Genomic DNA, 53,577 nt, shown 5'->3' on the forward strand with positions numbered 1-53,577 from the left:
AAAAATCCCTCCGCTTCCAAATGATCTCTCGTCTCTTTTAAGACGATCTCCACATTCTTTCTTGACTTCGTAAACGCAATAAAATTTTTTCCTTCATCCATCAGCTCCGGCAAAAGTTCTGCCGCCACTGTCGTAATGCGGACCTGCCCATAATAGTTGTCGTCTTTCCCCATGATCTTCGGCGGCTGGATGAGATAATATCCACGTTCTGCTGCTGGTGAGCCGTCCTTATCCACAAGTGCAAACTGCTTTCCACAGATCTCTGCTGCAAGCTCCACCGGATTGGCGATCGTAGCAGAACTGCAAAGAAACTGCGGATTGGAATGATAATAACGGCATACTCTTGAAAGTCTGCGGAACACATTTGCCAGATGCGAACCGAACGCTCCACGATAGGTATGCAGCTCATCGATCACAATGTATTTTAAATTGGAAAAAATAAAATCAAACCCGTATTTGCTGTGATTCGGCAGAAATGCCCCATTCACCATCTCCGGGTTTGTCAATATAATATTGGCACTCTGCCGGATTCTTGTACGCTCCGCCACCGGCGTATCCCCATCATACACGCCCGCCACAATACGGTTCTCTCCAAAATATTCCAGATACGGTGCAATCGCACGGTACTGGTCTGCCGCAAGTGCCTTGGTCGGGTAAATGAAAATTGCCCTTGTCAGCGGATTTTTCAAAATATCCTGTAAAACCGGAAGTAAAAAACTCAAGGTCTTGCCGCTCGCCGTTGATGTTGTGATAACAACATTCTTCCCGGAAGTCACTTTCTCAAACATTTCCGTCTGATGACAGTATAGCTTCCCGATTCCGTGCGACTTCAGGTACTCCGCCAGCTCCGGCAGAAGATTCTCCGGGAAATCGTCATATACTGCCGGGTGGGCAGGGATTGTTTTTTCGTAAATGATGCAGTCTTTGATGTCCATGGATGAGTCCTTCCTATTCTATCTGTAAAAACTTCATACATTTTTGATGAATTTGAAATATACAAAAAAGTATAGCCTCTTTTAAATTTTCATGCAACAAAAAGGCAAAAGATTAAAATATCTCTTGCCTCATACTTTATCTAATATTCGATTCCGATTTCTTTATACTCTAACAGTCTTGCTTTGCCCATAGGAAGCTCGGTCCAGGCACCTTCCATTGTGCCACCTGTAATTCCTTCCACAGCTGTCAGGAAATCATGTATCACCTGTTTCTCGACCGGTTTGATATGATGTCCCGGCCAGGTAATATCGTAGAGAGATTCCATAGCGATCAGCTTTTCCAGTGATTCCTTATAGGTCTGCATCGGTGCCGCAAATTCCATCTGAAGCAGTACATGAGCCTTACAGCAGGTATCCCCGGTGAACATCCATCTGTTCTTTTCATCAAGGAAACATACTGATCCGACAGAATGTCCCGGTGTCCTTACCACACGCACCGGTCTGTCACCAATCTCAAATACCATCTCATTCTCAAAATAACTGCAATTTTCTTTTACCGGGAGAAGCTCATCCTGTGTAAAAATATGACGGACATCCTCTCTGCTGTGTGCCTCATAAAGTTCTTTGTCTTCTTTTGCAAGCCATACTTCCTCAAATGCTCCGGTTCCGCCAATATGGTCTACATGTCCATGCGTCAGTGCCACAGTGACCGGAAGCCCAGTAAGTTCTTCACATATTGATTTCAGTGGAATTGTTCCAAATCCGGTATCGATCAATAATGCCTTTTCCTTTCCGGTGAGCAGGTACATATAAGCACTTGCCGTATTACTATATTCTTCTATCAGCCACGTCTGTTCATTTAATTTCTCAATATGATAATTCATCCTATTCTCCTTGTTCCGGTATCAACAATTTATCTTTTGTTCCTTCCTCAATCCCGGCAAGAAAAGAAAATGCCGGATCCATCATCTGTTCCCAGTAGAAAAATTCATGATCGCCATGTCCGCTGCGATACTCATGAGTAATATTTTCCTTTTGTAAAGCATTTTCTAATTTTTCTACCTCATCATATACAAGACGGTCATCTTTTCCACAGCACAGAAACAGTTCCGGTCTGTTATCCACATCTTTTCTTGTCCACTGTGTACACATATCACACTCGCTTCCATAGTATGCTTCTCTGTTTCCGAAAATGCCCTCAAACTGTGCTCTTGAAAATCCAGGTGCCTCGGACCCTGCCAGAAGCATGCAGGCATCGGCAGCCGGCGAGAATGCTACTACTTTAGAAAACGTATCCCGATATTTAAACCCATTATATAATGCACCATATCCCCCCATAGAGATTCCGCCAATAAAGGTATCCTCTCTCTTTGTAGATAATGGCAGCATTTTTCTTGTCACTTCTACCAGCTCTTTTCCCACATAAGTACTGTAAAACGTCATACGGTCAGGTAGGTCCTGATAGAACAGATTCTCGCCATCCGGCAGTACGATCGCGATTCCTTTTAATTCAGACTGTCCTCTCAGCCCAAGGTATGTGATAAGTTCCGTCGCGGTTGCACTGTAACCCGGCAGTAAATACAAGTGTTTTATATGGTGGCTCCCACTTTCCTGCCATGCCATCTGATGGAAGTATTACCTTAATATTGACACCTCTCATTAATGCTTCGGATTTATAATCAATCTGTAAAAAAGCCATATCCTTATCTCCTTTGTAAACTTAATCTGTTTTACATCCTGTTTCTTTTCCCATGAAGCAGTTCTTATTTAAATATAAGCTGTGCGAAATCATGAATGCACATGCGCCATACGTTCCAGTCATGTGCTCCCGGATATACGTTGCGTATCTGATCAATCCCTTTTTCATTTAATATCTGATCGTCATGTGCAAAATTCTCCCAGAACGGATCTTTGTCTCCCATTGCCCTGAAATAAACGTCAAATGTTTTATTGAATACTTTGGCATCATCCAAAATTTTCATATGTTCATTCTCACTGGTTCCGCGGTCAACCATGTCAAGCGGGCTTCCCTGAATGATATCTGTCACAAATCCGCTGAATATTCCAAGTGAACTAAAGTACTCCGGATGCTTAAATCCGATAATGCTCGTCTGTAAGGATCCCATGGAAAGACCTGCCATCGCACGCATCTTCTTCGTCCTTCCGACACGGAATTTTTTCTCAATATAAGGCATAATATCTGTCAGAAGCTGGTTTTCCAAAAGTTTAAAATCAACGATTCTCTCGCCTTCTTCTGTCACTGTCTGAACCATTCCGTTGCTCATAACGATCACCATTGGAACCGCCTTCTTCTCTGCGATCAGATTATCCAGAATAAAATTCACCTTCCCGGACGCAGTCCAGCCGATCTCATTTTCTCCATGTCCATGCTGAAGATATAATACCGGAAATTCTCTTTCTGTTTCTTCTTCATAGCAATATGGAGTGTATACCATGCAGCTCTCCCACTCTCCGGTAACCTTTGAAAAAAAGTATTCCCTGCGGACACTTCCGTGCGGCACATCTTTTACCTGATAAAACTCTTCATTTTTCATCTCAAGTGCTACATAATTATATGGACGGCTATAACCATAGGTAATTGGAAGCAATGGTGTCACAACTTCCACATCATCAATCTTCAACTGCACATACTGTATTCCTGTCCTGAGAGTGTACTCCATACGCCAGATTCCGTCATCTTCCCTGGTGCATGGAAATTCTTCCTCATTCATTGTAAATGTAACATTCTCTGCCTCCGGTGCCTTTACCTGAAGAAAATAATGTTCTCCTTCTTTTACCAATGCCGGAACCTGTCCTTCCCATGGCAGGACGCGGTCAAAACCAAGTTTCTGTTCGTTTATATTATAGTTCATATCAGAGTCCTCTTTTCTATAGTTCAACAGGTCTGCCATTGCTGTGCAGACCTGTTGGATGATATACAGTATTTATATTTAAAATTTGAAAATGGCCAAATATTTTACAGTGTTCTTGTCTGTCCGTCCGGTGCTGTTTCTGTAATCACAAATTCGAATGTTTTCAGATCTGCCTTCAGTTTTGCCTGATATCCGTCATTCTCCCATGTAAATTCCATCTTATTTCCATCTGAATTTATCATGATCCTGCTTTCCTTCCCAAATGCAGGACAGGTACTGCGGAAGCGGAGAAGCTCTAACTGTCTTGCTACTACCGGCTTCTTTAATGCCTCTTCCATCTGCTCTGTGGTAAGATTTGTACGGTTGATCTCTTTGTGTCCGCCTGCTCCGGCACGCTTGACTGCCTCATGGTCATTCTTTCCTGCAAACAGATCAAGATACCAGATCTGCGGTTTTCCAGGCATGAACAGCTGTAAGGCTCTCGCAAGAAGCATCTTTGCATCGTCTTCCCCAAGTGCACTGTAGTAAGTTGCATTGACCTGATAATACATGTTCTTCTGGCCGTGAAGGTCTTTGACATAACCGCCTCTTCCGACAACAGTATCGATCAGGTTCTGGATACGTTCTTCTGATAATAATCCCTTTAAGTCAAGAAGTGGGATTCCGTCATGGCATCCTAACATATTGACGGTATGGATGTCTTCTTCTCTACCAGCTCCTCTCGCCCAGTCGGCAAGATGCTTTCCGTCCCCGCTCTCCAGTGCGTCGATGATCAGTCCCGGCAGGAAGAAATCATACGTCATATAGCCTTTCTCTGCGATCTGCTCATAATTCTTCTCGCCATAGCTTGCATGGATCTCCGGGAGTAAGGTCAGGTTGTATTTATCTGCCAGTTTCCGTACTTTTTCAAGTAAATCCCAGGTTCCCGGCTCATTTAAGAAATTCTTCTCTCCCGGCTCTTTCGGTGCGTAGGCAAATGCATCCAGCCGCACGATCTTAGCTCCATATCCTGCGAGTGTCTTTAAGGTATTGTCGTAAAACTCCCATACGAGCGGGGATTTGATATTTAAGTCCATCTGGCCAAGATAGCGTCTGCCGGCTTCCATATAATCAACGACTTTTTTCTTCTCTTCATCCGACATAAATCGGGTCACTTCTGCATTTCCGTCGGCAGCCAGTATCTCTGCCGGTTTCTTTCCTTCTTTGGTCTGTGTATTTAACACTTCCGCAAGCATCACCGATTCTGTATACTGCAGCCCCGCTGCCTGCATCAGATCCTGTGCATCAACCGTGCGGTAGGTCACTTCCTGGTAGAAGGTGTTCCAGTATGGGACATCCCTTCCATCCGGGAATCTTACCATCAGGATTGGTAATCCCGGTTTACGGAAAAACATGTCCTTGATATATTTCTGATCCGGCTGGATATAACCATCCTCTGTCATCTCCCCGCAGCCTTCCCAGAACTTATTCCAGTCGATGAAGAAATCACGGTATTCTGATTTATCACCATTTTTTATGATGTCCTGGAACTGCTTTGACAGTACCGATGCATGGTTCAAGATAAAATCGAGTTTTAAATCAATCCCAAGTCCTTCTAATTTGTCCAGTGCTTCCCTGGATGCAAGCATTTTATTCAAAGAATAGTCGATCACAGAAAACCCTCTGTCTAAGTCTGTATGGAACAGACTTGGCAGTACATAACAGGAAGAAAATACATCCTTCATTTCCGGTTTCTGTAAAAATGCTGCGATATCATCTAACGTGCCGCCCATGCTGTCCGGGTAGGCGTTTAACATTGGTCCGATATTCATGGTTATCTTCCCTCCTCCATCTGCTTACAGTATTCTTCATAGCTTAACAGCTCTCCGCTCTTTGAAATGATGATCTTTGCCTTTGGAGCCTGATGCTCTAACATCGCCTGCTCTAATTCCAGTACCATCATGGTAAATGGGCTGTCTGTTGCACCGTCCCTGTTTCTCGCTCTTCTGTGTGCAAGTGTCTCCTGTGGCGTGCTGTTCAATAAAACAGGGATATCCACACCTTTATAGTTATCGCTGTTTCCGTGTGTCCATTCGATCACGAGAACCTGGATCTTAGAGAAATCTACTTTTTCATACCATAATTCTGTATCTTCTCTTCCCATGCGTTTCAGCCAGATCTCATCAGTGCCTGCCTTGAACTCTTTTACGATCTCTTCTACTTCATCGAATCCGATCTCATTATTTGTTCCGAGGTATCCTTTTAATCCCTCTTTTCCGTTTCTTAAGTAAGACTCATACCAGTCATATTCCTCTGTGTGTTTTGGATTGGCATCATCTCCGTTTTTCTGGAATTCATGGATCACTTCAAAACGTTCTGCTGTAAAGGTACCTTCTTTTACCATTCCTTTTAACGCACTCTCACGGAAGGTATGAAGACGCTCTGCATCATTGTATACAGGGATTCTGTGTGGATAATTGTCTCCGGACAGGGTGTAGCTTCCAATTCCTGCCTCTTTTAAATAGAAAGATAATAAAGAAGCGATCTCTGATTTTCCAACTCCGGAACCTCCGCAGACCGTGATCACTACTTTGCCTGTCCCGGATTTTTCAGAAGCTTCCTCTAACATTGGCAGTAATTCTTTGAAAATGACATTTGCTTTCTGCACATGTCCTTCGCCAATCTCTACTTTGTCTCCCGGCATATCACCGTGTGCGATATTTTCCGGGATCACTGGTGGCTGCCAGTCTGTCATGTTTTTTGTGATTTCTGCAATTGATTTCATCCTTAATCGTCTCCTTTATCTTTTTAAGCTTATCTGTTCTAATGATACATTATAATAATTTTGCTTTCTACTCAATGAGCCATTGGATTGCCGGCTCTAAATATTCATTCCAGAACTTCCAGTCATGAATTCCTGTGCTTTCTTTGTATGTAAAATCCACTTTGTTTTTCAAAAGGAAATCACGGAACTCATGATTTTCATTCAGTAAGAAATCTTCAGATCCGCAAGCCATGAAAATCGGCTGGATCTTCTCCTCTTTTTTCAGCCTTTCTGTCACGAGATATTCCGGATTGTTTTCGCTCTCATCCAATTTATCCAGATCACCGAAAATCTGTGTATAGTAATCATAATCTGCAATATCGTTGTGGCTTCCCGGCTTCATCCCTTTGATTCCGTTCACGATCAGGGCTGAGGACAAGCCAAACATTTTTCCGAAATATTCCGGATATTTTAATGCTGTATGAATTGCTCCAAATCCACCCATGGACAATCCACCGATAAAGTTGTCTTCCGGCTTATCTGACAGTCCGAATGTCTTCTGGCAATATGCCGGAAGCTCTACTGCTGTAAATGTCTCGTATCCACGTCCGGTTCCTTTTCCGTTTAAGTAGAAACTGTTCTCACCAGCCGGCATTACAACTGCAAGGTTGTATTTTAAAGCCAGCTCCTGAATTAAGCTTCCTGTAAGCCAGTCCTGTGTACTTCCCGAAAAACCATGTAAAAGATATAAGGTTTTCATCGGTCTGTCATAATTTGAATTACCAGCCAGCATCTCCGGTGGTGCATCGTTCGGTAATATAATATGAAATGTAATAATTCTGCTGAGTGCCTGTGAAAAAGTATTCACCTGTAATAATGCCATGATCGTTTACCTCGTTTATTTTTCTAGTTTAAATATACTAGATTTGTTTTCTAAATTCTTTCAAAAAAAAGATATATATTTTCATTTTCCGGTTTGATGCATTTATTTTGAATTTCTTATTTTATGTGCTAAAATATAATTGATTGTATCTTTATGTATTTACTGCATACATGATTATTTAAAGGAGGTCTGAAATAAATGTCGCAATTATATGAAGCACACAACGATATTGTTTCGTTGCTTCCTGTAAAAATATACCGTCATAATCTGGAAGGAAATTATATTTATTCTCCACTTCATTTTCACAGAAGTATTGAACTGACTGTCACCTTAACAGGAAATATCCGTTTTAATTCCGGAAGCAATAATTTTGATTTTAAAGAATCAGACTGGCTGCTCATCAACAGCTGTGAACTTCATTCCTGCAGATACATTGCACCTTCTGATAGTTTTACCGGAATCAGTATTTTGTTTTCTCTGCCCTTTATCGAAAAATGGCTCGGAAAAGATTTGTTTTTTTACAATCCGGGTGATACTGCACTGACTGAAAAAATTAAGAACCTATCCCTGGATATCTTTAACATGGATCCCTTAAGTGACACATACAACTTTCTTCTCATGAGTAAAATTTATGAGATTTTAGCTCTGTTTTCTGTTGGCTGTATTAAGAAAGATGTTTCTTATTCCATTCCAAGCAGACAGGAAATACACCTTGCCACTTCTTACGCTGATTATATTGAAAAACACTATCAGGAAGATATATCTCTTACAGATGTTGCAGAACATTTTCAGTATACCTCCAGCTATTTTTCGAGACATTTTAAGGAAACACTCGGTGTAAATTTTCTTTCTTATCTGAGCATTGTCCGCGTCGGGCATGCTGCTGAACAGCTTGCAAATGGTCAGGAAAATCTGACAACATGTGCCTTTGATAATGGTTTTCCTAACATAAAATCTTTTATCAACACATTCAAAAAAATGTATGGCTGCACTCCAGGGGTTTTTCTTACTTCTCTAAAAGATTAGCCCTTTACACTGCCTGCCACAACACCTTCAATAATATACTTCTGTCCTAACAGATAAAATGCAAGCACTGGTAAAATGCTTAACAACAAACCTGCCATCATCGGAGCATACTCGGCTGTATGATTTGTAAGGAATGTCTTGATTGCAATTGCCAGTGTTTTTGTTTCTTGTTTTGTCAGGAACAAACTTGACATAAGGAAGTCATTCCATACTCCCATCGCAACGAATACCGTAACTGTAATAATAATTGGTTTTAATAATGGCATAATAATACTGAAAAATGTTCTTGTAAAACTACAGCCATCTATTTTTGCTGCCTCATCCAATTCTTCCGGTATACCTTCCGCAAATCCCTTATACAAAAATACAGCAAAAGGAAGATTTAATCCTACCGCTATATATGCAACCATCATCAGATTATTGGAAAATCCAAGTTGTCCCGCATAGATTTTAACCAATGGAATCATATACACCTGGAATGGAGCGACCATTGATGCTAAAAATGCTGCGAATATAACTTTATTAATTTTCCATTTTTTCCGTGCAAAGAAATATCCTGTCATAGATCCAATGAGCATGTTTACTGCAACTGACGCAACAGTGATAGCAGCTGTATTTCTAAGAGCCGACCAGAAATTCATTCGCTGAATTGCAGTTTTAAAATTTTCAATATTGAACTCTTTCGGTAATGAGAATGGGGCTGTAATAAATTCGTTCGTCGTTTTAAATGAATTTATTACAAGTACAAAAAAAGGTACCATAAAGAAAATTAATATTATAAATGTGATTAAAAAAACCACTCTTTTTCTTGTCTTTGCCATTATTTTTCATCCCCTCTCTTAGTAAAGTAAACCTGTAACAGAGAAATTGTTGCAACGATCACAAATAATACAATTGCCTGAGCCTGTCCTTTTCCGAATTCCATACTTGTAAATGCAGTCTGATAAATTTTATAGGCAATTAATTCTGTGGACTTATATGGTCCTCCTGCTGTCAGTGATAAGTTCATATCAAATGACATAAAGGTTCTTGAAATAGATAAGAAAATACAAATTGCTGTCGTATTGCGGATTAATGGCAATTTTACTTTCATAATCGTCTGCCATCCGGTTGCACCGTCTACACGTGCTGCCTCGATCAGCTCTTTTGGAACATTGGTTAAACCTGCAATATAAATTACCATAAGATAACCACTCATCTGCCAGGAACTTACGATAATTAATGCGATCAATGCCCTTGTAGGATGTGTCAGCCAGGATGTAGACATCCATTCGACACCCATACTCTTTCCAACTGCTGTTAATACATAAGAGAATATAAAGTTCCAAATATATCCAAGTATAATTCCACCAATGATATTCGGGGTGAAGAAACCGGTACGGAACAATCCCTGACCTTTAATTCCACTAGTTACAGCCAATGCAAGGGCAAATCCAACAATATTACTTGCCAATACTGTAAAGAATGCATAAATTACCGTTTTCACAAATGATGACACAAATGTTGCATCTTTGAATACATCTATATAATTCTGTAAGCCAACATAATTAATATGCATTGCTAATCCATTCCAGTCTGTAAATGTGATCCAGATCCCATAAATAAACGGTATAATCACTACTGACATCCAGATAAATAGTGCTGGGAATCCAAAACCGGCAAACTGAAGAACATTGATCAATTTTTTGTTTTTCTTTTTCGTCATGTCTTTCTCCTTAAAAAGAAATGTGGGGAAGTAATCCCTCCCCACATCTGATTCTATGTTTATTATCTTGCTTCCTGTTTCTGCCAGTAAGCATCTATTTCTGATGCCAGTGTTTCTCTGTCACATGCACCTGCAAGATATTCACACATATATGCTCCACATTCATACCAGATATCAGATGGACACATATTTGGTGTACCATAGAAATCATAGGTAAGTCCTTTAGAAATATAACCAGCTGTTGATAATCCAAGCGGGCTTTCAATTGTCACGTCAGCATTTTTATAAGGAAGTGCCTGTCCGCATGTCTTAGCCATTACCTGTTCTGCTGTCGCATCAGAAGTAAGATATTCAATAAATTTTACTCCTGCTTCCTGCTGTTCTTCAGTATTCTGGCTTGCATCTACACAATATCCCTTGGCATAAGATGTCGGAATGCTCTGGTTAATCACATCTGATGCATCATCACTGTGTGGAATCGGTAATAATCCGAATTCAGCTCCATCCTCTACAACATCTGCAAGATATGTCCATGCCCAGTCACCCATAAACCATGTACCGCATGCACCTGTCGCAAGTGCCTGTGCATCCATATTTACATCACCAACTAACGGATCTGCTTTATTATAATTGTATTCAGCAAGAAGATCGAATGTATCCATATAACCATTAAATACATCATTGTCAATTTCTTTTGTTTCACCACTGATAATACTATTTACATAAGCAACTCTCTCGTCTGTTGAACCAAGTGCAGCACCATATGTCTGGCAAAGATAATGTGCTCCTATTGACCAGTTAACACCTGTAATACAGGTTGCTGCTACTCCGGTTGCTTCAATCTTATCAAATAAATCTTTCAGATCTGATCTTGTTTTAATCGTAGATGGATCAAAATCACCACCTACTGCTGCATCGCATACTGCTTTGTTATATAAAATACCAATACCTGCTGCAGTTCCAGGTACTGCATATATTTTTCCATCAAATGTCATTGTTGTAAGTGCTGATTCTTCAATGTTATCTATTAAAGGTTCGTTTGTAAGATCTCTCATTCGTTCCTGATTCTCATAGATGTTAATCGGATCCATAAGGGATACTGTTGGTCCTTCATTACTTGAATATAAAGCCATCCACTGCTGTAACTGATCGTCTCCTGCTGCAATATACTCAACTGTGATTCCTGGATTCTTTTCCTCGAAATCAGCAATTAATTCCTGGAACATATCATCCTTTCCTGTTTCAGTTGTATAAAACGAAATAGATACGTTTCCAGCCTCTGCACCACCTGTCTTACCGGCTTCTGTGGAAGATGCATTTGTATTTGCCTCACTGTTTCCGCATCCAGCAAACATCGTTGCTACCATTGCTCCAACAAGCATTAAACTAATCGTTCTTTTCTTCATGTTTTTTTCCTCCTTCATACATCCCTGTCTGTCTCCTAGGATGTTTTTATTATACTGTCATGCTTCACATTACTCTTTCCTTTTTTCACCTGTTCCATTGTCATTTTTTTACTTTTTATTTTATTTGCAAGATTACTTTTGTGCATTTTGCACATATTATTTTTGTTTTTTCTATCAAAACGCACAAACAAAAAAACGCCAGAACCAGCATTTTAAAGGAACTCCTTTATCTGCCGAAACCAGCGTTTTTTCTTTGATTCCCTATATTATTGTCTTTACCCTGACTTTCTTCCCTGAAAAAGCAATGCCAAACCTTAAGATATCTGTTATTCCGTCTTCTCGCATATCAGCATCATATTTTAATGTAGTAATCTGCTGCAATGCTTCCTCTGCCAGAAGGTTAAGATCCTCTTCTTCCAGATTCTTTTCCCATTTTAATTCGAATAGAATACCCGGATATCGTTTCTCTCTGGGAATCATACATATATCATATCTTCCATCACCTGATTCTCTGTTCGATTTAATCTTATACTGATTGTCCATCAAGGCTATCAACCCCAGCATTAGGCCATGATAAAATCCTTCTGCTCCGCCGTCATAAAAACTTATGGATTTATCCAGATATTCCGCCACAGCGCTTTGTAATTTCTTATGGTCATTTGCGTAAAGGCTTTCTGCGATTTTATTTGCAGTAGTTCTTGTGATAATGCCTTTCTGTAAAAAATGTGACAGGATTTCACTCTTGTAAACTGATGCAATCTCTTTATTTGGGATAGTTACCTCACACAGATAGGAGCCGTCTGCCTGCAAATCTTTTTTCTGTGTTTTCAGATATCCTGCAACCAGCAACAGACTATAGATGTTTGCCGGATCTTCTGCAAGCGATCTGTATACAACATTCTGGTCTATTCTCGCAATAACAATCTCACCTTGTAATAAGATATGCAGTTTTTCCACAATATCATCTGTTGCAGCATTCATAATTTCTTCGAATATCTCATTTTTTCCTGTGTTTACCCAGTATGCCTGCGGGATGCATCCTTTTGAGATGTAATTGATCACTGACCATGGATTATAGATTTCTTCATTCCCGAATAAATATCCATCGTACCAGTCTCTGAGCTCATTTTCTTTTTCTGACATACCATAATACGCAAGCAGTTTCTCTATTTCTTTCTCTGTAAAACCAAAAAAACTGTCGTATTCTTCATCCATCACAGTATTTACTGAAAGGTTATTCAGTCCACTGAAAATACTCTCCTGTGCGATCCGCAGAATTCCTGTCAAAAATCCATAAGACAAGTTCTTGTTATCTTTAAATGCACCAGAGAAAAAAATTCTCATAAATCCGATAATTTCATCGTAGAAATCTTTTGAATATCCCTCCTGAATAGGTGTATCATATTCATCGATAATGATAATCGGAGCCTTACCATAATGGACTGTAAGCATTTTAGATAACCGCTCAAGTGCAGACGTAAGCTCCACATCATTTGCCAGAGCTCCTAAGATCTTCTCGAAATATTCTCTTTCATACTGAGAGATCCTGTCACTGCTCAGTAATTCCTGATGCCTCCCATATTCTTCCTGAAGTAATCCTCGGATTTTGCCTATGGTTGCTTCCCACGTATCGAATTTTACATCTTTGAAGGTTAAGAAAATAACCGGATATTTTCCCTGATGTCTGCGATATTTTTCGCCACATTTCCAAATTGCTTTATCCGTGAAATACTTGCTGGTATCATCCTCTGATATTTCAAAAAATACTCTGAGCATGTCCATATTTAAAGTTTTACCAAATCTTCTTGGTCTGGTAAATAATGAGACTAATGGTTTTCTGTCCAAAAACTCTTTGATCAGCAGCGTCTTATCAACATAATAATACTCCGATTGTGCACGTACATAATCCGAAATTCCTACTGGCAGTGTTTTTTTCTCTTTTCCTGTCTTTTTTCTGCTATATTTCCCGGTTGATATTCTTCCATCCAGAGGTTTTTCTGCATCGTCAGGAATTAACCAGGTTCTTTTTTCTTTTACTGCTCCCTGAATTCTTCCGTTTTTACACATTGCATTTACTGTACGAGGCGTAACATTCCACTCTAACGCCTTTTCACTGCATGTTTTCATCAAAACCACCTCCGTTTATTTGTAATTTTCCAATTCTTTATACGTAAATTATACTATTTAAAACGTAAAATATCAATTCCATTCGATATTTTGCGTTTGAAATTAACATTTTACGTTTATATTTCAACCTTATAACCAATTTCATTTTATAAATCATCTAATGTAGAAAAGCCAGCAAAAAAGATCTACTCAATCTTTTTGCTGACTTTCATTCTAATCCCGACGCTAAAAAATATTACTTTCTGTACCTGATATTCTATTTACTCAAATTTATAGATATCTCCACTCGGCACATAATGCACCGGCACCGCATTCCCGATCACTTCCGGAATCCAGTCCGCGGCATACTTCATTCCAAGCTCCTCCAGATTGAAATGTCCTACATTGAATGCTGCTTTCACTTTTCCGAGCTGTACTGCATCTCTGATATAAGACATCACAGTCCAGTCGATTGTCTCTCCCGGAATGATTGCATCCACATCTTCCTCTTCCATTATACGGATCACTTCGGTTGCATACTCCTTACAGAAGCCATCTCCGGTTGTTGGCTGATGTTCAAATATATTCGGCAGTAAATGTCCGACCATCGCAACTTTCTTAAGCTTATCCTTCGGATTTCCAATATAGCGGATTCCGTTTAAACACATCTTCTCTTTCAATAATGCATTCATCTTTTCCACTGTCATATCCGGAAACTCAAAGTACATTGTCATTCCTTCTGTATCTGCATTTACACGATATTGTTCCCATCCAAGATATTTGATCACTCCAGTGAAAATACCATCTGGATTGTGTGCATGTGTATGGTCATGATCTCTCCAGACCGCAATTCCATACTGATCTAAAAGTGCTTTTTTCTCCTCATAGATCTTGTTCTCAAATCCCGCTCTCCAGTCCGGATAATCCGGTGTAGAATAATAGGATGGTTCATGTACATATAAAAGATTGCATCCTAACGCTGCTGCCTTTTTAATTACTTCCACAGTTGGTACAAGTGCTGATACAATGCCTGTACATTCGTCGTCCGGATTTCCTGATTTGAAACCGTCGCATCCATCATAGGATGCATCGAATTTTGGATGGTACTCTAAAATTTTGTCTGTAATTTCTCTGATTGTCATATTTTTTTCCTCCTATACAATATAAGTAAACGGTTCTTCCGCATCCACAAAGGTAACCGGAAGATCTTCTGTGATACTCTTAAGCCATGCTGGAAGATGTTTCATGCCCCACTCTTCACTCCGTTCATGCCCGAGCACTAACATACCTTTTTTCATGCCAAGCTGTGCTGCATCCCTTACATAAGCAGAAAGTGTCCACTCTGTGATATCTCCGCAGATCACAACATCAATATTTTCTGCATGCATATGACGCATCGGAAGATTCTCCTGTCCAAGTCCAAGACTTCCGCCTCCGACCAACGCACTGACTCGTTTTACCGGCATCTTTGGATCACCAACAAGCTGTACCACCTTCATATCCAGCTCTTTCTGGAAAAAATGTGCCAGCTCCTCCAGGGTTGTTTCCGGAAGCTCATAAACTGCTCCAAACCATCCAAGGTCACCGTCACATTTTACACGGTATTTTCCCCAATCTAATTCTTCATCAAAACCACGGTAAATACCGTCATCTACATCCATATGCATATGGTCGTGAAAACGCCAGATCGCGATCTGATGCTCCTTGATCAGCTTTTTCTTTTCCAGATAAACCGGATCATCAGAAAGCCATTCTGTATCATCTGCCCCTGAAAACCAGGTTGGCTCATGTGTGATAATAAAATTTGCTCCCAGGTCGATTGCCTGTCTGATCACATCAACGGTTGCCATAAAAGTCGAAACAACTCCCTTTACTTCCATGTCCTAGCTTCCCGTCATCAGATGATCGCATGTCTTTTCTTCCGGAAGCGGTGTCACGCCGGTCTTCTCGCTAATCTTATTTACTAACTCTCTTACTGTCATATTCTTTTCTCCTAAAAAAGCAGCCCACGCAGAAGAAATATGCACACGAACACGAACTACTATTTCTTCTGTGCAGACTGTCTACACTTCTCTATGAAATTAACCCTTTACGGCTCCGACAACAACACCCTTTACCAGATATTTCTGTACAAAAGGATAGATCAGCATAATCGGAAGAATTCCGATCACTGCCATGGCCATTCGGATAGATGTTCCCGGCAAGTCGATCGCACCTGTTCCGATCAGGGCTGCATTCGAGCTGGAACGCATTGCCTGAATATTATTCATGATCTTCATTAACAACTGCTGGATACTATACAGCTTTTCATTGCTGATATAATACAGACCGTTTGTCCAGTCATTCCAGTAGCAGATACCTGTAAACAAACTGATCGTTGCTACGGTTGGAACCGCTAACGGAAGCATGACTTTAAAGAAGATTTTCAGTTCAGATGCACCATCTAACTGTGCTGCCTCGATCAAAGAATCCGGCACACTGTTCTGATAATAGTTTTTTACAAGAATAACATTAAATGCACTTACCAGATAGTTCGGAATGATCAATGCCCAGATCGTATTTTTGATATGGAAAAATTTTGTCCACATAATGTAAGACGGTACAATACCACCATTAAATAACATTGTAAAAAATACGAAAAATGCCAGTGCGTTACGATACTTGAAAGATTTTCTCGACATTGGATATGCGAGCATGGTTGTGATAATTACGCTTAATGCGGTACCAACAAAGGTTACCAGGAAAGAAACTCCATAAGATCTTAAGATCATAATACTCTGCTTTACCATGTAATAATAAGCATCTAAGCTCCACTGTTCCGGCCAGTAAGTATATCCGTTTCGGATCAGGGATGACTCCGCCGAAAATGATGCAATGACAATCAACAGGATTGGCAGCATTGCAATGATGACTAATATGGTAAGGATGATCGTTGCCACCCGGTTAAAGCTTTTACTTTCGGTCATATCTCTGCCCCCCTAGAATAATGCGTTTTCAGAATCTACTTTACGTACGATGCCATTTGCGATCAATACAAGAGCAAATCCCACTAATGACTGATAGAGTCCGGCTGCTGCTGACATACCAACATCATTTAATTCCATCAATCCACGGTATACGTAGGTATCAATGGTCTGCGTTACATTAAATAATGCTCCTGAGTTCTGTGGTACCTGATAGAACAGACCAAAGTCAGAGTAGAAAATTCTTCCAATCGACATTAAGGTCAATGTGATAACCGTCGGTTTTAACATTGGCAGCGTAATTCTGAAAATCTGCTGCATTTTGGTTGCACCATCAATCGCTGCGGCTTCATAAATAGATTTATCAATACCTGAAATACTTGCCATATAAACAATTGACTGATATCCCATGTTCTTCCAGAGATTTACGATGATAATAATTGCCGGCCATGCTCCGGTGTAGGAATACCATGATACCGGGTCTAATCCAAGTCCTGCAAGGATTGTTTTATTGATAAATCCGGTATCCGCATTTAAAAATGCATAGGCTATAAATCCAATAACGACCCAGGATAACAGGTTCGGCAAAAGCAATGCTGCCTGGAAAAATTTAACGCGTGTTTTTTTTCCAAGTTCACACATCATCACAGCAATTGCAATTGCAACGATCGTTCCGATAATAATGAAAGCCACATTATATAAAATTGTGTTTCTGGTCATAATCCAAGCATCTTTGGTCTTGAACAAAAACTGGAAATTCTGAAGACCGCACCAGTCACTTCCGAATACACCTTTTCTAAGACTATAATTCTTAAATGCCAGGAAAATACCAAACATTGGTATATAATTATTGATCAGTAAGTAGACGATTCCCGGCAGTGCAATCATAAAGAGCGGCAGATTTTTAAATTTTCTTTTTTTGCTTTTTGCAATTGCCTTTTCCATTCTATTCTCCATTTCTGTAGAACTGCCGCATTTTCATGCGGCAGCCTTTTGATATCTGTGAAACCGTGTCACTCTGTTTTATTTCTGCTGTGCAACCCAAGCATCTAACTGCTCCTGTTTTGCATTTAAAATATCCTGGTATCCGGCATCATCCAATGCTTTTACAAATTTTTCAATTTCTGTATCCGGATCTAAGCTTCCGCAGTTTAATCCCGGCATATACTGTTTGATAACATTGTTTACTGCGGTGTACTGTGTCTTCACACTGCTGGAATCAAAGGTGAAGCCCATTGCAGGAGATGTCTTTGCAATCTTGTTCTGCTCTAATTCCCAGTCAAGAGATGCCGGATCAGATCCTTCTAGGCAGTACATTAAGAAATAATTTCCTAATGTTCCACAGCTTAACTGTGCTGTATATGGTACGGTTGTAGAATCTTCTCCTTCTGGATAAGAAACAGTTCCATCATCGTTTTTCACATAGTCTCTTCCCTCAATACCATAGATCAGTAAGTTGATTACATCCGCATCTGTATAAGTAAGGTTTAAGAACTTCATAGCAGCTTCCGGAACATCTGTTGTGGAAGAGATCATCCAGCTTACCATATTAACATCACCAGTGGAAAGATATGCATCGCCGATCATTTTTGCCCCGATCGGATATCCGCCGCACTGAGCCTCTAAGGATGCTGCTGTGTCAGCTTCCGGATAGCTATATGCTGCGATGTAGCAGAAGTAGTTACCGGAACTCATTGTCTCTGCTGCTGCACTTGTCGTTGTTGCTGCATCCTGCATTACAAGACCATCATTGTACCAGCTTCTTACTAACTCACATCTCTCTTTATAGATATCTGTAGAATATAAATCTGTTACCGTAAGGTCATCACCCATTAACACACCTGTTGGAGAATACATAGAATCTGTCAGGAAATCAACATCTCCCCAAGTAACATCTAAACCGATACGGCCTGGTTCTACTGGTGCAAGCGGGATCATATCCGGATAAGCTTCCTTCACCTGTTTTAAAATATCAGTAACATCTTCAATGGAATTAACAGAACTCATATCCAGTCCAAGCTCATCTGCGATATCCTGTCTGTAGATAACCATTGGTGTTAATGCGATTGGTTTTAAAGTCGGTGTACCGTAAATTGTTCCGTCGGCTGTGCAGGCTGCAAGCCAGTCCTCTCCGATCGCATCTACAATTCCCTGTCCATACTGATCTAATAAATCATTTAACTCATATGTCATATCAGTAGATACATAATTATTAAAATCACCAAGGGATTCATAAATATCGATTTTTTCTCCGCCCTGTAAAGCAAGACTTACTTTGCTCGGATAATCTGCAAATGCGATCGGTTCTAACGTAACCTCCACACCGATCTTCTCTCTTGTGATCTTATTGATTTCCTCTTCTACAACATCTAAGTCTTCCTCTGTCGGGATATTATTAAATGTACTGTATGCATAAGTAACCTGCTCATAATCTCCATCTGCTTTTGTGCTTCCAGTCTCAGTTCCTGCTGCAGATCCGTTAGAATCTGAGCTTCCTCCACATGCAGTAAGACCTACTGTCATTGCAGCTATTAATAAAGCTGCCAGAACTCTTTTGTTTTTCATCTGAAAAACCCTCCTCTTTTTTTTTGATAGTATCAATTTATCAGATTTATCTCGTTCTTTCTTTCAAAAAAAGGATACATACTTTCAAAAAAAAGAGAACCAAATCTGATTCTCTATTTTTTGCAATATTGATTTGGCGACACGCCTGTATATTTTTTAAATATCGTAGAAAAATAAGTAAAATTGTCAAATCCTACTGTTTCTGCCACATCACTCACACGCTCACCGCGCTCTAACATTCTTTTCGCCTCATCAATCCTGTATTCTGTTATCGTATCTTTGATTGTTCTACCAGTTAATTTCTTATAAGTCTTTGATAAATATTCCGGTGCCAGATAAAACTGTTCTGCAATCTCAGTTCTTCCAATATTTTCTCTGTAATGCTCCCTGATATATTGATCAACCTTCTCGTTGAGACTATAATTCTTTTGGACACTTTCCTCATATTGGAAAGTACAGTCAATCAGATAATTTGTCCACCTTATCATATCCAATACAGATTGCGAAGCTTTCTGACCTAACTGATTTAAGTTATCATCCACAAATAAACCTGATATCTGAATCTCTTTTTTTCCAAAATAAGTATAAACCGCCTGAAGAATTTCCTCTTTCCCTCTGGATAAAACCCGATCACTTAAAGTCTTATCATAAATCCTTTCATGTAGCATTGCTTTCATATAACTTAAAATTTCTAATTTTTTCTTTTCGGATAAAAATTGTTCTATTTTATCAACCTCAAAAACATTTTTAATGTTTTGCTGAATTTCTGCTGCGTCATCCTCCTGAAAATAACTGCCATAAAATGCAACGTTCCTTTCAATCAGATTCTGCTGCCGGTGGAATGTTTTATAAAAATTTTCTATCTTACAAGGCTTTCCTACACACATGGTAATTTCAGATGAAAATATTTTTTTAAAAACTGTGTGTAATAATTTGCAACACTGTTTTAATTCTTCACTGTCTTTTTTCTGGCAAACCGTCGCAACAATATAATAATTATCATAGTCCATTGACACAACCGAGCTATTATCAGGACATCCGCAAAAAATCTCTGAATGAATATTCTCAACTACGAAAAGCATTAGATCCGGGCTCATTTTTGCTCGGTCTTTTTTGATTTCTGTTATCTTGGAAACAATCAGATTATAATCCTGTTCTACGTTAATCTGCAATTTACGGTTTTCGATTTCATTCTTTATAACCTCGTTTTTCCCTGCAATATGTCCCGATAATATTTCACTCCAGAAAGCAACCTGAACATGATTCTGGTTCTCCTTTAACCATTTTCCATACTCACTGTTTTCCTGTAATTTTTGAGTTTCCATGCGTTTTAAAATAATCTTCTTTAAAGCTGCCTCCATAACGTTCACATCAAAAGGCTTTAATAAATACTCACATGCCTGATACTTAATTGCATTGGATGCATAGTCAAAACTCTCATGACAGGTCAAAAGCAGAAAATCTCCCGGAAGCTCTTCTCTCCGAAACCACTCCAGCAAATCGATTCCAGATCCCTGTGGCATCTCAATATCACTGATTACAATATCAATATTATGTTCTTTTAAAATCTCTTTTGCCAGCTGGATATTATAAGCTGTAAATATATCTGAAACACCAAGTTCTTTCCACTTTACTGAATTTTTAATGACATCCACCGTTGCCATATCGTCATCTACAATTAAAACCTGCATTTGCACAATCCTCTTTTGTAATCTTATTAATCCATTTTTATCTGTTTCTGTTCTTTCATTTCCTGTACTGCATGCGCTGGTATCCGGAATGTATTTTTACATCCATGTGGTTCAATATTACTGATTGTAAATAATCCTTCACGCTCATACATAAGTTCCATCATCCGTTTCACACTCTTTAAACCTACACGCTCCCCTGTCTTTGAAATCGTATTTTCCTGATTTTCAAAAAATTGGAGTACTTCTTTAGGATATCCGGCTCCATCATCTTCTACCTCAACATAAAGCATCTCCTCGCCATTTACATCCGCTTTTGATGCTTTGATTAGAATCGTAAGCATCTGATTGATATTTACTGCATACTTATACTCATTTTCTATGATTGTATGGATAATCATCTGTGGAATCTTCCACTCTCTCACTTCCGGATTAATGTCTATATAGTAAAACACGCATCCCGGATATTTCAACTCCTGCATTTCAAAATAATTCTCTACATGTGTTACTTCTTCCTGCAGTGACACTGTATGCAAACCTGCACGGAACATATAGCGTATGTTCTTTGACAGCGCACTGATATAGCTTTCAATTTCTTTATTTTTTCCCTGCTGGCTCAAACTTGAGATTGTGGTCATTGCATTCAGGAAGAAATGTGGTCTTATCTGAAGTTTTATGCATTTAAGTTCTGTTTCCTGCAGATCTATCTGTTTTTCGTAGCTTTGGATTTTTAACTTCATGATCTCATCCATCAGACGGTTAAACGCATCTTTTAATACAATAAATTCATTGCTTTCAAATTCTTTTGTAATACGATATTCTCGATTTCCAGTCTGCATCTGTTCCATGCTTCTCTGCATATGTCCCATTGGTGCAAGCATTTCTCTTCGCAAAAAGTTAATAAAAAACACTGAAAAGCCTGCCAGTATCAGTATTACGAATAATACTAATATCATGTTCCACCGGATTTGTCCAACAACCTGAGACTTACTTACATACGCCGATAACTGCAATTTCCCATCGGCAAGTGTATAATCATTCTTATACACACCGAGACTTTGAGGTGTCGCCTGTAATTCTTTCCCAATTTCACAGGTAAATTCCTGTTTTCCACATCCACCCCATACCTTTTGCTGCTCATCTTTCAATAATATAAAAATTTTCTGCAAATTCTTTTTCGTTACATTGTCCATAAAATGATCAACAGAAATGAAAATACCGGCTGATCTTCCCTGCCATACATACATCTTGGACACATAATTCTGCAATCCAATCCGCACAATCATCCACTCTGCTTTTGCACTACCTTCCTTTGCTCTCTCCAAGGCATATTGACGTAAATCTTCACGTTCCTGATAAGCCATATCGCTATTCTCATAATCCAGACAGCTTCCATATGTACTATCTCCAATCACAACGGCATCCACATACTGATCGTAAGTAATCTGCTCCTGTATAATTTTTTTTATCTCTATGGAAGCATAATATCGTTCTGATTCTTTTTCGCTCTGAAGCATATCATAATCATTATTTTTATAAATCAAACGCTCTAACAGCATGTCTGCATTCTCAAGTTTATTCTCAAGTTCTTTTCCATATAACTGAAGCAGATTTCTGCTACTTGTCTGCATGTTTTCCAAAACTGTGTAATATGAGACACAAATATAGGTAACAATTACAATTCCAAGCAATGCACTTTGAATTACAAACATATGGATTGTCTGACTAACTAACGATTTATTTTTATTCTTTTTCTTCATATTGTGCCTCATTGCAATCTAATCTTTGTTTTTCTTTTCGAATCCGATTAACTTCAGTTCCTATCATACCTTTTTTTATGTTTTCTGAAAAGAATTTTTTAACTGAACAAACTTCTCCAACCTGCCGATATATAAATTATCGAAACAAGTAGTCAAATTTATTTCACGGAGGAAATAAAGATGAACTTAACCGTAAGCAATTATTTTGGCGGAACGATGAATGGCTTCTCCACTGCCACGATCAACACAAGAAACACTGGAATTTCCAAAAGCAGTTCCTTTAGCACAGGGAAGTCAACCAAAAAATCTCTTAATTATAATGCAAAACAAATCTCCTCACAGCTTATCCGCGCCACAAAGTCGCGGACTGCCGCTGCAGTTCTCACCAAGGCAAAAAGCACCGTCAATAATTTACAGCACTGCCTCGGAACCGGGGAATATGATGACAGTGAGGTACAGATTGCCCTCGCACACGCAAAAAGAATGGTAAAATGCGCCCAGTCCAAGGTGTCTAATCTGAAACAGGAAGAAAATTTACAGCGGAAATATGAACGTGAAAAATCAGCAAAAGAAATGCAGCAGAAGTCTGAAGTGAAACGCCGTATCCACCAGAAAGAAAATGATCTGAAACAAAAGATGGCGGCGGAGGAGATCCAACAGGTACAGAAAGAGAAATCAAGACGTCAGGAGATCATCCGCAAACGCCGTATGCACCGCAATGAAGAACGCAGCAACATCAACGAAGCAGATATGAAGTATCTGCAAAATACCATGGATTACAAACACGGGGGCAGCTCCTCGGCAGCCGGTGCAGCAACGGTCGATCTGTCCTATGTCGGACTGCAGATGAGTGAATTACAGCAGATGGAAGCTCAGATGAATGCTCAGATGAATGCCGAGTTAAATGCCACCGCCGATGCAGGCACTGTAGATACAGCCACCTGCGACAGTGGCTCATCTGCCGCAGCAGCCTCTTTCAATGGAAGCGTCAGCTCTGGAAGTGTTCTATAATTTCACCATGGGAAAATATTTTTAGAATCCCATCTTCATAGCTCACGAAGAAAATAATATTTGTTTATATCGTTTTTCTTTTCATTTACGCTGTGAATGACTTGTGAGAGAACTCTTATACATGCCCAATCAACGCTGTGAATTGCACCACAAAATCTGCAATTTACGTTATGGAACTTTGGTTGGCTTTGATTTCTGCCGCTCGTATTCTGGATTGACGGATTTTCACAATCTGGATATTGCATGCCACACAGTCTTGGCTTAATAAAAAATAGAACTGATTTGTTTTCAGGATTTTGGGAGCGGCCGGTTCTTAGAAAGCAGACATTGCGATTTCAAAAGCCAATGTAATTGGATTTTGAAATCACGATGGATGCTTTCTTAGTACCGCTGCCAGCGACAACAAGCGGAAGCGTTCCTGAAAACAAACAGTTCTATTTTTTATGTTTATAAATACTTTATAGGCATGCAATTAACATAACCTACGAAAATCCGTAACACCACCTACAAGCGGCAGTTCAAAACCTAAACTCTGGTTTACTCTCTACTTAAATTCCGGTACTGCAGTGGTGTCATCTCAAATGTTTTCTTAAAGGTTCTGTTAAAATGCTCCACATTCTGATAACCAACCGCATAGGAAATATTCTCAACTGTCATGTTGCCATTTTTTAACAACGTCTTGGCACGTTTCATTCTGGTGTGTGCAACGTGTTCTCCAAATGTTTTACCGGATTTATCTTTAATATATTTGGAAATGTATGGTTCTGACAGATGGAACTGTTCTGCCATATTCTCTAATGTTACAGTCTGATAATTTGTCTGGATATAATTTAACATGGAAACCAGACGGTCATCCTGATGATTGTCATCTTTGGTCATCTCCGGCAGCTTGTTGACCGCTACCACAAGCGCATGGATAGACGCTTTGATGATATCCTCATCCATGCCTGCGCCCCAGTAATTCTTTCCATCGTGGGTGATACCAACATAAGCCATCGCCTTGGAGGAGGAACCGTGGGACAATGCATGCTCCTCATAAGTGGACAGTTCATAAGTAATTCCAAAATACTGCTTAATCGTGTTACTGATCGCATCCAGACGTCCATTACCATTGGCATCTACAATCGTCTTTTTCTCTCCATACTGAATCGTTGCCTCTGCCATAATGCCATCATCCTGACGGAAATGACACTCGGAAATCTGGAAGTATGGAGTATAATGAATGTAATTGTCCTCGAAAATCTCGTAAACCCACTGTGGAGACAACTCTTTGTGTTCCTCGTCGGATACCTGTTTCACAGCGTAACCAACTTCCTCGCGCATCTTCTCCGGCACGGAAATAGAAAAGTTCTGTTTCAGTATGTAACTGATTCCACCCTTACCGGACTGGCTGTTGATACGGATAACATCAGAATCGTACGTTCTGCCAACATCCACCGGATCGATTGGAAGATATGGAACTGTCCATGTGTTAAGCTTCTTCTCTTCTCTCCACGCCATACCTTTGGCGATCGCATCCTGATGAGAACCGGAAAATGCAGAGAATACCAGATTACCAGCATACGGCTGACGGTCATTTACCTGCATTCTGGTCAGACGCTCATACACTTCGCGGATATGTGGCATATTGGAAAAATCGAGCTGCGGATCAATTCCATAGGAATACATGTTCATTGCGACTGTGATGATATCCACGTTACCGGTACGCTCTCCGTTTCCAAATAATGTTCCCTCAATCCGGTCTGCTCCCGCAAGCAGTCCAAGCTCTGCATCGCTGACACCGCATCCTCTGTCGTTGTGTGGATGAAGGCTTAAAACAACATTGTCACGATATTTCAAATTTTTACTTACATACTCGATCTGGGTTGCGAACACATGCGGCATTGCTGTTTCTACAGTAGCCGGAATGTTGATGATCGCCTTATTCTGTGCAGATGGCTGCCATACATCAAGTACCGCATTACATACTTCCACTGCATAATCCACTTCTGTGCCGTGGAAACTTTCAGGACTGTACTCGAAAGAGAAATCCCCCTCTGTCTCGTCTGCCAGTTTTTTCAGCAATTCTGCGCCATCGACTGCAAGCTGTTTGATCTGCTCTTTGCTCTTTTTAAATACCTGTTCGCGCTGTGCCACAGAAGTAGAATTGTAAAGGTGAATGACTGCATGCGGCGCACCCTTGACCGCCTCAAATGTTTTCTTAATAATATGTTCTCTCGCCTGTGTCAAAACCTGTACGGTCACATCATCCGGGATCATATCACGCTCGATCAATGTTCTCATGAAAATAAATTCTGTCTCAGAAGCTGCCGGGAAACCAACCTCAATTTCCTTGAATCCGATATCCACTAACATCTGGAAAAATTCAAGCTTTTCGTCCAGACTCATTGGCTCGATCAAAGCCTGATTTCCATCACGAAGATCGACGGAACACCAGATTGGTGCTTTTTCAATATGGTCTTTTTTTGCCCAGTCATACTCACAGACCGGCGGCATAAAATATTGTCTTTCATATTTGTTTACGTTTTTCATTTTCAAATTTCCTTTCCTTATTAAAGCCCAGCAAAAAACCTCTACGATTCATCCGAATCATAGAGGCGAAACTAATGCGGCATCTTATATGTCATATTAAATATTTGCTTCTCTTCATCGTTTCATTTATCACAAAGAAAGAACCTTATATTCTGATCATCTGCACAATAAATGTACAAATCTCTGGAAGCATTACCGCAATTCTTTCTTTGCATAAAATACATCAACAAATCTGATGTAATCTTAACACGGTGATAGAAAGAATGAAATGATTAAATTTAATCTCTTTCATTGATGTTTTTTATCACAAAAATCAAATTACATAATCCGAGCACTCCTTCATCTCATAGTCTACGAGATCCTGCAATGTCATATGATCTACCACGTCATTGATTGCTTCGTTCATCTTCTGCCATACAAGAATTGTTGCGCAGTCATGGATTTTTTCACAGGTATTCTCTTCTTCCACGCATGCTACCGGCGCAAGACTTCCCTCTGTCAGTCTGAGAATCATGCCTATTGTATATTCCTCAGGCTTTTTGGTTAATATGTATCCTCCCTGCGCACCACGGATGCTCTTCACGTATTTTGCCTTATTCAAAACAGAGATGATCTGCTCTAAGTATTTATCCGAAATCCCCTGTCTTCTTGCAATATCTTTCAGACTAATCGGTTCTCCGGTATTATTCACTGCAAGATCCAGCATTAATCTTAATGCATATCTGCCTTTTGTTGATACTTTCATAATATATTCCTTCCCGATAAAATTTGTCATTAAAAAAACAAATTTGCACTGTAAAATCATTATATTCAGTATATTCCTCTATTCATACTATGTCAATAGGAATTAAACTGTATCCCTTATGTATTGCCTAAAAAACAAGTTGTCAAAAAATTAACAAGTGTTTTTCCTTGAAATAGGTATTGCACAGTGCTAAAATTTTAACTTGCGTGTTTATAGTTTTTTTATAATTATTTTATATATTTTTTACTGAAAGGATAAATCATCACATGAATGAACTAAGACCAAAACTTTTTGATGTTATGAAAGGTTACACCAAAGAGCAGCTCATCAAAGATATTATTTCCGGTATCATTGTTGCGATCATCGCTCTTCCACTATCCATCGCACTAGCAATCGCATCCGGTGTAGGACCTGAACAGGGACTTTACACTGCCATTATCGCCGGATTTTTTATTTCTTTCTTCGGCGGAAGCCGCGTCCAGATTGGTGGACCAACCGCAGCTTTTGTTGTGATTATCTACGGAATTGTAGAACAGTACGGAACTGACGGACTGATCGTTGCTACGATCCTTGCAGGAATCATCCTTGTGATTATGGGAATCTGCCGTTTTGGCTCCCTGATCAAATACATTCCTTATACCATTACTACCGGTTTCACCTGTGGTATCGCGGTAACTTTATTTGTCGGACAGTTGAAAGATTTCTTCGGTCTTGAAATTGCTTCGGTTCCTTCCGAGTTTTTAAACAAAGTCATTGCTTATGTACAAAATATCAGCACGATCAACCTCACCTCTACAATCATCGGTGTTGTTGCCATTATCATTATGCTGTTCTGGCCAAAAGTAACAGACAAAATTCCAGGTTCCCTGATCGCAATTATTATCACAACTGCAATCGTATATTTTGCAAAACTCCCGGTAAATACAATTGGCAGTGTTTACGGTGAATTAAATTCCGCATTTCCAACCTTCCATGCACCTGCTCTTTCCATGAAGCTTGTGCAGGAAATGATTTCACCTGCATTTACAATTGCCATCCTCGCCGGTATTGAATCCCTGCTTTCCGCAGTCGTATCTGACGGTATGATCGGTGACACACACAAATCTAATGCCGAGCTGATTGGGCAGGGACTTGGAAATATTTTTTCCGGACTTTTCGGCGGTATTCCTGCCACTGGCGCAATCGCAAGAACTGCTGCCAATGTCCGTAACGGTGGTCGTACTCCAATTGCCGGTATTGTGCACTGTATCACCTTAACGATCATTCTTCTGGTTTTGATGCCGCTTGCTGCATTGATCCCAATGACCACTTTAGCCGCTGTTCTTCTTGTGGTTGCCGCAAATATGGCGGACTGGACTTCTTTCTTCCGCCTTTGCAAAACTGCACCAAAGAGTGACATCATCGTTCTAGTTGCGACCTTTTTCTTAACGGTATTTTTTGATCTGGTAGTTGCAATTGAAATCGGTGTTGTACTTGCTGCATTATTATTTATGAAACGTATGGCGGAAACCGCCGATATCAAAGCATGGAAATACACCGACTCCCCTGACATCACTCCGGGTGAGGCAGAAAAACTCCGTGATATTCCCCACTCCATCAGCGTATTTGAAATCTGTGGTCCAATGTTCTTTGCTGCTGCCGACCAGATTGTAAATATCAACAGCCATCACCACACCAAGGTTGTTGTCATCCGTATGAGAAGTGTTCCTGCGATCGATGCAAGTGCTATGCATTCCTTACACGAACTCGCCGACCGTGCAAAACGCAAAAATATCACACTGGTATTCTCACACGTAAATGAACAGCCTATGCATGTTATGGAAAAAGATGGATTTGTGGAACTTATCGGAAAAGAAAATTTCCATGAAAACATTGTTGACGCTCTCGATTACGCAGAGCAGCTTGTGAAATAAACCGGAGTTTAACTTACCGTGGAGCAGCAGATTTTGTGGTGCTTTTATAGGCTGTGAGGGGGCAGATATAAGCGTCCTCTCGCAAGTCGTGATTTTATCGGTTTATGAAAAGAAAAACGGTACAGACGAAATATGATGTTCCTGTTCGCCGGGCATTCCGATAAGCCTCAAAGAGTCTTATCTCCATGGCTCACAAAGGAAATCATATTTGTCTGTACCGTTTTTCTTTCATTTACGCTGTACGAATGACTTGTGAGAGGACGCTTATATTTGCCCAATCAACATCATGAATCGCACCACAAAATCTGCAATTTACGTTATGGAACTCTCGGAGTTTCATCTTTGGGTTCTGCCGCTCGTATTCTGGATTGACGGATTTTCACAATCTGGGATATTGCATGCTGCACAGCCTTGGCTAAATAAAAAATAGAACTGATTTGTTTTCAGGATTTTGGGAGCGGCCGGTCCTTAGAAAGCAGACATTGCGATTTCAAAAGCCAATGTCAATTGGATTTTGAAATCACGATGGATACTTTCTTAGTACCGTTGCCAGCGACAACAAGCGGAAGCGCTCCTGAAAACAAACAGTTCTATTTTTTATTTTATAAAGTTGTTATGCATGCAATACAGTAGCTCTGGAAATCCGTAACACCACCTGCAAGCGGCAGTTCATAAGTTAAACTCTGGTTTACGAACTAAGTGGTTGGATTTTCTTTCTCGTCTTTTACTACAAGGTTTACGGAATCAATTCCACTCACATTGACATTGCGATTTACTTTTGCGTCATAGGTATCCGCTTTTACGATATCTGCAAGGTCAATGCCGGTAGCTTCTTTCATACTCTCAAAAAGCTTTGCCATGACTGCCGGAACATTTCCTGCAACCTGCTCAACACCATTGTTGCCACCATCGCCACCGATAATCGTAATTTTGTCGATCTGACCCAATGGCTCTGCAATCTTTGCAGCAACATCCGGAAGAACTTTGATCATCATCTCGGCTACGGCTGCTTTGTTATATTTTGCGTAAGCTTCCGCCTTTTTCTCCATCGCTTCTGCTTCCGCAACACCCTTTAGCCTGAATGGCTGCAGCTTCTGCTTCACCTACCGCACGAATACCTTCGGCCTCCTGCTCTTTGGCAAAGCGGTCTGCTTCCGCCTGCGCTTTTCTCGCTTCTGCCTGACGCTGTGCCTCAAACTGTTTTGCCTCGGCTTCTTTCTGTCTCTGATAGAGTGCCGCATCGGCTTTCTGCTGTGCTGCATATTTATCTGCTTCCGCCTGTTTCTTAACTTCTGCCTCAAGAGCCTGCTCTTTTACTGCAACCTCTTTCTGTTTTAACTCAATCTCACGTTCCTGTTTTGCAATATCTGCATTGGCAGTTGTTACCTCAATGGTCTTACGCTGTTCCTCTTTCTGAATCTCATAAGCTGCATCTGCCATAGCTTTTTTCGTATCTGCTTCCTGCTGTAACTCTGAACGCTTGATTGCAAGTTCATTCTGTTTCTTTGCAATCTCTGTCTGAGCCGCAACTGCTGCATCATTGGATTCTTTGTCTGCCGCTGCCTGCGCAACCTTGATATCTCTTTCACTTTCTGCTCTGGCAATTGCTGCTGCCTTTTTGATTTTTACGATATTATCAATACCCAGGTTCTCGATAACTTCATTTCCATCTACGAAGTTCTGTACGTTAAAGCTGATAATATCCAGTCCCATAGCTGCAAGGTCAGGTTCCGCATTCTCTTTTACAAGGGTTGCAAACTTCTGTCGGTCAGAAACCATTTCTTCCAGCTTCATCTTACCTACGATCTCACGCACATTACCTTCGAGAACTTCTCTTGCCACGCCTGCTATGTATTCTGTATTTTTATTCAGGAAGTTTTCTGCTGCAAGTCTTAATTTTTCAGATTCATTACTGATTTTAACGTTAACCGTTGCGTCTACATTAATGTTAATGTAATCTGCGGTCGGCACAGCATTGCTTGTTTTGACATCAATTGGGATCAGTCGAAGGTTCAACTTATCAAGACGTTCAAAAAACGGAATACGGATGGCTGCTTTTCCGATTACGATTTTTGATTTTTTCTTAATACCGGAAATAATAAATGCCATATCCGGTGGTGCCTTCACATAGCCGACGGCTAAAAAAATGACAATGAGTGCAATCACCACAATTGCGATAATTGCAGAAGCTGGAATCAATTCTAACATCTTAATCCTCCTTGTTTGCGAAGCAAATCCCAGTTCCTTGGACGAGGAGAGGATAAAGACTCCTTGTTTTTCCGAAGGAAAAATCCTGAATCCTTTGAGGAGGAGAGAATTTAGCCTCCTTGTTTTAACATTTGTATGATGTTTTTTATTATAAATGACTTAATGTTAGAATCCTATACCTTTAACCTTAAAGATTTCTTAATTTTTCATCCTATCACAGATACCCATATTTTTTCCGTTTTGTCCACTGATAATAAACCGACACAAAAACTGCCAGAAATTCCGCAACCGGAATTGCGAGCCAGACACCGGTAAGTCCAAGAATATTTGGCAGAATCATCAGTGACAGGATAATAAATACACACGTTCTGCCAAACGAAATAATGGCTGACGTTTTTCCATCGGATAAGGCTGTAAACAACGAAGACGAAAAAATATTAAATCCGCTGAACAAAAACGACAATGCAAAAATACGCAGCCCCTCAGATGCCATGACATAAGTTTCCCCGCGGTCTGGAACAAAAATGGATGCAATGCCATCCGAGAGAAGCCATGAGAAGAAGGCAATAACTACCGAGGATGCAATCACAAAGCAATTACATATTTTGTAAAGACTTTTCAACTGGTCACGGTTTTTCGCTCCATACTGAAAACCGATGACAGGCGCAACACCGATGGAGAATCCAAGGTAGAGCGAGTTAAACAGAAACTGAGCATACAAAATAATTGTGATGGCAGCAACTCCGTTTTCTCCTGCAATGCGCATTAAAATAATGTTGAATAAATACGTGATGATCGCATTTGCCAGATTGCTGACCATCTCTGAAGAACCATTAAAACAAGACTGTTTTAAGGTTGCCCCATGAAAATGGAACGGCACAAAATGCAATTCACCCTTGAAAAAGAAAAAGTATACGGTTCCTACAACGGCAGGAATCATCTGTCCAATTCCGGTTGCAATCGCAGCTCCTTCAATTTCCATACCGCAGACCGCAAGAAAAAAATAATCAAAAAAAGCATTCGCAAGCCCGGCGATCACAGTAAGCACCAGACCAAGACGCGGTTTTCCTGCTGTGACAAAAAAGGACTGGTACAACGACTGTAACATACATGCCGGAGCAAACAATACAAGATAGATCAGATAGGCATTACAGTAATCTAAAATACGTTCACTGGAACCTAAAAACAGACTGATCTGATTATGAAAAAGTAATGTGGCGATCATCAAAAGTACACTGAGCGCCACTCCGACTGCAGTGAGAAACGAGAAGTCCTCCATGGCCTCTTCTTTTTTCCCCTCCCCAAGTTTTTTACTGACAACGGCACTTCCTCCTGTCGCAAACATGATTCCGACTGCCAGTAAAAGATTGAAAACCGGATATACAATATTTGCCGCAGAGAGTGCCTCACTGCCAAGATATCTTGAAATAAAAATTCCATCCACAATCGTATAACACGACATAAACATCATCATAACCATGGATGGTAATGCAAATTTTAACAATGAAATCGGTGTAAATTTCTGACTGATTGACTGTGACATACAAAATCCTTTCGTAAAATTCTATTCATATTAAGTAATCTTAATCTGTATCATTATGGTACGCATCCAAATAATCATTGGCATTTCAGCGCACAAATGCTATCATAAACTATATGGCAACAATATAGTCAAGTGCAAATTTTAAAACGTTTCCATCCTCAATGACACAGTACTTTTTAAGCTTTATCATTGTTAATCTGGACATAAGGAGATACCGTATGGATCACAACAAATACATGACTACAGGCGAGTTTGCAAGGCGCATGGGTGTGACAAAAAATACCTTGTTTCATTATGATAATATCGGTTTATTTTTACCGGAAATTGTGGATACCAACGATTACCGCTATTATTCCATTTACCAGATGGAAGTATTTGACACAATTATCATTTTGAAAGAGATGGGCATGCCGTTAAATGAAATCAAAGAATTTATGGATCATCGAAGCCCGGAAAGCCTGATGGAACTTTTTGAAAAAGAGGATAAAAAAATCACAGAACAGATCAAACGATTAAAATACCAGCAACAGTTTATCCGTGGCAGAAAAGAAAAAATGAAGGGAATCTGGAGCATTGACTTTGAGCACGTTTTCCGAAAGCAATTTCCGAACCGCTACTATATTTATGAGGAAATCCGAGATGAAACGGATGCAGGAATCCTGAAAAAGACGAATGAATTTATCACTGAATTCGAGCGCAGAAATTATCAGATGGATTATGAGATCGGCTATATCCAGAATGAGAACGATATTCTGTCCGGTGTTTATGACAATTACACAAATGCGGTCATCCTTCCATTTAAAAAGCCAAAAGGTATGGACTATCAGATACTCAAAGCCGGTGAATATCTGACGGGCTACCATAAAGGCCATTGGAATACGATCGGGGCCGCGTATGAACGACTGCTGGAATATGCCAGATGTAGGCAGATAAAAATAGATCACATTTTTTTAGAAACATATGCCGTCAATAATCTGATGGCAGAATCGATTGAAGATTATGTGACGGAAATTGGTGTCAGAATCATTTCTTAAATGTAAAAGCAGGGCATCCCCTGCTTTTATTAATCCTTATATAAGATCTTCTCTAATTCTGCTGTCGTCTTAAGATAGTAATCACAGTATTTTTGCATATACTCCCGCACGACCGGAATCTGGTTATCCGACCAGCCAGCACAGGCAAACGGAACGCCACACGCTTTTGCCATGTCATAGCCGGGTTTTAAATCATCCACCATGAGAAGTTCCTCCGGCTTTAAATTCAGAATACGCATGGTTTCCTGCAATGCATAGGGATGCGGCTTTCTTTTCCCCTCCGGACATGCCCAGTCGAAAATAAGTTCCGGCGTCGGCAGTCCTGCCGCCTCGTAATCTCTCAAAATCGTCTTTCGCATGGAATGGGAAGACACACAGATTTTGCCACCATTTTCCATGTAAGTATGCAGTATCTCCGGCAAACCCTCATAGACAGCCGGGATTGTCACTGCCGCCGCACGTTCCCACTCTGCCTCCTGATACCTGATCTCCTCCGGCGTATAGTGCAAAATGTCCGCGCACATCTCATAAAATCCCGGATCAAAATTATACTCCACAAACTGTTCATAGCTCATAGTCGTGCCACGCAGATCTTTCAGTGACCGCAAAAATGCCGGGAAATTAATCTCCGGTGTACTTTTTACAACCGTGTCATCGTGATCTAACACAAGGCATCTGACTCTTAGTTCTCGTTGCTTCTTCTCAGACATTTTTAATCGTTCCTTTTCAATGATTTCTGAGTTTTCCCGCCAGATAGAGCAGTACATCTTTACGTGTGACAATTCCAATAAAAATGCCATTGTCATCTACTACAGGAACAAAGTTCTGGTTCGTGATCTTCTCAAATAAATCTTCCATGGATTCCGAGATTTTTACTGCCTCGTTGTCTCTTCGCCTCTTTACATCTGTAATTCGGATTTTTTCCATGCGATGGACATCCGGAAAATCTTTTTCCTTCATCTCCCACAGCAGATCCCCCTCCGTGATCGTACCGATATATTTTCCATCAAGCGCCAGCAGTGGAATCGCACTGTAACCGTGATACTCTAACTTTTCTACGACCTGTCGTAAAGTATCATCCTCCTCCACATGTGCCACCTCTTCTTTTGGTGTCAGAAAAAATAATATATTCATCTTTTGCACCCTCTCCTGTTCTTCTCTCTTGCACTCATTATATCATGAAGCAAAGCTTCATGATCAACATTCGTCGCTCGCCGAACGCATGAATGCGTTCTTCTCACTTGCACTCATTGTATCATCAAGTACTTATACACACCAGTGAAAAGAATATGAATTTTTTATTCCTTGACAAATTTGTTCTTTTTGTATAATCTATTTTTAAAAGGTCTAATTTTAGACTTATTGTAAATAATAACCAAAAGTAAATCAATTTTTCGTAGGAGTGTATCAGTCTATGTTTCCTTCTGAATTATTAACTGCAAATAAAAAAATCATGCATGTATACGAGTCTTTTTGCACGCCTCTCTGCAGGAAGTACCAGCTGAACCAGAGCGATCTGGATCTGATTTTATTTATCGCTAACAACCCAATGTATAACACCGCAAAGGATGTCTGTGAAATCCGTGGGATCAAAAAAGGCATTGTCTCGGTAACAACGGAACGGCTCGTCCAAAGCGGCTATCTGATCAGAAAAAATGACATTCATGACCGGAGGATCCAACGGTTATGCCTCACGGAAAAATGCCAGCCTATAATAGCAGATGGTCAGAGAGATGCAGACGCATTTTTTCACCTCTGTCACCTGCCGGACTGACGGACGACAGAATTAAAACTTTACCATGAATTATCAGAAAAAATCCGCAATCAGGTGATCAAATTAGAAAAGGAGTTGTAAAATTATGATAACATTTATCGTATGTCTGCTCGCCGGACTTGGCGCAGGCCTTGGCACCGGCTTTGCCGGAATGAGCGCAGCGGCTGTGATCAGCCCGATGCTCATTGCTTTTTTACATATGGACGCCTACCAGGCAATCGGAATCGCACTTGCCAGCGATGTCCTCGCGAGCGCAGTTTCCGCTTATACCTATGGAAAAAATAAGAATCTGGATATCAAAAACGGACTTGTGATGATGTTCACCGTCATGATCTTTACCTTTGTCGCAAGTTATCTGGCAAGCTTTATCCCAAGCACGACCATGGGCGGTTTCTCCACATTTATGACAATGTTACTCGGTATTAAATTCATCGTAAAACCCGTTATGACAACCAAAGAAACGATGGCTGCCACCGATCCCAAAAAACGGATCATCCAATCCATCATCTGCGGAACTGTCATCGGATGCATCTGCGGCTTTGTCGGTGCCGGAGGCGGAATGATGATGCTTTTGATCCTGACATCCGTTCTGGGCTACGAATTGAAAACGGCAGTCGGAACCAGTGTTTTCATTATGGCTTTCACCGCCCTGACCGGAGCACTCAGCCATTTTGCGATCGGAGGCACTCCTGATTTGGTTGTCCTTATTCTCTGCATGGTCAGCACTCTGATTTTTGCCAGAGTTGCCGCTGTTCTTGCGAATAAAGCACCGGCAAAATTGTTAAATCAGGCGACTGGTGTGATCTTAGTGATCCTCGGTGCTGCGATCATTGCTGTGCAGTATGTTTTCTAAAAATCAGATCAACATAATGTTCTGCATTATGCCGGTTATCTTCCACTTCCTCTTCTGTGAGCTGGCGTACTACTTTTGCAGGATTGCCAAATGCCATGGAATTGTCCGGGATTACCATTTTCCCGGTGACAAGTGCACCAGCTCCGATGATGCAGTTCTTTCCCGACGACAGCACCGCTCAGCAGAATACTTCCCATTCCCACAACGGTATTATCTCCAACCGTACAGCCGTGCACTACCGCATTGTGTCCGATGGACACACCTTTTCCGATATGGATGGAATGTCCCTCATCTGTATGCAGTGTGCTGTTATCCTGCACATTGGAATTGTCGTCGATAAAAATGCTTCCCGTATCGCCACGCACCACTGCGTTATACCAGATTCCTACATTCTCTCCTAAAGTTACATCCCCGACAACATGTGCGCCCGGGGCAAGAAAAATATGTATTTTCTGATTATCTGATTCTGATTTTTTCGATTCCATATTTTTTCCTCCCTGCTTTTCCATAACAATTAATTTTTCAATGCCGTAATTGGCACTACATAATGAAAACATGTTTCCGGAACTATTAATTCCCATATATTCATGATTTATTTTATTCCAATCCGACTGATTTTACAAATCTAATCCAACAAATTTTTTTCAATCCAATAGATTTTATAATTTTAATCCGATTGATTTTTAAATCCCAATCCGACAGATTTATGGTTTTCTACCAGATTCATTTTAGATTTCATTTAAAAATGTTGTACACAAAATGGCTTTGTTTTACCTTCTCGTTTACATCGCTCCAACTTCTGCTGTGCTATCTGAATTGCCTTTTCTTCATCACCGAATTTACAGAGTTTTCCATACATTCTGGCGCTCTTTGCCTTCGAGTTGAGCCATTCTTCTGTTACTCCTTCCTTGTCAATGCAAAAACCATAATTATGTGCATTTGCGGCAAGCCACGTATATGCCTCATCATTTGAGCTCTTTGATTTATCAGCATTAATGTCAACTGCAATGCCTAATTGGTGTTCACTTGTTCCGGGCAAAGCTACCCATTCCTTAGCAGTTCTTTCTGCTCTTGACTGTGAATATCCTTCATTTATATAAGCCTTTATCTTATCATCTAATATTTTCTGCTGTTCTTCATAAGTTCGATAACCTTCCCAAACAACCGGATATATTCCATCTTTCCTTGCTGCATCAAACATTTCTTGTAAATACGGATATATCCTGCTATCCACCTTTTGACCATTCGATAATTCCTCTCAACCATTTCCCTCGCAACTTATTTTTTTTATCTCTTTTCTTTGCCATATTGTTATTTATGCCTTCATCCTTCTTGACCAGCTCTTTATAGCGAATGGCATACATAGAATACCAATCAAGACAGGAATAGTAATAAGTAGATATGGTGACCAGATAAGCTTCCCAAAAATACGAAAAGTATTAGTTCTGAAAATATCTGTTGAACTTCCTACCAATGGTATTAAATCCAATGCTTTTTGCATTTCATAAGGAAGATATTCTGCAATCATCATTGGTCCATATACAACAGCCAGACTAAGCAGTAAGGTAAGTACATTATTTTTTACAGCCGCTGATATAAACATAACAATTCCGGCAAAACCTATTGCTCCAAGCAGTACAAAAGCATATTCATAAATTTCTGCCTGCAGCATATTCATAGGTGCAACAGCAATCAGCTTGATATTCTGAATCGGCATATTCCATCCGGCAGTTCCCATAAAAAACAACTGTGATATAACGCTTGAAACAGCAAGTAATGCAAATAACTCCACTGTAAACGCTAAACCAGTAAGAATTTTGGCAAGAGCTATTTTCCCCCAACCATTTCGAGTCGTCAATACTAGTGTGCTTGTATTATCATGCCATTCGCCCGCAAATAAAGAGGATAAAACAATACCGAGAAACAAAGCCATCACAACTCCCAGATCCGCAACCATACTACCAAGAAGCGTTGACCAGCCTTCTACCCACTCATAACGAAATGGTTTTTCTACCTTTCTCTCTATCTGATGTAAAAACTCTTTTTCAGCTCCTACCTGACCACTGACCTCCAAAAACTCATCAAGCACCTGCTGTCTTCTTTCATAGAAGCCTGTTAACTTATCCGGATCAACATAGCTTATCATCGTTTTATAATTACTGGTATCTCGAAGCTCCGGATACAATGTTCCGAGCCAACTATTAACTATCTGCCAGTCTGTCTTTTCCAGTTCTTCCCCCATACCGTCAGCTTCCATTTGCTGATAATCACTTACTATTTTCTGCAAGGTTTCATCCGTCAATTCTCCACCAAATGAAAGTGCATATTCCTGACTATCCTTTATTACTGTATATCCATCAAAATTATTGCCAAAAGCACTTGTATAGTCATCTGAACTGCCAAAACAGAACCATTGAAACGAAAGTATGCTTCCAAAAATTACACAATAAACAAAACACAACAACACACATATTTTAACAATTTTCTTTCGCCATAACTTTTTATGCTCTAACCAAAATAGTTCCATTCTATTTCACTCCTTCCTCTGTGGGAAAATAAAATAAATAAAGATCTTCCAATGTAGCTTCACAAGGAACCGCTCGCTCACTAGGCATATTGTCTGAAATAATACGCAATATAATTTCTTTTCCTTCGTGCCGTAAATTAGCAACCGTTGTTTTTGTCTGCCATTGTCTAGCTTCTTGTGGAGAAACAGAAAGCTCCCAAACCTTACCATTTGCCTTGTGAATCAACTCAGGAACCGTACCCTGCAATACAAATTTTCCTTTTTTCATCAATAGCACTTCATCTGCTATTGCTTCTATATCCGATACAATATGTGTGGAAAGAATTACAATTTTATCGCCTGCATACTCTGAGAGCAGATTACGAAAACGGACACGCTCTTTCGGATCAAGTCCTGCAGTCGGCTCATCCAAAATCAAAATTTTCGGATTATTAAGTAACGCCTGTGCAATTCCTACTCTTTGTTTCATACCACCAGAAAAAGTTTTTACTTTTTTGTTTGCCACATGGCTTAAATCAACCACTTCCAACAATTCAGTCACACGTTTTTTTGCAACATTCTTCGGTATTCCTTTCAGTGCTGCAATATACATTAAAAACTCCACCGCAGTATAATTTGGATAATATCCAAAATCCTGTGGTAAATAACCCAACACATTCCGGTAATCTGCCCCCATCGAAGTTACTTCTTTTCCATCCAGCAATACCTCCCCTGAGGTTGACTCCAAAACAGCACATAGCATACGCATCAATGTTGTTTTACCTGCACCGTTAGACCCCAAAAGACCATATACTCCCGGCTTTAAGGTTGCACTAACACAATCTACCGCTATTTTCCTGCCATACTGTTTTGTTAAACGATCAAGCGACAATTCCATACATTTTTCCTTCCTTTCTCATCTCTGCAATATAATGGATTTCATTTATAAAGAACATAGCAAAAATCAAAAATGTAACAATCCACACCCCCACTGCTGATGTTTCATATAACCATGGCAATATTCTTGCTGACATCCCCCAACAAATGCAGGAACCCAGCATTACAATCGCACATATCTGTAAACACTGTTTCTTTTGCATACGGATCAAACGCAGCAACGCAACCATACACACTAAGTACGGAACCAGGCAGTATAGAACCATCTGTCCAATCTCTTTATAAGAATTTTGCAAATAAACTTCCATACACAAAAGAATTGTTATACACACCAAATTAGCTGCCCCAGCCAAAACCAGCTTTGCTAACGTGATTTGGGCACCAGAAGCTCTTGTTACCGCTTCAATCTCGCTCATTCCATAATACTGGCTTTTAAAAATTGCTGGTATGATAGCCAATACAAACAGCGGCATAAAAATTGGTATATTCTTTGGCACGTCTGCAATGCTGGCAATTGTTAAACAAACTATAAATAACGTTACTGCCTGCAAACCAAATATTGGAATACCTTCAAAGCGAAATACATCTGAAAGATAGTGAAAGAAACCTGTCCTCGGTTCTGCCCTAGTCACTTCCTGTTCTCGCACAATTTCAGTGCAAAGCTTAATCGTTTCCTCTAATCTTTTAGGCTGTACTTCCTCTCCTAAAGATTGCTGTAAATAGCCCTTCAAATTTTTATCTTTCATTTTCCTGCTCCTTTCTCATAGTTTTTAAAGCATTACGAACCCTGCTTTGTGCTGTTCGCATATTGCATCCCATCACTTTTGCAATCTCTCCAAAACTAAGTTGTTCTCCAAAGCGTAGAATGACTGCTTCCCTTTGTTCTGATGATAAAAAATTCAAAAAATAGCTTATCTCTGCCCTATCCTCTAGCCGAACTATGTCGTTATACTCATGCACTATATTTTCTTCATCTTCTAATGGATAAAACTCAACCTTCCTACTTTCATCAATACATAAATGGTTTGCAATCGTGTATAGATAAGCCTTAAATTTCTTTTTCCCTTTATATCCGGATAAATTCTTAAACAACTTCAAAAATGTTTCCTGAGTCAGGTCTTCTGCTTTTTCCAGATTAGAGCAATGCCACCTACAGTAACGTAAAATAGATATATAATAGCGTTTTATCAATTCTTCTGCTGCATTTTCATTTCCAAGTAGAATCTGTTCCACTAATTCGTCATCACTCAACACGCATCAGACTCCTTTCCATTGAATATCTATCTATATATAATAACGGGTTATGCACTTAAAATGATTAAAAGATTCCTCATTTTTTCTTAAAACGAATTAAACTATTAAACCAATATTTTATCTCAACTCCTTTCAAAAATATCAAATAAATCAAACACTACCTTTTCCTCCGCTTAGAGTAATACTTCCCACACAATCCCGCACTGGCAACTCTGTTTACCCATTATGTATCAACGGTTGCTTCTTCAGCATCGCCTTCTGCGTCCTCCATAGAAGCGTTTATTCCTAATGAAAATGGAGATTTAATGCAATATTGCAAATGCACCAATGATTTTGTGAATGCAATCATCGATGACTATTTCAATTCTTTTAAAATACGCAAGGATTTAACAGAAGGTCTGGTTTATGAATGGACAAACTCTATGGAGCAGATACATGATAGGTATTCCGATGAAGAAATCATTACACCTACGGAACCTACATGAACGGCAATTTTAATACATGCATGGGAAAACTCAAAATGAAACACCTGCCCCACGATGGCAGACACACCTTTGCTTCACTCATGGACAGCGCCGGAGCAAATGACGTATGTATCAAATTGATTATGGGACACAGTATGAAGAACGACACCACTAAGGGAACTTACACCCATAAGACTTTAGAAGAACTTCTTGCAGAAGTGAACAAGATATAAAACAATAAATCGAGACTGATTGCTGGATACACTTATGATGTTTCTGATGATAAACATTACACCCATATTCAGCCTGAATCATCTTGATAAGCACTGGATGAAATGCTTCCAAAAGCATTCAAAATCAGTAAAAATAAGTGTATACCACCTGTATATCACTTGTGTACCACGTGTATATAACAACCTCAAAATAACGTAAATTATCTTCTATTTATGAATATTCTGACAATTCACATGTCTTTCAATACATAAAGAAAAGCCCCGGAAATTCAATATTTCCAGGACTTCTCAATATCTTATATTATCTTAGAAATTCTTAATTAGCACACCCCCTGGGCCAGCATAGCCTCCACAACCTTCTCAAATCCCGCAATATTTGCACCGGCAACATAATCTGTCTGTCCGCCGACTGTTGCATTGTATCTCTTAGCGGCATCAGAAATGTTAGCATAGATTGTCTCCATGATTCCTTTGAGTTTTCCATCAACTTCTTCGAATGTCCAGTGAAGTCTCTCAGAGTTCTGGCTCATCTCTAATGCAGATGTAGCAACACCACCGGCATTGGCAGCTTTACCACCTACGAATAATACGCCGCTCTCCTGTAAGTATTTTGTTGCCTCTAATGTAGTAGGCATGTTAGCGCCCTCTGTTACAGATGTAACACCATTTGCAACTAACATCTTAGCATCCTCAATGTCTAACTCATTCTGAGTTGCACATGGAAGGGCTAAATCTACTTTGTACTGCCATACACCGTGCTCACCATTCTGTTTTGCATGATATTCTGCAGATGGTTTTGCAGCAGCGTACTCTGTTAAACGTGCACGTTTTACTTCTTTTACTTCTTTTAATAATGCAACATCGATTCCTTCCGGATCATAAATCCATCCTGTAGAATCAGAACATGTCACAACTTTTACACCTAACTGCTGTGCTTTCTCAATTGCGTAGATCGCAACGTTACCGGAACCGGAAACCGCAGCAGTCTTGCCTTCAAGGCTCATGCCATGATCTTTCCATAATGCATTAGTCAGGTATAATAAACCATATCCTGTAGCCTGTGTACGGGCAAGAGATCCACCGTATGTAAGTCCTTTACCGGTAAGAACACCTTCGAAAGAACCACGGATTCTCTTGAACTGGCCAAACATAAATCCGATCTCTCTTGCACCAGTTCCGATATCACCTGCTGGTACGTCCACATCTGCTCCGATGTATTTGGAAAGTTCTGTCATAAAGCTCTGGCAGAATGCCATGATCTCTCTGTCAGATTTACCCTTTGGATCAAAGTCAGAACCACCTTTACCACCACCGATTGGAAGTGTTGTAAGGGAATTCTTGAAAATCTGTTCAAATCCTAAGAATTTGATAATTCCAAGGTTTACAGAAGGATGAAGTCTTAATCCTCCCTTGTATGGTCCAATGGCATTGTTGAACTGTACACGATAACCTCTGTTTACCTGAACCTGTCCGTTATCGTCTACCCAAGGTACACGGAACATGATCTGACGGTCTGGTTCTGTGATTCTCTCAAGAATTGCATTTTTTCTGTACAATTCCTCATTTGCATCAATAACAGGTCTTAAAGACTCTAATACCTCTTCAACAGCCTGTAAAAATTCAGGTTCTGAAGCATTTTTTTCTTTTACTTTTGCGAGTACTTCATCAACGTATCCCATTTTTTTTCTCCTTTAAAAATATATTTACAACCATGTGAAATCAGATATCCGGCATTTTTTAAATGCTCCGGCATTGATTCCGGCTGCAGATTTCTCATCAACACGTACATTTTATTATAAAATGACGGCGGACGCAATATTTTTTTCTTTATTCCTTTAATTTAGTGAAGTTTTCTAATGATTAGTCTATTTTTTTGCAGGATTCGACTTCAAATTATTCATTTTGCATAAAAAAAATCAATGAATTTTACTTTTTATATTTTCAGGTTATAATTATTATCATTTCAACTTATAACAAAACAGGTCATCGCATAAAAAATAGTTTTTCGATGCAATGACCTCTGTTCTTTATTCTTTCTCACCCTTGTATACAAGGTGAAAATAATCGGCAAGTTTCGCCAGCGCATAAATCAGGATCGGCGTCTCCTGCTCGGTAAGCTGGCTTTTGATCTGAGCGATCATCTCGTGATGAAACTCTTCATGATGTTTGTAAGCAGCTTTCCCGGTGTCTGTCAGATAAACCCATACCACACGTTTATCCTGCGTACTGCGCTCACGGATAACATACCCTTTTCTGGTCAGTCCATCCATTGCCTTTGTCAACGTTCCGGTTGTGACATTCATCAGCTTTGCCACTGTCGTCATAGTTTTTGGTTCATTGACTCCGATTGCCTCGATCACGTGGAAATCATTGTAACTGAGATCTTTGAATTCTTCTGTCACGAGGCATTTTCCCTCGATCTCCATGATGTCTTTAAACAATCTGACCAATAATTCGTTTAATGTTTCATCTGTTGTCATCCGATCTACTCCTATTTCTGCGGTCAGCGCCTGATTTTACCAGTTTATCACCGTTGCTCCCCAGGTGAGGCCTGCTCCAAATCCTGCCAACACGATTTTCATTCCTTTCCTCATCATACCATGATTATTGACATTATCAAGCAAAATCGGCACACTCGCCGCAGAAATATTCCCACATTCCTCCAGATTGGTCGGAAATTTTTCCATAGGCTGACCAAGTCTTTTCGAAACTGCTTCAATGATCCTGTAATTTGCCTGATGCAGCAGGAATAAATCAATCTCTTCCAGATGTAAGCCTGCCTGTTCCACTGCGTCTGTGACCGCCTTTGGCACGGTCTTCACTGCAAACCTGTACACCTCCTGCCCATTCATGGAAACATAGGAAAGTGCCGTGTCACTTTTTTTATAAGGGTTGTTCACTTTTCTCGCCATGCAGTTTAAGACATCGCCCCTGAAACCATCCGAGCCCTGCACCATGGATAAAATGCCATCTTCTTTACTTGCTGAAAGAACTGCTGCCCCTGCGCCGTCCCCAAAAAGCACGCAGGTGCTCCGGTCCGTCCAGTCCATCATTTTTGACAGCGTTTCCGCTCCAATCACAAGCGCATGCTGATATCCGCCATGTTCTAAATACAGCGCCGCAGTATCCAGTGCAAAAAGAAAACCGGAACACGCTGCATTGATGTCGAACGCAACTGCATTTTCTGCACCGATATTTTTCTGCACCTCACAGGCAAGTCCCGGAAGATGTTTATCTGCAGAAACAGTTGCCGCAATGATGATATCCACATCTTCCGCTGAAATATCTGCATTTTTCAACGCCTTGCCGGCTGCCTCTGTAGACATACCGGTGGTTGTCTCCTCTACCGCAATATGTCTGGCAATAATCCCGGTTCTCGACCGGATCCATTCGTCCGATGTTTCCATGATCTGACCAAGATCATCATTTGTCACGCGAAGCTTCGGAAGGCAGCTTCCCGTTCCTGTTATTTTTACCTTCATAATATTCCTCTCTTCTCTGTCCGGTCACAAAACGATTCGTACTCTCTGTGCACATAGCCGCTGTGATTTTGCTAAAATTTCCGGAATCTCGCATAGCGCTCGGACGCAAACTGTTCTCCTGTCTTGCCATTTTGTTTCTCAAGAAACTTTTTTATATTTCCTTTCAGATAGCGCGAGATTGATTCACAGGCTTTTGCGTCTGCCACACCATATTCCGGGATGATCTGTTCAATGACACCCAGCGATTTTAAATCCATGGCCGTGATTTTCATAATCTCACTTGCCTCTTTTGCACGTTTTCCGTCTTTCCACAAAATGGATGCAAATCCTTCCGGCGAAAGCACACAATAGGTTGCATTTTCCATCATCCATACTTCATTTCCGACCGCTAAGGCAAGCGCTCCGCCGCTTCCGCCTTCCCCGATCATGATGCAGAGAACCGGTACTTTTAATGCTGACATCTCATAGAGATTCCGGGCGATCGCTTCCCCCTGCCCACGTTCCTCTGCCTCCATTCCACAGTATGCTCCCGCTGTGTTTACAAATGTGATCACCGGGCGTCCGAATTTTTCTGCCTGTTTCATCAGACGTATCGCTTTCCGGTATCCTTCCGGCGACGGCATTCCATAATTGTGTTTCATGCAGTCCTTAAAATCTTTTCCTTTCTGGATTCCGATCACGGTCACAGGCTGGCCGTCGAGATATGCGACTCCACCTACGATTGCCGGATCATCCCGAAAGTATCTGTCACCATGGAACTCCATAAATTCATCAAAAATATTTTCCATATAATCAGTGGCAGAAGGTCTGTCTACTTTCCTTGCGGCTTTTACCTTTTCCCACGGCGTCAGTCCTTTTGCCCTTGCCGCGCGCTCCCGCATCAACTCTGTCGGCTCGTAGTTATCATCCATGCGCAATGGATCAAAATCAGCAAATCCTTTCCTGCTGTGATGCATTTTTAAAATACGGTTTAAGGTTATTTTCAGATTTTTCCGCTCAACAATGGCATCCACAAAACCATGCTCTAACTGAAATTCCGCACGTTGAAATCCCTCCGGAAGTTTTTGTCCGATCGTCTGCTCGATCACGCGGGGTCCTGCAAAACCGATCAATGCTCCCGGCTCTGCCAGGATAATATCTCCGAGCATTGCAAAACTTGCGGTCACACCTCCGGTCGTCGGATCTGTCAATACCGGCACATACAAAAGCCCTGCATCAGAATGCTTTTTTAAAGCTGCGGAAGTCTTTGCCATCTGCATCAGGGAAATAATACCTTCCTGCATTCTCGCCCCACCGGAGCAGCAGAACAAAATAACCGGAAGCTTTAAATCTGTCGCCCGTTCCACACCGAGCGCAATTTTTTCTCCGACCACATGTCCCATGCTGCTCATCAGGAATCTTGCATCACAGATTCCAAGAACTGTCTCTTCCCCATATATTTTGCATCGTCCGATGGTCACTGCCTCATGCAGTCCGGTCTTTTCCCTGGCTGCCTCCACCTTCTGGGTATATTCCGGAAAATCCAGTGGATTTTCTGATTCCAGATATTCAAACCATGGTTCAAAGGTTCCTGCATCTGCCACCATGCGGATCCTGTTTTTAGTCCGCACGCGGAAATAGCTTCCACACTCATAGCAGACATACTTATTTTTTTCCACTTCCGCCTTGTTCACTTCTCTCTTACATGCTGGGCAGACCACTGTACTTCCCGGTATTTTCTGCTGATCCGCTGCCGGTGGTGGTGTCATAACTTCCGCCTGCACTTCCTCTTTGCGGTAAGTTACTGCATTTTTTCTTTCAGGTTTTATGGATATCAGCTTTCTTCTTCTCAAAATTGCTGGCATAATATTTCCTTTCTGTTACAGCTTCTATGTAATGCCTTTCTATTCTGTTACTCTACTGCAAAGGTGAGTTCTGCAATGCATGCAATTTCATCTCCGACTTTTGCCGTCGCTTTTCCCACCCCGATCGGTCCTTTCACTTTTATAATTTCCGTCTCCAGCGTGAGAATATCTCCGGGAACTACTTTTCTTTTAAATTTTGCAGAATTGATGGACGCAAAATAAGCTGTTTTTCCACGGTTTTCATCTTTTCCAAGGATTGCGACCGCACCGGTCTGCGCCAGTGCCTCCACGATCAGCACCCCCGGCATCACCGGTTCTTCCGGAAAATGTCCTGCAAAAAAAGGTTCATTGAAACTGACGCATTTCTTCGCCACTGCACGGACACCATACTCAATTTCTTCTACCGAATCAATGAGCAGCATTGGCTGTCTGTGTGGCAGGATTTCCATGATCTGACTGATGTTTAATACTGACATCGCTGCCTCCTTATCTGCAGCCATTGTTATCTTTGTCAGATACAATGGTATATTTTTTTAATAGAATACTTGCATTATGACCGCCAAATCCAAGGGAATTGCTCAGTGCATACTGCACCTCCATCGAAACCGGTTCTTTGCAATAATCGAGATCCAGTTCCTCATCCGGCACTTTATAGCCAACTGTGGCATGAATGTAGTCTTCCTCAATCTCTTTCACACAAGTGATAAACTCGATCGCTCCGGCAGCTCCCAGCATATGTCCGACCATGGATTTTGTGGAATTGACCTTCATTTCACCGGCATGCGCACCAAATGCAAGTTTGATCGCGCGCGTCTCAAAGAGATCGTTATGGTGCGTGGATGTTCCATGTGCATTGATGTAACCGACCTCATCCACTGTGATTCCTGCATCCTGAACAGCATTTAACATAGCTCTTGCTGCGCCGCTGCCATCTTCTGCCGGAGATGTGATATGATACGCATCCGAAGAACAGCCATAACCCACAACCTCTGCATATATCTTTGCGCCACGGCGTTTTGCATGCTCTAATTCCTCTAACACGACCACCGCTGCGCCCTCTCCCATGACAAAGCCGCTGCGTTCTTTATCAAACGGAATGGAACATCTCTTCGGATCGGTTTCTGCTGTGAGTGCTGTGAGTGACGTAAAACCAGCGATTGCGGTCGGACAGATACTTCCCTCGGTTCCCCCGGAAACCATAATGTCTGCCTCCCCATACTGAATGGCACGGAATGCCTCACCGATCGTATTCGTTCCTGTGGCACAGGCTGTCACAACATTGATACTTTTTCCTTTTAATCCAAAATGAATGGAAACATTTCCTGCTGCCATATTAGAGATCATCATGGGAACGAATAAAGGTCCCACTCTCCCCGGTCCTTTTTCTATCAGCCTTGTATGTTCGCGCTCGATCGCCTGAAGGCTTCCCACGCCGCTTCCAATGGCACAGCCTGCCATATACGGATCTTCCTGATCCATTTCAAGCCCGGCATCCTCAATTGCCTCCTTCGCTGCCGCCACGGCATACTGGCTGAATAGTTCCATGCGCCTTGCTTCTTTTGCATCCATATAATTTTTTGCATCAAACTCTTTTACTTCTGCTGCAAGCTTACATTTATAATTAGTGGTGTCGAATTTTGTAATTTCAGAAAACCCGGTTTTCTGTGCTTTTATACTCTGCCAGAATTCATCCACACTCAGTCCGATCGGTGTGACTGCTCCCATTCCCGTTACCACTACGCGTCTTTTTGCCATATTGTTCTCCTCATGATATATATTCTTTACATGTGCATGCCGCCGTCCACGGAGATCACCTGTCCGGTGATATAATCTGCCAGATCCGATGCTAAAAATGCAGCCACACCGGCCACATCTGACACCTGCCCTGTCCGCTGAAGCGGAATCTGTTTTTTTACCGTTTCCCTGGCAGCCTCCGGCATAGCCTCTGTCATCTCTGTCTCGATAAATCCGGGTGCAACTGCATTGCATGTGATTCCTCTCGACGCAAGCTCCCTTGCCACACTTTTGGTAAGACCGATCACTCCGGCTTTGCTTGCACTGTAATTTGCCTGTCCTGCATTCCCCATGACACCGGAAACAGAAGAAATATTAATGATCTTACCGGATTTCTGTTTCAGGAAATAACGCGAAGCATGGCGGATCGTATGGAATGCACCTTTCAGATTCGTATCAAGTACCCTGTCAAAATCTTCCTCACTCATTTTCATGATCAGTCCATCTCTTGTGATCCCTGCATTATTGACCAGAATATCGAGGTGTCCATAGTTGTTTATGATCATTTCCATCATTTTTCCGCAGGCATCAAAATCAGAAACATCACATTGTACAGGCGCTGCCATTCCACCCTGTTTTATGATTTCTTTTACAGTCTGTTCTGCTGCATCCGGCGAACTGTTATAATTGACAATGACAAACGCTCCACATGATGCCAGTGTCTTTGCAATCTCTTTTCCGATTCCGCGGCCGGCTCCTGTGACAAGTGCCACTTTATTTTTCAAAGAATCTGTTAACATGCTCCCGCCTCCACATGACTTCCGATAAACTGAATAAAATCTTCCATTTTATCAATGCTGCTCACTTTTACATCCCGGTTCACTTTTTTCACAAATCCACTCAATGTTCTTCCCGGTCCGATCTCTACAAATTCATCCGCACCATCTGCAAGCAGCCGCTCTATGGTCTGCTGCCAGCGCACAGAAGAAGATACCTGACTGGCAAGCAATGGTTTCACTTCCTCTTTTTTTGTGACATAGTCTGCCGTTACATTTGCAATATAAGGAACAAATGAATCACTGATCTCTACTTTTTTTAATTCTTCTTTTAACTTTTCTCCTGCGCCCTGCAGCATTTTCGAATGAAACGGGCCGCTGACTTTCAATGGAACAACGCGTTTTGCCCCAGACGCCTTACATGTTTCTCCTGCCAGATGCACTGCTTCCTCCTGACCGGAAATAACGATCTGTCCAGGGCAGTTGTAATTGGCTATGGAAACCTCGCTCCCTGTCTGCTCTGCTGTATCTCTGCAGATCTGCTCAATTGCCGCTGCATCCAGTCCTAGCACTGCTGCCATTGCTCCACCGGCCGGGACAGCTTCCTGCATAAAAATGCCTCTTTTCCGCACCAGTTCAAATGCTTCCTCAGCAGTCATGACTCCGGATGCGATCAACGCACCATACTCACCAAGACTCAATCCGGCTGTGACATCCGGCTGATAACCGTTCTGTTCCAATGCCATATAAATTGCAGCTTCCGTAGCCAGCATACAGATCTGCGTGTACTCTGTGATATTTATTTTTTCGTTCTCCTCAAAACACAGTGCCGGGATATCCAATCCAGTCACCTCTGAAGCAAGATCGTACACTTCTTTACAAATAGGGATCTGTTCGTAAAATTCTTTTCCCATGCCAATATATTGGGATCCCTGTCCCGGAAACATAAATACTGTCTTTCCCATCCTGATAACCACACCTTTCTCAAATCTTCAAATCTGCGCCTGTCAGGTCATTTTCTTCCTGCAAGCAGCGCTCTGGCATCTGTGACAACTTCCTCTATGATCTCCTGACAGGTCTGCTCTTTTTTCACAAGCCCGGCGCTCTGTCCTGCCATCAGACTTCCATGAACTGCATCCCCTTCGATCACCGCTTTACGCAGAGAGCCGAGTGTCAACTGCTCTAACTCCTCAAAAGAGGCACCTTCCTTTTCTAATTTCAGATAATCTCTTGTCATCTGGTTTCGCAGTACCCGGATCGGATGCCCGGTACTCATACCTGTCACTTCAGAATCGATGTCTTTTGCTTTGATAATGCGTTCCTTATAATTCTGGTGTACGATCGATTCTTTTGCGACCACAAACCGTGTTCCCATCTGCACACCTTCCGCTCCCAGCATCATGGCTGCCGCCATTCCTCTGCCGTCCGCAATGCCTCCGGCGGCAATGACCGGGATGGTCACTGCATCCACAACCTGCGGCACCAGCGTCATCGTGGTCTGAGAACCAATGTGTCCGCCGGACTCCATCCCCTCTGCGACCACGGCATCTGCCCCTGCGCGTTCCATCATTTTTGCCATGGCAACACTTGCTACAACCGGAATTACGGTGACGCCTGCCTGTTTCCACATCTCCATGAATTTTCCCGGATTTCCGGCTCCTGTCGTCACAATTTTTACGCCCTCTTCCACGACCACTTTTGCGACTTCCGGAGCATTTGGATTCAAAAGCATCACGTTGACTCCAAACGGTTTATCCGTCAGTTCTTTTGTTTTTCTGATCTGTTCTCTGACTACTTCCGGTGGAGCACTGGCTGCACCGATCAGTCCGATTCCTCCTGCCTCTGAAACTGCTGCTGCAAGATGATACTCTGCAACCCATGCCATTCCGCCCTGGATCACAGGATACTGACAGCCAAGCAAATCCGTAATTCTCGTTTTCATTGTTTCCTGCCTCTCTTTGAATATCTGTAAATGGTCTTAAGCTTCCACACCTTTTTCTTTGAGATAACCGATAATATCGTTGACTGTTACAATCTTTTCAAGATCCTCTGATGGGATCTCGATTCCGAACTCCTCTTCCAGAGCCATCACCATTTCAAATAAATCTAAGGAATCTGCGCCCAGATCGTCTTTGAATTTTGTTTCCGGCTTAATCTCTGCCTCATTTACATTTAACTGTTCTGCAATAATCGGTTTCATCTTTTCTAACATTTTTCTTTTCCTCATTCTTTCCCGGCTTTCGCCTGTTGTTTTTCATATTGGTTCGTTTGACTTTCTAATTATTTGATTGTCAAACTATTTGATAGGCAAAGTATATGCATTTCTGTTTTATTTGTCAAGAGGATTTTTCTGAATCACTTTCTTACGCAGCAAAACAGCAAGTGTTTTACTGCTGCGTGAACAGTAACATTTTTCTTTTCTATATACAGAACGACCGATCTGTGCTATATTAAAAGTGCTTCAATGAGTCATGAATGATTGCATTTTATATGCAAAAATTGGAAATGAAAGTGAGGTAGGATTTATGGATATTACAGGTTTAGACGCAGCATTAAGTACGGTTTCTGCATATGACATCGGTTCTTCCACAAGCCATGTTACATTACAGGAAGATATCGGAGTTGCAATGCTCGGAAAATCTTTAGATATGACACAGACATTAGGTGCCGGCATGGTTCAGATGATGGAGAATTCCGTCACACCATATCTTGGAAGTAATATCGATCTTTATATCTGAAAAGAAAGTCGCAGATTTTGTTCTGCGGCTTTTGCTTTGCCCACAAATTGTTGGAATCTTTGTGATTTCAAGAACTTTTATGAAAATTTCAGGTTGACTTTCCCGCTGCATCTTGCTATATTGATACTCGTTAAGGCATCATAGACCTTAACAGTATTTATAACAGAATCAAAAACGCTAGGGGCGCAAAAAATGCTGCATTTGCCAGACATTCCAACGCTGAGAGATGATTTTTCATCAACCCTTATTACTTGAACCGGATAATACCGGCGTAAGGAAGCTTTTATGATATTTCTCATCAGACGATAGAATATAGAGTTTTTTCCTCCTGGCGCAAAAGATCTGAAACGCAAGGAGGATTTTATTTTATGAAAGAATTTTTTACTACCACGATCGGAGCCTGGGATGATGGCTCTGTACGTCTTACTGCACCTGGAATCGCAGTTGTAGTAGTCATTATCGCACTTCTCGTTGTTGTCGCAGCAGTGATCCGCCACAGAAATGCAGAGAAAAAAACAATTCTCACCACAAAACAGCTTGTCTACTCTGCCGTTGCGATCGCGCTTGCAGTAGTATGCTCCATGATTAAGTTTGCGAATCTGCCAATGGGCGGTTCCGTTACTTTATTCAGCATGTTGTTTATCGCACTGATCGGTTACTGGTACGGTCCTTATGTTGGTCTTATGACTGCCGTTGCCTACGGTCTTGTTCAGTTTGTTATGGAGCCAATTTTCTATACCGTTCCACAGATGATTTTAGACTACCCTCTGGCATTTGGTGCTTTAGGGCTCGCCGGATTTTTTGCAAACAAAAAACACGGGCTGCAGATTGGTTATATCGTTGCCGTGTTTGGACGTTATGTATTTGCAGTGATCTCCGGTGTCGTATTCTTCGGTGCATATGCCCCGGAAGGAACACCTGCCATTGTGTACTCTTTAACTTACAATGCAACTTATATCGTACCGGAAGCGATCGCTACTTTGATCGTGATCAGTCTGCCACCTGTTGCAAAGGCTTTGGCTCAGGTCAAGAAAAACGCGCTGTCTGCATAACCGGAGTTTAATTTGCGTAGTGTTGCAGATTCTGCGGTGCTTTCTTAGGGCTTGAAGGGCAGATATAAGCGTCCTCTCGCAAGTCGTGGTTTTATAGGTTTATGAAAAGAAAAACGGTATAAACGAAATATTATGTTTCTGTTCGCTGGGCATTCCGATAAGCCTCTGAAGAGTCTTATCTCCATAGCTCACAAAGAAAATAATATTTGTTTATACCGTTTTTCTTTCATTCACGTTATGGATGACTTGTGAGAGGACGCTTATATTTGCCCAATTTACACTGTGAATTGCACCACAGAATCTGCAATTTACGTTATGGAACTCACGGTTA

At 41.0% G+C, this 53,577-nt stretch carries 49 protein-coding genes, 1 pseudogene and 1 riboswitch; of the genes and pseudogenes, 10 read left to right on the top strand and 40 right to left on the bottom strand.

The window, feature by feature from the left end:
- From ACDD58_RS00005 to ACDD58_RS00035, 7 genes are all read right to left on the bottom strand, one after another.
- Window positions 1–935, bottom strand: a 935-nt coding sequence (locus ACDD58_RS00005; RefSeq protein ID WP_370774883.1) for a DEAD/DEAH box helicase, incomplete at its 3' end; no start/stop codon positions are given.
- A 140-nt stretch (window positions 936–1,075) separates the two neighbouring features.
- Entirely contained in the window at window positions 1,076–1,819 is a 744-nt protein-coding gene (locus ACDD58_RS00010) for an MBL fold metallo-hydrolase (protein ID WP_287558032.1), read from the bottom strand.
- Window position 1,820: 1 nt separating this feature from the next.
- Complete coding sequence (locus ACDD58_RS00015; RefSeq protein WP_370774884.1) at window positions 1,821–2,558, bottom strand: alpha/beta hydrolase; 738 nt, start codon at window positions 2,556–2,558, stop codon at window positions 1,821–1,823.
- A gap of 140 nt (window positions 2,559–2,698) precedes the next feature.
- Window positions 2,699–3,808, bottom strand: coding sequence for an alpha/beta hydrolase-fold protein (locus tag ACDD58_RS00020; protein ID WP_370774886.1), 1,110 nt, complete (start codon window positions 3,806–3,808; stop codon window positions 2,699–2,701).
- Window positions 3,809–3,912: 104 nt separating this feature from the next.
- Window positions 3,913–5,619 (bottom strand): glycosidase, encoded by a 1,707-nt coding sequence (locus tag ACDD58_RS00025; protein ID WP_370774887.1) that lies wholly within the window; start codon window positions 5,617–5,619, stop codon window positions 3,913–3,915.
- A 2-nt stretch (window positions 5,620–5,621) separates the two neighbouring features.
- On the bottom strand, window positions 5,622–6,572 hold the full coding sequence (locus ACDD58_RS00030; RefSeq protein ID WP_252191959.1) for an adenylylsulfate kinase: 951 nt from the start codon (window positions 6,570–6,572) through the stop codon (window positions 5,622–5,624).
- Between the two features lie 67 nt (window positions 6,573–6,639).
- On the bottom strand, window positions 6,640–7,434 hold the full coding sequence (locus ACDD58_RS00035) for an alpha/beta hydrolase family protein (RefSeq protein ID WP_021923143.1): 795 nt from the start codon (window positions 7,432–7,434) through the stop codon (window positions 6,640–6,642).
- A 198-nt stretch (window positions 7,435–7,632) separates the two neighbouring features.
- On the opposite strand from ACDD58_RS00035, the gene ACDD58_RS00040 reads away from it, so the two are divergent.
- Window positions 7,633–8,460 carry an AraC family transcriptional regulator gene (locus ACDD58_RS00040; RefSeq protein ID WP_021923144.1) on the top strand — a complete coding sequence of 276 codons (828 nt, stop codon included), beginning with the start codon at window positions 7,633–7,635 and terminating at the stop codon, window positions 8,458–8,460.
- Here ACDD58_RS00040 and ACDD58_RS00045 read toward each other — a convergent pair.
- The 11 genes from ACDD58_RS00045 to ACDD58_RS00095 all read right to left on the bottom strand — a co-directional run bounded on the left by ACDD58_RS00045 (window position 8,457) and on the right by ACDD58_RS00095 (window position 22,653).
- On the bottom strand, window positions 8,457–9,281 hold the full coding sequence (locus ACDD58_RS00045; protein WP_021923145.1) for a carbohydrate ABC transporter permease: 825 nt from the start codon (window positions 9,279–9,281) through the stop codon (window positions 8,457–8,459). The genes ACDD58_RS00040 and ACDD58_RS00045 overlap by 4 nt on opposite strands.
- Window positions 9,281–10,165, bottom strand: coding sequence for a carbohydrate ABC transporter permease (locus tag ACDD58_RS00050; protein ID WP_021923146.1), 885 nt, complete (start codon window positions 10,163–10,165; stop codon window positions 9,281–9,283). Before ACDD58_RS00050 ends, ACDD58_RS00045 begins: the two co-directional genes overlap by 1 nt.
- A gap of 62 nt (window positions 10,166–10,227) precedes the next feature.
- Window positions 10,228–11,571 (bottom strand): ABC transporter substrate-binding protein, encoded by a 1,344-nt coding sequence (locus tag ACDD58_RS00055; RefSeq protein WP_021923147.1) that lies wholly within the window; start codon window positions 11,569–11,571, stop codon window positions 10,228–10,230.
- Window positions 11,572–11,832: 261 nt separating this feature from the next.
- Window positions 11,833–13,698, bottom strand: coding sequence for an AAA family ATPase (locus ACDD58_RS00060; protein WP_118111068.1), 1,866 nt, complete (start codon window positions 13,696–13,698; stop codon window positions 11,833–11,835).
- A gap of 260 nt (window positions 13,699–13,958) precedes the next feature.
- Window positions 13,959–14,819, bottom strand: coding sequence for a Nif3-like dinuclear metal center hexameric protein (locus ACDD58_RS00065; RefSeq protein ID WP_021923149.1), 861 nt, complete (start codon window positions 14,817–14,819; stop codon window positions 13,959–13,961).
- A gap of 12 nt (window positions 14,820–14,831) precedes the next feature.
- A complete protein-coding gene (locus tag ACDD58_RS00070) occupies window positions 14,832–15,557 on the bottom strand; it encodes a Nif3-like dinuclear metal center hexameric protein (RefSeq protein ID WP_242991015.1) in 726 nt (241 codons plus the stop codon).
- Between the two features lie 201 nt (window positions 15,558–15,758).
- Window positions 15,759–16,643, bottom strand: a complete 885-nt coding sequence (locus tag ACDD58_RS00075; protein ID WP_021923151.1) for a carbohydrate ABC transporter permease — start codon at window positions 16,641–16,643, stop codon at window positions 15,759–15,761.
- A 12-nt stretch (window positions 16,644–16,655) separates the two neighbouring features.
- Entirely contained in the window at window positions 16,656–17,585 is a 930-nt protein-coding gene (locus tag ACDD58_RS00080; protein WP_021923152.1) for a sugar ABC transporter permease, read from the bottom strand.
- A 78-nt stretch (window positions 17,586–17,663) separates the two neighbouring features.
- Complete coding sequence (locus ACDD58_RS00085; protein ID WP_021923153.1) at window positions 17,664–19,205, bottom strand: ABC transporter substrate-binding protein; 1,542 nt, start codon at window positions 19,203–19,205, stop codon at window positions 17,664–17,666.
- Between the two features lie 113 nt (window positions 19,206–19,318).
- On the bottom strand, window positions 19,319–20,896 hold the full coding sequence (locus ACDD58_RS00090; RefSeq protein ID WP_370774895.1) for a response regulator: 1,578 nt from the start codon (window positions 20,894–20,896) through the stop codon (window positions 19,319–19,321).
- 26 nt (window positions 20,897–20,922) lie between these two features.
- Window positions 20,923–22,653 carry a sensor histidine kinase gene (locus ACDD58_RS00095; RefSeq protein WP_021923155.1) on the bottom strand — a complete coding sequence of 577 codons (1,731 nt, stop codon included), beginning with the start codon at window positions 22,651–22,653 and terminating at the stop codon, window positions 20,923–20,925.
- 180 nt (window positions 22,654–22,833) lie between these two features.
- On the opposite strand from ACDD58_RS00095, the gene ACDD58_RS00100 reads away from it, so the two are divergent.
- Window positions 22,834–23,664: a hypothetical protein gene (locus tag ACDD58_RS00100; RefSeq protein WP_370774896.1), complete on the top strand. Its 831-nt coding sequence runs from the start codon at window positions 22,834–22,836 to the stop codon at window positions 23,662–23,664.
- A 537-nt stretch (window positions 23,665–24,201) separates the two neighbouring features.
- Here ACDD58_RS00100 and ACDD58_RS00105 read toward each other — a convergent pair.
- Together ACDD58_RS00105 and ACDD58_RS00110 are read right to left on the bottom strand one after the other, a co-directional pair.
- The gene (locus ACDD58_RS00105) at window positions 24,202–26,196 is read right to left on the bottom strand and encodes a 2-isopropylmalate synthase (RefSeq protein WP_007883440.1); all 1,995 of its coding nucleotides are present in this window, start codon (window positions 26,194–26,196) and stop codon (window positions 24,202–24,204) included.
- A gap of 313 nt (window positions 26,197–26,509) precedes the next feature.
- Entirely contained in the window at window positions 26,510–26,941 is a 432-nt protein-coding gene (locus ACDD58_RS00110; protein ID WP_044927116.1) for an Rrf2 family transcriptional regulator, read from the bottom strand.
- A 266-nt stretch (window positions 26,942–27,207) separates the two neighbouring features.
- Between ACDD58_RS00110 and ACDD58_RS00115 the strand changes: the two genes are divergently transcribed.
- Complete coding sequence (locus tag ACDD58_RS00115; protein ID WP_055168635.1) at window positions 27,208–28,854, top strand: SulP family inorganic anion transporter; 1,647 nt, start codon at window positions 27,208–27,210, stop codon at window positions 28,852–28,854.
- Window positions 28,855–29,549: 695 nt separating this feature from the next.
- Here the strand turns inward: ACDD58_RS00115 and ACDD58_RS00120 are convergent.
- A pseudogene (locus tag ACDD58_RS00120) lies at window positions 29,550–31,062 on the bottom strand (SPFH domain-containing protein).
- Between the two features lie 214 nt (window positions 31,063–31,276).
- Entirely contained in the window at window positions 31,277–32,605 is a 1,329-nt protein-coding gene (locus ACDD58_RS00125; RefSeq protein WP_055168532.1) for an MATE family efflux transporter, read from the bottom strand.
- 218 nt (window positions 32,606–32,823) lie between these two features.
- Here ACDD58_RS00125 and ACDD58_RS00130 point away from each other — a divergent pair, with 218 nt between their 5' ends.
- Window positions 32,824–33,639, top strand: a complete 816-nt coding sequence (locus ACDD58_RS00130; protein ID WP_021923417.1) for a MerR family transcriptional regulator — start codon at window positions 32,824–32,826, stop codon at window positions 33,637–33,639.
- A gap of 29 nt (window positions 33,640–33,668) precedes the next feature.
- Here ACDD58_RS00130 and ACDD58_RS00135 read toward each other — a convergent pair whose 3' ends face one another.
- Together ACDD58_RS00135 and ACDD58_RS00140 are read right to left on the bottom strand one after the other, a co-directional pair.
- Entirely contained in the window at window positions 33,669–34,349 is a 681-nt protein-coding gene (locus ACDD58_RS00135; protein WP_070101738.1) for an HAD family hydrolase, read from the bottom strand.
- A 16-nt stretch (window positions 34,350–34,365) separates the two neighbouring features.
- Window positions 34,366–34,773, bottom strand: a complete 408-nt coding sequence (locus tag ACDD58_RS00140) for a CBS domain-containing protein (protein ID WP_007883901.1) — start codon at window positions 34,771–34,773, stop codon at window positions 34,366–34,368.
- Between the two features lie 280 nt (window positions 34,774–35,053).
- On the opposite strand from ACDD58_RS00140, the gene ACDD58_RS00145 reads away from it, so the two are divergent.
- Together ACDD58_RS00145 and ACDD58_RS00150 are read left to right on the top strand one after the other, a co-directional pair.
- Complete coding sequence (locus ACDD58_RS00145) at window positions 35,054–35,413, top strand: MarR family winged helix-turn-helix transcriptional regulator (RefSeq protein WP_370774903.1); 360 nt, start codon at window positions 35,054–35,056, stop codon at window positions 35,411–35,413.
- An 85-nt stretch (window positions 35,414–35,498) separates the two neighbouring features.
- On the top strand, window positions 35,499–36,266 hold the full coding sequence (locus ACDD58_RS00150) for a sulfite exporter TauE/SafE family protein (protein ID WP_370774905.1): 768 nt from the start codon (window positions 35,499–35,501) through the stop codon (window positions 36,264–36,266).
- Window positions 36,267–36,301: 35 nt separating this feature from the next.
- Here ACDD58_RS00150 and ACDD58_RS00155 read toward each other — a convergent pair whose 3' ends face one another.
- The 6 genes from ACDD58_RS00155 to ACDD58_RS00180 all read right to left on the bottom strand — a co-directional run bounded on the left by ACDD58_RS00155 (window position 36,302) and on the right by ACDD58_RS00180 (window position 40,923).
- A complete protein-coding gene (locus ACDD58_RS00155) occupies window positions 36,302–36,751 on the bottom strand; it encodes a gamma carbonic anhydrase family protein (protein WP_370774907.1) in 450 nt (149 codons plus the stop codon).
- 254 nt (window positions 36,752–37,005) lie between these two features.
- Window positions 37,006–37,500 (bottom strand): M15 family metallopeptidase, encoded by a 495-nt coding sequence (locus ACDD58_RS00160; protein WP_314733919.1) that lies wholly within the window; start codon window positions 37,498–37,500, stop codon window positions 37,006–37,008.
- An 81-nt stretch (window positions 37,501–37,581) separates the two neighbouring features.
- On the bottom strand, window positions 37,582–38,793 hold the full coding sequence (locus ACDD58_RS00165) for an ABC transporter permease subunit (RefSeq protein ID WP_215679717.1): 1,212 nt from the start codon (window positions 38,791–38,793) through the stop codon (window positions 37,582–37,584).
- Between the two features lies 1 nt (window position 38,794).
- Window positions 38,795–39,670: an ABC transporter ATP-binding protein gene (locus ACDD58_RS00170; protein ID WP_055168519.1), complete on the bottom strand. Its 876-nt coding sequence runs from the start codon at window positions 39,668–39,670 to the stop codon at window positions 38,795–38,797.
- Window positions 39,654–40,415, bottom strand: coding sequence for a hypothetical protein (locus ACDD58_RS00175; RefSeq protein ID WP_055168517.1), 762 nt, complete (start codon window positions 40,413–40,415; stop codon window positions 39,654–39,656). The genes ACDD58_RS00170 and ACDD58_RS00175 overlap by 17 nt, the downstream gene beginning before the upstream one ends.
- Window positions 40,405–40,923, bottom strand: a complete 519-nt coding sequence (locus ACDD58_RS00180) for an RNA polymerase sigma factor (RefSeq protein ID WP_055168515.1) — start codon at window positions 40,921–40,923, stop codon at window positions 40,405–40,407. Before ACDD58_RS00180 ends, ACDD58_RS00175 begins: the two co-directional genes overlap by 11 nt.
- A 305-nt stretch (window positions 40,924–41,228) precedes the next feature.
- On the opposite strand from ACDD58_RS00180, the gene ACDD58_RS00185 reads away from it, so the two are divergent.
- Window positions 41,229–41,408 (top strand): hypothetical protein, encoded by a 180-nt coding sequence (locus tag ACDD58_RS00185; RefSeq protein ID WP_007883882.1) that lies wholly within the window; start codon window positions 41,229–41,231, stop codon window positions 41,406–41,408.
- A gap of 35 nt (window positions 41,409–41,443) precedes the next feature.
- A complete protein-coding gene (locus ACDD58_RS00190; RefSeq protein WP_242864124.1) occupies window positions 41,444–41,620 on the top strand; it encodes a hypothetical protein in 177 nt (58 codons plus the stop codon).
- A gap of 320 nt (window positions 41,621–41,940) precedes the next feature.
- On the opposite strand, the gene gdhA is transcribed toward ACDD58_RS00190, so the two are convergent.
- From gdhA to acpP, 10 genes are all read right to left on the bottom strand, one after another.
- Window positions 41,941–43,299 carry an NADP-specific glutamate dehydrogenase gene (gene gdhA, locus ACDD58_RS00195; protein WP_281855450.1) on the bottom strand — a complete coding sequence of 453 codons (1,359 nt, stop codon included), beginning with the start codon at window positions 43,297–43,299 and terminating at the stop codon, window positions 41,941–41,943.
- A gap of 348 nt (window positions 43,300–43,647) precedes the next feature.
- Window positions 43,648–44,100 (bottom strand): MarR family winged helix-turn-helix transcriptional regulator, encoded by a 453-nt coding sequence (locus tag ACDD58_RS00200; protein ID WP_118127285.1) that lies wholly within the window; start codon window positions 44,098–44,100, stop codon window positions 43,648–43,650.
- A gap of 36 nt (window positions 44,101–44,136) precedes the next feature.
- On the bottom strand, window positions 44,137–45,102 hold the full coding sequence (locus ACDD58_RS00205; RefSeq protein ID WP_021922252.1) for a beta-ketoacyl-ACP synthase III: 966 nt from the start codon (window positions 45,100–45,102) through the stop codon (window positions 44,137–44,139).
- Window positions 45,103–45,173: 71 nt separating this feature from the next.
- Window positions 45,174–46,850, bottom strand: coding sequence for an acetyl-CoA carboxylase carboxyltransferase subunit alpha (locus ACDD58_RS00210; RefSeq protein ID WP_370774916.1), 1,677 nt, complete (start codon window positions 46,848–46,850; stop codon window positions 45,174–45,176).
- Between the two features lie 143 nt (window positions 46,851–46,993).
- The gene (gene fabZ, locus ACDD58_RS00215; RefSeq protein ID WP_021922249.1) at window positions 46,994–47,422 is read right to left on the bottom strand and encodes a 3-hydroxyacyl-ACP dehydratase FabZ; all 429 of its coding nucleotides are present in this window, start codon (window positions 47,420–47,422) and stop codon (window positions 46,994–46,996) included.
- 10 nt (window positions 47,423–47,432) lie between these two features.
- Window positions 47,433–48,701 (bottom strand): beta-ketoacyl-ACP synthase II, encoded by a 1,269-nt coding sequence (fabF, locus tag ACDD58_RS00220; protein WP_287557876.1) that lies wholly within the window; start codon window positions 48,699–48,701, stop codon window positions 47,433–47,435.
- A gap of 26 nt (window positions 48,702–48,727) precedes the next feature.
- Window positions 48,728–49,480 (bottom strand): 3-oxoacyl-[acyl-carrier-protein] reductase, encoded by a 753-nt coding sequence (fabG, locus tag ACDD58_RS00225; protein ID WP_021922247.1) that lies wholly within the window; start codon window positions 49,478–49,480, stop codon window positions 48,728–48,730.
- Window positions 49,474–50,421: an ACP S-malonyltransferase gene (gene fabD, locus ACDD58_RS00230; RefSeq protein ID WP_055039294.1), complete on the bottom strand. Its 948-nt coding sequence runs from the start codon at window positions 50,419–50,421 to the stop codon at window positions 49,474–49,476. Before fabD ends, fabG begins: the two co-directional genes overlap by 7 nt.
- A gap of 47 nt (window positions 50,422–50,468) precedes the next feature.
- A complete protein-coding gene (gene fabK, locus ACDD58_RS00235; RefSeq protein ID WP_055039293.1) occupies window positions 50,469–51,398 on the bottom strand; it encodes an enoyl-[acyl-carrier-protein] reductase FabK in 930 nt (309 codons plus the stop codon).
- Between the two features lie 36 nt (window positions 51,399–51,434).
- A complete protein-coding gene (gene acpP / locus ACDD58_RS00240) occupies window positions 51,435–51,683 on the bottom strand; it encodes an acyl carrier protein (RefSeq protein WP_287557875.1) in 249 nt (82 codons plus the stop codon).
- Window positions 51,684–51,981: 298 nt separating this feature from the next.
- On the opposite strand from acpP, the gene ACDD58_RS00245 reads away from it, so the two are divergent.
- Together ACDD58_RS00245 and thiT are read left to right on the top strand one after the other, a co-directional pair.
- On the top strand, window positions 51,982–52,194 hold the full coding sequence (locus tag ACDD58_RS00245; protein ID WP_278458564.1) for a YjfB family protein: 213 nt from the start codon (window positions 51,982–51,984) through the stop codon (window positions 52,192–52,194).
- Window positions 52,195–52,363: 169 nt separating this feature from the next.
- Window positions 52,364–52,489: riboswitch (TPP riboswitch) on the top strand.
- A gap of 73 nt (window positions 52,490–52,562) precedes the next feature.
- A complete protein-coding gene (thiT, locus tag ACDD58_RS00250; protein WP_007883480.1) occupies window positions 52,563–53,246 on the top strand; it encodes an energy-coupled thiamine transporter ThiT in 684 nt (227 codons plus the stop codon).
- Window positions 53,247–53,577 lie beyond the last annotated feature (331 nt).

This window comes from Roseburia sp. (assembly GCF_041325975.1).
Lineage (GTDB): Bacteria > Bacillota > Clostridia > Lachnospirales > Lachnospiraceae > Roseburia > Roseburia rectibacter.

What these genes read in the sequence shown, in the direction of transcription:
- ACDD58_RS00185 (WP_007883882.1), top strand. Translation starts at nt 41,229, where the DNA reads ATGCAATATTGCAAATGCACCAATGATTTTGTGAATGCAATCATCGAT.
- ACDD58_RS00010 (WP_287558032.1), bottom strand. Translation starts at nt 1,819, where the DNA reads ATGAATTATCATATTGAGAAATTAAATGAACAGACGTGGCTGATAGAA.
- ACDD58_RS00080 (WP_021923152.1), bottom strand. Translation starts at nt 17,585, where the DNA reads ATGGAAAAGGCAATTGCAAAAAGCAAAAAAAGAAAATTTAAAAATCTG.
- ACDD58_RS00170 (WP_055168519.1), bottom strand. Translation starts at nt 39,670, where the DNA reads ATGGAATTGTCGCTTGATCGTTTAACAAAACAGTATGGCAGGAAAATA.
- ACDD58_RS00110 (WP_044927116.1), bottom strand. Translation starts at nt 26,941, where the DNA reads ATGAAAGTATCAACAAAAGGCAGATATGCATTAAGATTAATGCTGGAT.
- ACDD58_RS00065 (WP_021923149.1), bottom strand. Translation starts at nt 14,819, where the DNA reads ATGACAATCAGAGAAATTACAGACAAAATTTTAGAGTACCATCCAAAA.
- ACDD58_RS00060 (WP_118111068.1), bottom strand. Translation starts at nt 13,698, where the DNA reads ATGAAAACATGCAGTGAAAAGGCGTTAGAGTGGAATGTTACGCCTCGT.
- ACDD58_RS00155 (WP_370774907.1), bottom strand. Translation starts at nt 36,751, where the DNA reads ATGGAATCGAAAAAATCAGAATCAGATAATCAGAAAATACATATTTTT.
- acpP (WP_287557875.1), bottom strand. Translation starts at nt 51,683, where the DNA reads ATGAGGAAAAGAAAAATGTTAGAAAAGATGAAACCGATTATTGCAGAA.
- ACDD58_RS00090 (WP_370774895.1), bottom strand. Translation starts at nt 20,896, where the DNA reads ATGCAGGTTTTAATTGTAGATGACGATATGGCAACGGTGGATGTCATT.
- gdhA (WP_281855450.1), bottom strand. Translation starts at nt 43,299, where the DNA reads ATGGGATACGTTGATGAAGTACTCGCAAAAGTAAAAGAAAAAAATGCT.
- ACDD58_RS00205 (WP_021922252.1), bottom strand. Translation starts at nt 45,102, where the DNA reads ATGAAGGTAAAAATAACAGGAACGGGAAGCTGCCTTCCGAAGCTTCGC.
- ACDD58_RS00105 (WP_007883440.1), bottom strand. Translation starts at nt 26,196, where the DNA reads ATGAAAAACGTAAACAAATATGAAAGACAATATTTTATGCCGCCGGTC.
- ACDD58_RS00100 (WP_370774896.1), top strand. Translation starts at nt 22,834, where the DNA reads ATGAACTTAACCGTAAGCAATTATTTTGGCGGAACGATGAATGGCTTC.
- ACDD58_RS00085 (WP_021923153.1), bottom strand. Translation starts at nt 19,205, where the DNA reads ATGAAAAACAAAAGAGTTCTGGCAGCTTTATTAATAGCTGCAATGACA.
- ACDD58_RS00175 (WP_055168517.1), bottom strand. Translation starts at nt 40,415, where the DNA reads ATGAAAGATAAAAATTTGAAGGGCTATTTACAGCAATCTTTAGGAGAG.
- ACDD58_RS00210 (WP_370774916.1), bottom strand. Translation starts at nt 46,850, where the DNA reads ATGACACCACCACCGGCAGCGGATCAGCAGAAAATACCGGGAAGTACA.
- ACDD58_RS00045 (WP_021923145.1), bottom strand. Translation starts at nt 9,281, where the DNA reads ATGGCAAAGACAAGAAAAAGAGTGGTTTTTTTAATCACATTTATAATA.
- ACDD58_RS00095 (WP_021923155.1), bottom strand. Translation starts at nt 22,653, where the DNA reads ATGAAGAAAAAGAATAAAAATAAATCGTTAGTTAGTCAGACAATCCAT.
- ACDD58_RS00125 (WP_055168532.1), bottom strand. Translation starts at nt 32,605, where the DNA reads ATGTCACAGTCAATCAGTCAGAAATTTACACCGATTTCATTGTTAAAA.
- ACDD58_RS00075 (WP_021923151.1), bottom strand. Translation starts at nt 16,643, where the DNA reads ATGACCGAAAGTAAAAGCTTTAACCGGGTGGCAACGATCATCCTTACC.
- ACDD58_RS00020 (WP_370774886.1), bottom strand. Translation starts at nt 3,808, where the DNA reads ATGAACTATAATATAAACGAACAGAAACTTGGTTTTGACCGCGTCCTG.
- ACDD58_RS00115 (WP_055168635.1), top strand. Translation starts at nt 27,208, where the DNA reads ATGAATGAACTAAGACCAAAACTTTTTGATGTTATGAAAGGTTACACC.
- ACDD58_RS00190 (WP_242864124.1), top strand. Translation starts at nt 41,444, where the DNA reads ATGAAACACCTGCCCCACGATGGCAGACACACCTTTGCTTCACTCATG.
- ACDD58_RS00150 (WP_370774905.1), top strand. Translation starts at nt 35,499, where the DNA reads ATGATAACATTTATCGTATGTCTGCTCGCCGGACTTGGCGCAGGCCTT.
- thiT (WP_007883480.1), top strand. Translation starts at nt 52,563, where the DNA reads ATGAAAGAATTTTTTACTACCACGATCGGAGCCTGGGATGATGGCTCT.
- ACDD58_RS00165 (WP_215679717.1), bottom strand. Translation starts at nt 38,793, where the DNA reads ATGGAACTATTTTGGTTAGAGCATAAAAAGTTATGGCGAAAGAAAATT.
- ACDD58_RS00025 (WP_370774887.1), bottom strand. Translation starts at nt 5,619, where the DNA reads ATGAATATCGGACCAATGTTAAACGCCTACCCGGACAGCATGGGCGGC.
- fabG (WP_021922247.1), bottom strand. Translation starts at nt 49,480, where the DNA reads ATGTTAACAGATTCTTTGAAAAATAAAGTGGCACTTGTCACAGGAGCC.
- fabD (WP_055039294.1), bottom strand. Translation starts at nt 50,421, where the DNA reads ATGGGAAAGACAGTATTTATGTTTCCGGGACAGGGATCCCAATATATT.
- ACDD58_RS00135 (WP_070101738.1), bottom strand. Translation starts at nt 34,349, where the DNA reads ATGTCTGAGAAGAAGCAACGAGAACTAAGAGTCAGATGCCTTGTGTTA.
- ACDD58_RS00140 (WP_007883901.1), bottom strand. Translation starts at nt 34,773, where the DNA reads ATGAATATATTATTTTTTCTGACACCAAAAGAAGAGGTGGCACATGTG.
- ACDD58_RS00035 (WP_021923143.1), bottom strand. Translation starts at nt 7,434, where the DNA reads ATGGCATTATTACAGGTGAATACTTTTTCACAGGCACTCAGCAGAATT.
- fabF (WP_287557876.1), bottom strand. Translation starts at nt 48,701, where the DNA reads ATGGCAAAAAGACGCGTAGTGGTAACGGGAATGGGAGCAGTCACACCG.
- fabK (WP_055039293.1), bottom strand. Translation starts at nt 51,398, where the DNA reads ATGAAAACGAGAATTACGGATTTGCTTGGCTGTCAGTATCCTGTGATC.
- fabZ (WP_021922249.1), bottom strand. Translation starts at nt 47,422, where the DNA reads ATGTCAGTATTAAACATCAGTCAGATCATGGAAATCCTGCCACACAGA.
- ACDD58_RS00050 (WP_021923146.1), bottom strand. Translation starts at nt 10,165, where the DNA reads ATGACGAAAAAGAAAAACAAAAAATTGATCAATGTTCTTCAGTTTGCC.
- ACDD58_RS00130 (WP_021923417.1), top strand. Translation starts at nt 32,824, where the DNA reads ATGGATCACAACAAATACATGACTACAGGCGAGTTTGCAAGGCGCATG.
- ACDD58_RS00015 (WP_370774884.1), bottom strand. Translation starts at nt 2,558, where the DNA reads ATGGCATGGCAGGAAAGTGGGAGCCACCATATAAAACACTTGTATTTA.
- ACDD58_RS00040 (WP_021923144.1), top strand. Translation starts at nt 7,633, where the DNA reads ATGTCGCAATTATATGAAGCACACAACGATATTGTTTCGTTGCTTCCT.
- ACDD58_RS00055 (WP_021923147.1), bottom strand. Translation starts at nt 11,571, where the DNA reads ATGAAGAAAAGAACGATTAGTTTAATGCTTGTTGGAGCAATGGTAGCA.
- ACDD58_RS00200 (WP_118127285.1), bottom strand. Translation starts at nt 44,100, where the DNA reads ATGACAACAGATGAAACATTAAACGAATTATTGGTCAGATTGTTTAAA.
- ACDD58_RS00245 (WP_278458564.1), top strand. Translation starts at nt 51,982, where the DNA reads ATGGATATTACAGGTTTAGACGCAGCATTAAGTACGGTTTCTGCATAT.
- ACDD58_RS00030 (WP_252191959.1), bottom strand. Translation starts at nt 6,572, where the DNA reads ATGAAATCAATTGCAGAAATCACAAAAAACATGACAGACTGGCAGCCA.
- ACDD58_RS00070 (WP_242991015.1), bottom strand. Translation starts at nt 15,557, where the DNA reads ATGGAAGTAAAGGGAGTTGTTTCGACTTTTATGGCAACCGTTGATGTG.
- ACDD58_RS00145 (WP_370774903.1), top strand. Translation starts at nt 35,054, where the DNA reads ATGTTTCCTTCTGAATTATTAACTGCAAATAAAAAAATCATGCATGTA.